Origin of the sequence: Pseudomonas putida, from assembly GCF_030159595.1 — a bacterium.
In the GTDB taxonomy this organism is placed as follows: Bacteria; Pseudomonadota; Gammaproteobacteria; order Pseudomonadales; family Pseudomonadaceae; genus Aquipseudomonas; species Aquipseudomonas putida_AC.
Genome location: NZ_BSKJ01000001.1, coordinates 1 through 55225, shown reverse-complemented (window position 1 = coordinate 55225; position 55225 = coordinate 1). Strand labels below are relative to the sequence as shown.

General features: G+C 59.6%; 53 protein-coding genes, 6 tRNA genes and 1 rRNA gene (1 of these 60 cut by a window edge). 18 read left to right on the top strand and 42 right to left on the bottom strand.

Going from position 1 to position 55225, the window contains the following annotated elements; translation table 11 throughout:
* The 4 genes from QQL85_RS00300 to QQL85_RS00285 form a co-directional block, all read right to left on the bottom strand.
* On the bottom strand, positions 1-2048 hold the 5' portion of the coding sequence (locus QQL85_RS00300; RefSeq protein ID WP_284356333.1) for a TonB-dependent siderophore receptor. It extends 388 nt beyond the left edge of the window; only the first 2048 of its 2436 coding nucleotides appear in the window; it begins with the start codon at positions 2046-2048; its stop codon lies beyond the left edge, outside the window.
* A gap of 91 nt (positions 2049-2139) precedes the next feature.
* Positions 2140-3105, bottom strand: coding sequence for a FecR domain-containing protein (locus QQL85_RS00295; RefSeq protein WP_284356334.1), 966 nt, complete (start codon positions 3103-3105; stop codon positions 2140-2142).
* Positions 3102-3638: a sigma-70 family RNA polymerase sigma factor gene (locus tag QQL85_RS00290; protein ID WP_104833497.1), complete on the bottom strand. Its 537-nt coding sequence runs from the start codon at positions 3636-3638 to the stop codon at positions 3102-3104. Before QQL85_RS00290 ends, QQL85_RS00295 begins: the two co-directional genes overlap by 4 nt.
* A 190-nt stretch (positions 3639-3828) precedes the next feature.
* A complete protein-coding gene (locus QQL85_RS00285; RefSeq protein ID WP_284356335.1) occupies positions 3829-4050 on the bottom strand; it encodes a hypothetical protein in 222 nt (73 codons plus the stop codon).
* 26 nt (positions 4051-4076) lie between these two features.
* Between QQL85_RS00285 and QQL85_RS00280 the strand changes: the two genes are divergently transcribed.
* Both QQL85_RS00280 and QQL85_RS00275 read left to right on the top strand, forming a co-directional pair.
* The gene (locus QQL85_RS00280; protein ID WP_284356336.1) at positions 4077-4373 is read left to right on the top strand and encodes a transcriptional regulator; all 297 of its coding nucleotides are present in this window, start codon (positions 4077-4079) and stop codon (positions 4371-4373) included.
* 1 nt (position 4374) lies between these two features.
* Positions 4375-4686, top strand: a complete 312-nt coding sequence (locus tag QQL85_RS00275; protein WP_284356337.1) for a helix-turn-helix domain-containing protein — start codon at positions 4375-4377, stop codon at positions 4684-4686.
* 61 nt (positions 4687-4747) lie between these two features.
* Here QQL85_RS00275 and QQL85_RS00270 read toward each other — a convergent pair whose 3' ends face one another.
* The gene (locus QQL85_RS00270; RefSeq protein ID WP_284356338.1) at positions 4748-5677 is read right to left on the bottom strand and encodes a malate dehydrogenase; all 930 of its coding nucleotides are present in this window, start codon (positions 5675-5677) and stop codon (positions 4748-4750) included.
* A 388-nt stretch (positions 5678-6065) separates the two neighbouring features.
* Between QQL85_RS00270 and QQL85_RS00265 the strand changes: the two genes are divergently transcribed.
* Positions 6066-7451, top strand: coding sequence for a GntP family permease (locus tag QQL85_RS00265; RefSeq protein WP_284356339.1), 1386 nt, complete (start codon positions 6066-6068; stop codon positions 7449-7451).
* Between the two features lie 30 nt (positions 7452-7481).
* Here the strand turns inward: QQL85_RS00265 and QQL85_RS00260 are convergent, their stop codons facing one another.
* Complete coding sequence (locus QQL85_RS00260) at positions 7482-7979, bottom strand: hypothetical protein (protein WP_284356340.1); 498 nt, start codon at positions 7977-7979, stop codon at positions 7482-7484.
* A 237-nt stretch (positions 7980-8216) separates the two neighbouring features.
* Positions 8217-8444 (bottom strand): hypothetical protein, encoded by a 228-nt coding sequence (locus tag QQL85_RS00255; protein WP_284356341.1) that lies wholly within the window; start codon positions 8442-8444, stop codon positions 8217-8219.
* Positions 8445-9469: 1025 nt separating this feature from the next.
* Here QQL85_RS00255 and QQL85_RS00250 point away from each other — a divergent pair.
* The 3 genes from QQL85_RS00250 (at position 9470) to QQL85_RS00240 (ending at position 15389) form a co-directional block, all read left to right on the top strand.
* Positions 9470-10696 carry a hypothetical protein gene (locus QQL85_RS00250; RefSeq protein WP_284356342.1) on the top strand — a complete coding sequence of 409 codons (1227 nt, stop codon included), beginning with the start codon at positions 9470-9472 and terminating at the stop codon, positions 10694-10696.
* Positions 10697-11250: 554 nt separating this feature from the next.
* On the top strand, positions 11251-13545 hold the full coding sequence (locus QQL85_RS00245) for an AAA family ATPase (RefSeq protein WP_284356343.1): 2295 nt from the start codon (positions 11251-11253) through the stop codon (positions 13543-13545).
* On the top strand, positions 13542-15389 hold the full coding sequence (locus QQL85_RS00240; RefSeq protein WP_284356344.1) for a UvrD-helicase domain-containing protein: 1848 nt from the start codon (positions 13542-13544) through the stop codon (positions 15387-15389). The genes QQL85_RS00245 and QQL85_RS00240 overlap by 4 nt, the downstream gene beginning before the upstream one ends.
* Positions 15390-15716: 327 nt before the next feature.
* Here the strand turns inward: QQL85_RS00240 and QQL85_RS00235 are convergent, their stop codons facing one another.
* From QQL85_RS00235 to QQL85_RS00185, 11 genes are all read right to left on the bottom strand, one after another.
* Positions 15717-17123 carry an FRG domain-containing protein gene (locus QQL85_RS00235; RefSeq protein WP_284356345.1) on the bottom strand — a complete coding sequence of 469 codons (1407 nt, stop codon included), beginning with the start codon at positions 17121-17123 and terminating at the stop codon, positions 15717-15719.
* A 109-nt stretch (positions 17124-17232) separates the two neighbouring features.
* A complete protein-coding gene (locus tag QQL85_RS00230; RefSeq protein WP_284356346.1) occupies positions 17233-18087 on the bottom strand; it encodes a hypothetical protein in 855 nt (284 codons plus the stop codon).
* A gap of 90 nt (positions 18088-18177) precedes the next feature.
* Positions 18178-21072, bottom strand: a complete 2895-nt coding sequence (locus QQL85_RS00225; protein WP_284356347.1) for a DUF927 domain-containing protein — start codon at positions 21070-21072, stop codon at positions 18178-18180.
* Positions 21069-21353, bottom strand: a complete 285-nt coding sequence (locus QQL85_RS00220) for a DUF3077 domain-containing protein (protein ID WP_023382430.1) — start codon at positions 21351-21353, stop codon at positions 21069-21071. Before QQL85_RS00220 ends, QQL85_RS00225 begins: the two co-directional genes overlap by 4 nt.
* Positions 21350-21637 (bottom strand): hypothetical protein, encoded by a 288-nt coding sequence (locus QQL85_RS00215; RefSeq protein ID WP_284356348.1) that lies wholly within the window; start codon positions 21635-21637, stop codon positions 21350-21352. Before QQL85_RS00215 ends, QQL85_RS00220 begins: the two co-directional genes overlap by 4 nt.
* A 540-nt stretch (positions 21638-22177) precedes the next feature.
* Complete coding sequence (locus tag QQL85_RS00210; RefSeq protein WP_069943424.1) at positions 22178-22510, bottom strand: hypothetical protein; 333 nt, start codon at positions 22508-22510, stop codon at positions 22178-22180.
* Positions 22507-22767: a helix-turn-helix transcriptional regulator gene (locus tag QQL85_RS00205; RefSeq protein ID WP_284356349.1), complete on the bottom strand. Its 261-nt coding sequence runs from the start codon at positions 22765-22767 to the stop codon at positions 22507-22509. The genes QQL85_RS00210 and QQL85_RS00205 overlap by 4 nt, the downstream gene beginning before the upstream one ends.
* Before the next feature lie 77 nt (positions 22768-22844).
* The gene (locus tag QQL85_RS00200; protein WP_284356350.1) at positions 22845-23627 is read right to left on the bottom strand and encodes a hypothetical protein; all 783 of its coding nucleotides are present in this window, start codon (positions 23625-23627) and stop codon (positions 22845-22847) included.
* A 277-nt stretch (positions 23628-23904) separates the two neighbouring features.
* Positions 23905-25194, bottom strand: coding sequence for a tyrosine-type recombinase/integrase (locus QQL85_RS00195; protein WP_284356351.1), 1290 nt, complete (start codon positions 25192-25194; stop codon positions 23905-23907).
* 160 nt (positions 25195-25354) lie between these two features.
* Positions 25355-25430: transfer RNA gene (locus QQL85_RS00190), tRNA-Thr, on the bottom strand.
* Positions 25431-25501: 71 nt separating this feature from the next.
* Complete coding sequence (locus tag QQL85_RS00185; protein WP_284356352.1) at positions 25502-25912, bottom strand: pilin; 411 nt, start codon at positions 25910-25912, stop codon at positions 25502-25504.
* Positions 25913-26128: 216 nt separating this feature from the next.
* On the opposite strand from QQL85_RS00185, the gene QQL85_RS00180 reads away from it, so the two are divergent.
* Genes QQL85_RS00180 through yacG form a run of 4 tightly spaced genes read left to right on the top strand, consistent with a single transcriptional unit; the run spans position 26129 to position 29026 of the window.
* Positions 26129-27337 carry a type II secretion system F family protein gene (locus tag QQL85_RS00180; RefSeq protein WP_284356353.1) on the top strand — a complete coding sequence of 403 codons (1209 nt, stop codon included), beginning with the start codon at positions 26129-26131 and terminating at the stop codon, positions 27335-27337.
* A 2-nt stretch (positions 27338-27339) separates the two neighbouring features.
* Complete coding sequence (locus QQL85_RS00175) at positions 27340-28206, top strand: prepilin peptidase (RefSeq protein WP_284356354.1); 867 nt, start codon at positions 27340-27342, stop codon at positions 28204-28206.
* On the top strand, positions 28206-28829 hold the full coding sequence (gene coaE, locus QQL85_RS00170; RefSeq protein WP_284356355.1) for a dephospho-CoA kinase: 624 nt from the start codon (positions 28206-28208) through the stop codon (positions 28827-28829). Before QQL85_RS00175 ends, coaE begins: the two co-directional genes overlap by 1 nt.
* Positions 28826-29026: a DNA gyrase inhibitor YacG gene (yacG, locus tag QQL85_RS00165; RefSeq protein ID WP_198748953.1), complete on the top strand. Its 201-nt coding sequence runs from the start codon at positions 28826-28828 to the stop codon at positions 29024-29026. The genes coaE and yacG overlap by 4 nt, the downstream gene beginning before the upstream one ends.
* A gap of 135 nt (positions 29027-29161) precedes the next feature.
* On the opposite strand, the gene QQL85_RS00160 is transcribed toward yacG, so the two are convergent.
* Positions 29162-29845 carry an energy-coupling factor ABC transporter permease gene (locus tag QQL85_RS00160; protein ID WP_284356356.1) on the bottom strand — a complete coding sequence of 228 codons (684 nt, stop codon included), beginning with the start codon at positions 29843-29845 and terminating at the stop codon, positions 29162-29164.
* Between the two features lie 110 nt (positions 29846-29955).
* Here QQL85_RS00160 and QQL85_RS00155 point away from each other — a divergent pair, with 110 nt between their 5' ends.
* From QQL85_RS00155 to QQL85_RS00140, 4 genes are all read left to right on the top strand, one after another.
* On the top strand, positions 29956-30387 hold the full coding sequence (locus QQL85_RS00155) for a hypothetical protein (protein WP_284356357.1): 432 nt from the start codon (positions 29956-29958) through the stop codon (positions 30385-30387).
* A 55-nt stretch (positions 30388-30442) separates the two neighbouring features.
* A complete protein-coding gene (locus QQL85_RS00150; protein ID WP_284356358.1) occupies positions 30443-31072 on the top strand; it encodes a DUF1780 domain-containing protein in 630 nt (209 codons plus the stop codon).
* Between the two features lie 132 nt (positions 31073-31204).
* Positions 31205-31378 (top strand): DUF3094 family protein, encoded by a 174-nt coding sequence (locus tag QQL85_RS00145; RefSeq protein WP_013970765.1) that lies wholly within the window; start codon positions 31205-31207, stop codon positions 31376-31378.
* Positions 31379-31462: 84 nt separating this feature from the next.
* Positions 31463-32758 carry an NAD(P)/FAD-dependent oxidoreductase gene (locus tag QQL85_RS00140; RefSeq protein ID WP_284356359.1) on the top strand — a complete coding sequence of 432 codons (1296 nt, stop codon included), beginning with the start codon at positions 31463-31465 and terminating at the stop codon, positions 32756-32758.
* Positions 32759-32874: 116 nt separating this feature from the next.
* Here QQL85_RS00140 and QQL85_RS00135 read toward each other — a convergent pair.
* The 8 genes from QQL85_RS00135 to rluD form a co-directional block, all read right to left on the bottom strand.
* Positions 32875-32950: transfer RNA gene (locus QQL85_RS00135), tRNA-Lys, on the bottom strand.
* A 5-nt stretch (positions 32951-32955) separates the two neighbouring features.
* Positions 32956-33032 (bottom strand) — tRNA-Pro (locus tag QQL85_RS00130).
* Positions 33033-33078: 46 nt separating this feature from the next.
* Positions 33079-33154 (bottom strand) — tRNA-Lys (locus QQL85_RS00125).
* Between the two features lie 5 nt (positions 33155-33159).
* Positions 33160-33236: transfer RNA gene (locus tag QQL85_RS00120), tRNA-Pro, on the bottom strand.
* A 4-nt stretch (positions 33237-33240) separates the two neighbouring features.
* A tRNA-Asn gene (locus tag QQL85_RS00115) sits at positions 33241-33316 on the bottom strand.
* A gap of 358 nt (positions 33317-33674) precedes the next feature.
* Positions 33675-36239, bottom strand: a complete 2565-nt coding sequence (gene clpB, locus QQL85_RS00110; RefSeq protein WP_284356360.1) for an ATP-dependent chaperone ClpB — start codon at positions 36237-36239, stop codon at positions 33675-33677.
* Between the two features lie 188 nt (positions 36240-36427).
* Positions 36428-37168 (bottom strand): peptidoglycan editing factor PgeF, encoded by a 741-nt coding sequence (pgeF, locus tag QQL85_RS00105; RefSeq protein WP_284356361.1) that lies wholly within the window; start codon positions 37166-37168, stop codon positions 36428-36430.
* On the bottom strand, positions 37165-38127 hold the full coding sequence (gene rluD / locus QQL85_RS00100) for a 23S rRNA pseudouridine(1911/1915/1917) synthase RluD (RefSeq protein WP_284356362.1): 963 nt from the start codon (positions 38125-38127) through the stop codon (positions 37165-37167). The genes pgeF and rluD overlap by 4 nt, the downstream gene beginning before the upstream one ends.
* A 147-nt stretch (positions 38128-38274) precedes the next feature.
* Here rluD and QQL85_RS00095 point away from each other — a divergent pair, with 147 nt between their 5' ends.
* Together QQL85_RS00095 and QQL85_RS00090 are read left to right on the top strand one after the other, a co-directional pair.
* Positions 38275-39294: an outer membrane protein assembly factor BamD gene (locus tag QQL85_RS00095; RefSeq protein WP_284356363.1), complete on the top strand. Its 1020-nt coding sequence runs from the start codon at positions 38275-38277 to the stop codon at positions 39292-39294.
* Positions 39295-39388: 94 nt separating this feature from the next.
* The gene (locus QQL85_RS00090; protein ID WP_056795253.1) at positions 39389-39619 is read left to right on the top strand and encodes a PP0621 family protein; all 231 of its coding nucleotides are present in this window, start codon (positions 39389-39391) and stop codon (positions 39617-39619) included.
* A 75-nt stretch (positions 39620-39694) separates the two neighbouring features.
* Here the strand turns inward: QQL85_RS00090 and thiO are convergent, their stop codons facing one another.
* Genes thiO through QQL85_RS00065 form a run of 5 tightly spaced genes read right to left on the bottom strand, consistent with a single transcriptional unit; the run spans position 39695 to position 42492 of the window.
* Positions 39695-40792, bottom strand: coding sequence for a glycine oxidase ThiO (gene thiO / locus QQL85_RS00085; RefSeq protein WP_284356364.1), 1098 nt, complete (start codon positions 40790-40792; stop codon positions 39695-39697).
* Positions 40793-40846: 54 nt separating this feature from the next.
* The gene (locus tag QQL85_RS00080; RefSeq protein ID WP_284356365.1) at positions 40847-41236 is read right to left on the bottom strand and encodes a type IV pilin protein; all 390 of its coding nucleotides are present in this window, start codon (positions 41234-41236) and stop codon (positions 40847-40849) included.
* Between the two features lies 1 nt (position 41237).
* Positions 41238-41702, bottom strand: a complete 465-nt coding sequence (locus QQL85_RS00075; RefSeq protein WP_284356366.1) for a hypothetical protein — start codon at positions 41700-41702, stop codon at positions 41238-41240.
* Positions 41699-42313 carry a PilW family protein gene (locus QQL85_RS00070; RefSeq protein WP_284356367.1) on the bottom strand — a complete coding sequence of 205 codons (615 nt, stop codon included), beginning with the start codon at positions 42311-42313 and terminating at the stop codon, positions 41699-41701. Before QQL85_RS00070 ends, QQL85_RS00075 begins: the two co-directional genes overlap by 4 nt.
* Positions 42310-42492, bottom strand: coding sequence for a prepilin-type N-terminal cleavage/methylation domain-containing protein (locus QQL85_RS00065; RefSeq protein ID WP_284356368.1), 183 nt, complete (start codon positions 42490-42492; stop codon positions 42310-42312). Before QQL85_RS00065 ends, QQL85_RS00070 begins: the two co-directional genes overlap by 4 nt.
* A 109-nt stretch (positions 42493-42601) precedes the next feature.
* On the opposite strand from QQL85_RS00065, the gene QQL85_RS00060 reads away from it, so the two are divergent.
* Positions 42602-43090: a GspH/FimT family pseudopilin gene (locus QQL85_RS00060; RefSeq protein ID WP_284356369.1), complete on the top strand. Its 489-nt coding sequence runs from the start codon at positions 42602-42604 to the stop codon at positions 43088-43090.
* Between the two features lie 47 nt (positions 43091-43137).
* Here the strand turns inward: QQL85_RS00060 and ispH are convergent, their stop codons facing one another.
* From ispH to murJ, 6 genes are all read right to left on the bottom strand, one after another.
* A complete protein-coding gene (gene ispH, locus QQL85_RS00055; RefSeq protein ID WP_284356370.1) occupies positions 43138-44085 on the bottom strand; it encodes a 4-hydroxy-3-methylbut-2-enyl diphosphate reductase in 948 nt (315 codons plus the stop codon).
* 14 nt (positions 44086-44099) lie between these two features.
* A complete protein-coding gene (gene fkpB, locus QQL85_RS00050) occupies positions 44100-44537 on the bottom strand; it encodes an FKBP-type peptidyl-prolyl cis-trans isomerase (protein ID WP_284356371.1) in 438 nt (145 codons plus the stop codon).
* On the bottom strand, positions 44530-45045 hold the full coding sequence (gene lspA / locus QQL85_RS00045) for a signal peptidase II (protein WP_284356372.1): 516 nt from the start codon (positions 45043-45045) through the stop codon (positions 44530-44532). The genes fkpB and lspA overlap by 8 nt, the downstream gene beginning before the upstream one ends.
* Positions 45038-47869: an isoleucine--tRNA ligase gene (gene ileS / locus QQL85_RS00040; RefSeq protein ID WP_284356373.1), complete on the bottom strand. Its 2832-nt coding sequence runs from the start codon at positions 47867-47869 to the stop codon at positions 45038-45040. Before ileS ends, lspA begins: the two co-directional genes overlap by 8 nt.
* The gene (gene ribF / locus QQL85_RS00035; protein WP_284356374.1) at positions 47866-48816 is read right to left on the bottom strand and encodes a bifunctional riboflavin kinase/FAD synthetase; all 951 of its coding nucleotides are present in this window, start codon (positions 48814-48816) and stop codon (positions 47866-47868) included. The genes ileS and ribF overlap by 4 nt, the downstream gene beginning before the upstream one ends.
* Positions 48817-48934: 118 nt before the next feature.
* Entirely contained in the window at positions 48935-50473 is a 1539-nt protein-coding gene (murJ, locus tag QQL85_RS00030) for a murein biosynthesis integral membrane protein MurJ (protein WP_284356375.1), read from the bottom strand.
* A gap of 250 nt (positions 50474-50723) precedes the next feature.
* Between murJ and rpsT the strand changes: the two genes are divergently transcribed.
* Positions 50724-51002, top strand: coding sequence for a 30S ribosomal protein S20 (gene rpsT / locus QQL85_RS00025; protein ID WP_003247625.1), 279 nt, complete (start codon positions 50724-50726; stop codon positions 51000-51002).
* A 197-nt stretch (positions 51003-51199) separates the two neighbouring features.
* On the opposite strand, the gene QQL85_RS00020 is transcribed toward rpsT, so the two are convergent.
* From QQL85_RS00020 to rrf, 4 genes are all read right to left on the bottom strand, one after another.
* On the bottom strand, positions 51200-53500 hold the full coding sequence (locus tag QQL85_RS00020) for a PqiB family protein (RefSeq protein WP_284356376.1): 2301 nt from the start codon (positions 53498-53500) through the stop codon (positions 51200-51202).
* A complete protein-coding gene (locus QQL85_RS00015; protein ID WP_060501363.1) occupies positions 53493-54116 on the bottom strand; it encodes a paraquat-inducible protein A in 624 nt (207 codons plus the stop codon). The genes QQL85_RS00020 and QQL85_RS00015 overlap by 8 nt, the downstream gene beginning before the upstream one ends.
* Complete coding sequence (locus QQL85_RS00010) at positions 54103-54762, bottom strand: paraquat-inducible protein A (RefSeq protein ID WP_284356377.1); 660 nt, start codon at positions 54760-54762, stop codon at positions 54103-54105. The genes QQL85_RS00015 and QQL85_RS00010 overlap by 14 nt, the downstream gene beginning before the upstream one ends.
* 156 nt (positions 54763-54918) lie before the next feature.
* Positions 54919-55034: ribosomal RNA gene (gene rrf / locus QQL85_RS00005) — 5S ribosomal RNA — on the bottom strand.
* Positions 55035-55225: the final 191 nt, after the last annotated feature.

Sequence of the window (55225 nt, the reverse complement as noted above, 5' to 3'; positions counted from 1 at the left end):
GACACGTTCCAGTTCGGCAACACCTCACCGGTCAGCTCCAGCTCGATGCCTTTGTTGCGCACTTTGTCGGATGCGCGGTAGCACGCAAAGGTCTGCGCACAGGTCACCCGCTCGGCACGGCCGGTCTGGTCGGACTGGAACAGCGCGATGGAAGTTTGCAGGCGCTTGTCCAGGAACTCACCCTTCAAGCCGATCTCGTAGTTGCTGCCGGTCATCGGCAGGAGCGTGTTGCCATCTGGGTCCTGCGAACTCTGCGGCTTGAAGATTTCGGTGTAGCTGGCGTAGGCCGACCAGTTTTCGTTCAGGTCTTGCACAAGGCCCGCGTACGGGGTGACTTCGCCACTCTTGGAGAAGTGCTTATAGTCTGTGGACTCACGCACGCCATTGGTGTCGTCCAGCGAATCATGGCTGTACCAGCTCCAGCGGCTACCGAGGATGAACGTGGTGGAATCGGTGAGGCTGAACCGGCTGGCCGCATACACGCCCTTCTGCTCTTGGGTGCGGTTGTATTGCCACTGGTTGACGTTCAGGGCGGTCGGCTTGGGCGGGTCGAACGCTGCCAGGTTGTTCATGTCGACGATGTAGCGGTAGGTGGCATCGCGCCCGCCGTGATAGTCGAAGTCGTCCTTGTTCCAGTTGCCGCCCACGATCAGCTCATGCTGGCGACCCAGTAGCTGGAACGGGCCGGTGAAGTAGCCGTCGATGCTGCTCTGGGTGTCATCGAAGCGAAAGTGGCGCGGGTTGAGGGTGAACAGGTCAGTGCCACCGCCCGGGTAGGTGTAGTTACCCAGGAAGTCCGATTTCGCCCACATCTGGTTCACGGCCACCACGCCCTTCCAGCCGTTGGCGAAGGTGTGCTGGATATCGGCGAACATCGTGGTATTGCGCTTGTCCAGGTGGTTCCAGTCACCGGTCAGCGAGGTAGAGCGCGAAACCGGGTAGAACGCTCCGCTTAGCTGGCTGGGCAGGGCCGACCAGTCGTAACCGGAGTTCCGCTCTTTCTGGTAGGTAAAACCGAAGGTCGCCAGTGTCGACTCGTTCAGATCAGCTTCCAGGATGCCGTAGAACAATTGGTTTTCTTTCTGGGCGGTGTCCAGGTAGCTGTTGGCATTGTTGTATGTAATGACAGAGCGACCGCGCAGCGTGCCCGCTTCGTTCAGCGGTGCGGACAGGTCGACCATGGTCTTGTAGTCGTCCCAGGAGCCGACCGAGGTTTCGATCAGCGCCTGGCGTTCGGCCGTGGGCCGCTTGCGAATCAGGTTGATGGAAGCCGACGGGTTACCCGCGCCTTCCATCAGGCCAGTGGCGCCGCGTACGATCTCCACACGGTCGTAGATGTCGGTGTTGGGCTTGGAGATGGTGTCCATCGAGTAGGGGTTGCCAATGTTGGTCGGCACGCCATCGATCTGAAGGTTCTCGACCGACTGCCCACGTGCTTGGTACACCGAACGCTCGCTACCGCTTTTGATGATGGTGACGCCAGTGGCGTTACGCATCACGTCATCGAGGTTTTTCATGTTCTGGTCATCCATGCGCTGGCGGGTGACCACGGTGACCGACTGCGGCGTTTCGCGCAGGCTCATCGGCAGCTTGGTGGCAGTGGACGAACGGCCCGTGGCGTAAGCCCCCGTGCCCTCCGTCACATCGCCAAGGCCCTGACCGGAAATGGTGGTGCTCCCCAAGGTCACTGCGCCTGCAGCCGCTTCGGCCTGGCGCACCAGCTGGAACTCCCGCTCGCCCGTGCGCACCGCTTCCACACCGCTGCCGGCCAGCATCTGCGCCAGCGCCTGCTCCACACTGGTGGCGTGTACCACCTGGCTCTGCTTGTTGGCGGTGAGCGTGGCATCACCGCCGATCAACAGCCCGGCCTGGCTGGCCAGCAGGTTCAGTTGCCGCGCCAGCGGCCCGACCGGGATGTCGAACACCGCACCTTGTGCCACAGCGCCGTTGCTGTCGGCCTGGGCGGCGGCAACGTGGCCGCCAAGGGCAAGGAGAATGGCCAGGGCCAGTGGATGACGGCGCGAGGAAGCAGAGTCGCGAAGCAGCATGAAGGGGGTCCTTCCGTAAGCAGGATGAAGTAGCGTCATCCCACCAAGCGCATGAGCGCCTCAAAACCAGAAAAAGAATTTTGAAAATTTTTCAGCGTGCTTCGATCGAGACCCACCAAGGCAAGGTGCGCACCACGCGAATGGGCAACGCACGTTCGAGCATGGCCAGAGTGCGGTCGGTGTCCTGCAACGGGAAGGTACCCACGGCGCGCAAGCTGTTCAGCGCAGGATCAATGCCCAGGTGGCCACGGCGGTAGTCGCGCAGCACATCGACCACCTGGCCCAACGGCATGTCTTCCGCCACCAGCACGCCACGGCTCCAGTCCTGGCGCAAGGCTTGTGCAGCCGTCGACGCGCCGGCCTGCTGCGCGTCGAACACCAGCATGTGCCCGGCGCCCAGCGTGGTTTGCACACCACTGCCGGAACAGGTGGCCTGCACGGCGCCTTCGAACACACTCAAGGTGGTTGTCAGCCCTTGGTCCCGAACACTGAACCGCGTGCCGAGCGGTTGCATGCGCCCTGCCCGCGTCACGACGGCCAGGGGGCGAGGGTCTTTGCCGGTTTCTATCAGGATTTCGCCGCGATACAGGCGCAGTTGCCGTACGTTTTCATCAAACTGCACATCCAGCGCCGTGCCGCCGTTCAACCACAGCTGGCTGCCATCGGCCAACGTGAGCGGCCGCACCTCGCCCAGGCCGGTGCGGTAGGTAGCAAACCAGGCGCGTGGTGAGTCCACCCAACCCCGCTGCCAGCCGCCCCACCCCAACAGCCCCGCCGCACCCGCCACACAGAGGCTGCCAAGCACGGCCCGGCGCGATTGCTGGCCACGCCGAACGCTGTCGAACACCTGCCGCGCCTGCTCTGCCTGGCCGTCGAGGTTGCCGAAACGCTGGTTGATACTTTCTACATAAGACCAGGCCAACCGATGCCGCGCATCCTCGCTCAGCCACGCACGCCATTGCGCGTTGGCGGCGGGGTCGTTCTGCGCTGCGTGCAACCGCGCGAACCAGCCGGCAGCCGCTTGCAGCACGGCATGGTCGAGTGGCGCCCGGCTCATGTCAGCGCGTCGTCCAGGTCCACCTCCAACAGCAAGCACTGGTACATCGCCTGGGCCAGGTAAGTGTTCACGCTGCGCTCGCTCACACCCAGTTGCTCGGCAATCTCGCGTTGCTTCATGCCCTGCAACTGCGCCATGAAAAACGCTTCGGCCACCCGCTTGGGCATGCGCTCGAACATCGCCTGCAATTGCTCCAGTGTTTCGAGGATCACGGCCTGATGCTCAAGCGATGGCACCAAGTGCTCGGGCTGGGCGGCCAGCACTTCCAGGTAGGCCTGCTCTACCCGCCGCCGCCGCCAGAAGTCCACACAGGCATTTCGCGACATACGCCCGAGGTAGGCGCGCGCGTGCTCCTGGTCATTGAAGGCGCGGGGTTTGGTGAGCAGCCGCACGAACACATCCTGCGCCAGCTCCGCCGCATCATGGGCATTGCCGAGCTTGCGCTGCAGCCACTGGCGGATCCAGCCGTGGTGGGCACGGTAGAGGGTCTCCAGTTCGAGGCCCGGGGCAGGAGCACTGGGAGGGGCATTCATGGGGGACGCCGTTGTGCTAATAGGAATTATTAGCAATGGTAGCTTGGATGAATGGGGTGGGCAATTGGAGAACTTCGAGCCCCGTAACCCTTGAAACATGGAGAGGCAATTAAGCCAATTCGCTCCCGGATGGCGGAACCTCCATCACTGACTGCTTCCCTTAACCAGAGAGCCACTCTCCCCCCAGACTCTAGAAAAGCGCTTTCGCCATCAATGGTCGACTTTTCACACGAGAGGTCGGGAAGGCATCTCTCGTTAAATCACTCTGGAAATATCCCGCAATTCCGCGAGCAGAGCCGCCCTGCCCGTAGAACAGCAGAATGTAGGTGACGAGCATATTCAGCACACGCTCCGCGAATTCAAAACGCAGGTCGAGGCCTGCGGTTTGAGCATCGGCGGCGATGCCTTGCACGCTATAAGGGAATCCCGTACATTCATATGCGCACGGTCATCGAAACGCCCACGTTTCAAAAAGCTGCAGCCAGGTTGTGGTCTGATGAGGAACGCGTGGTCTTTATCGACTGGATTGCAATCAACCCGCTCGCAGGGGATGTCATACCCGGTGCGGATGGCGCGCGAAAAGTCCGTTGGAACCGCTCTGGCAGCGGCAAATCCGGCGGAGCTCGGGTGATTTACTTCAACCTGAACGAAGATGAAATCGTGCTGTTGCTAACGGTTTATGCAAAGGCCGAGCGCAGCACCATGAGCCCTGCCGAAATCAGCAAGGTGGTATGAAATGCGTGATATTGAAAGTATTGCCAAGGCCATCGAGGCCGATGCAGGCGAGCCGCTACCTGACCTTCGGCAAGCACTCAAAGAAGCCAAGGCAGGCGCCGGGCGCATCACTACTCCAGAGCAAATTCTGGTACGCCAGGCCCGTGAGCGCTGCGGCCTGACCCAGGCTTCTTTCGCCGAGCGAATAGCAACACCTGTGGCTACCCTGCGTGATTGGGAACAAGGCCGTTTCGTGCCTCCGGGTGGGGTGCTGTGCCTTTTACGCCTGATCCTCAAACACCCTGAGCTGTCGCAGGAACTGACCAAGATCTGACCGCTGTTTCCAATAAGCCTTATCGCCGACCAGTGCGCCGACGATAAGGCCAGCCTTTCATTCACAACGCCTTCATCTCAGCAATATCCCGCGCCACCTGATCGGCAGAATGATCAAACATCGCCTGCTCCTGCGCATCCAGCGGCAACTCGATCACCCGCGTAAGCCCCGCTTCTGCAAGTACACAGGGCACACCCATGGCAATGTCCTTGCGCCCGTACTCCCCTTCCAGAATCGCCACCGCTGGCAAAATGCGGTTTCGCCCATTGGCGATGGCATCCACCATCTGCGCAATGGCCACGCCCGGCGCATCGCAGGCGCTGCCCATTTTCTTCAAACCCAGAATCTCGCCGCCGCCCTTACGCGTGCGCTCCACAATTTGCTCGATCTGCTCATTGGACAGGAAGTGGGAAAGCGGCACCGAGCCGATCTGGCAATAGCGCATCAGCGGCACCATGCTGTCGCCATGCCCGCCCAGCACCAGCGCCGTGATATCCCGTGCAGAGAACCCGGTTTGCTCAGCGATGAAACACTTCATGCGCGCCGTATCCAGCACCCCCGCCTGCCCGAACACCTTGTCACGCCCAAGGCCGCTGACGCTCCAGGCACGATAGGTCAGCACGTCGACCGGGTTGGACACCACCAGCACCGTGGCCGCTGGCGCATGGCGTTTGATGTCCGCCATGATGCCATCCAGTATCGGCAGGTTGATGCTCAGTACATCCTGACGCGACTGGCCGGGCTTGCGCGGCACGCCTGCGGTAATCACCACCAGCTCGGAGCCGTCCAGCATGTCGGCCTTGGCCCCGCCATAAACGCGGGTATCGGAGCCGGACTCCACAGCGGCCTGCCACACGTCCAGCGCCTTGCCCTGCGCCAGCTCACCCTGCACGTCCATCAACACCAGCTCACGGCACAACTCATCCCGGGCGATGATCTGCGCCGCTGCCTCGCCGACCAGGCCGGCACCCACGATTGTTAGTTTGTTCACCAGACACCTCCCAGCGGCGCGCGCCACCAGGAACACGCCTGCGTATAGAGAGAAGTATTGCCCGCCGGGGCTAAAAGGCCACTCGAAGGTGATGCCTGACAACAGAGCGTCCCTTACGCCGCTCCCACAGGAATGGCGCTGTGCATTTCTCTAGAGACGACCACCTGCGCTTGACAGTGTCCGGTCACAACCGAAATACTTTGAAACGATTCATATATATGACCAAATAACAAGGTGAATCGCTCCATGAATACCCCACCAAACAATGTTCATTTGCCGTGTGCGGAACCTCCATCCGTAGGCCTCAGTGCCATTCCTCTCGACGTCGAATCGTCCACCTTCAAATCCTGAGTGCCGCCAGAGCGCCTGCCCAACCGAGATTCCTTGCATGACTCCCTTAGATATACAGCTGTTGCTGACTGCCTTGGTCAGTGTCCTGGTCCTGGTGGCGCTCATCGTGTCGCGCCTGAAGATGCACCCGCTTCTGGCCTTGCTGGTGGTGTCCATTGGCGTGGGCTTTGCCACCCACATGGAGCCCGGCAGCATCGTCTCCCACCTGCTCACCGGCGCCGGAAAGACCCTGGGCGCAGTCGGCGTGGTGATCGCGCTTGGTGCGATGCTCGGCAAAATCCTGGCTGACGCGGGCGTCACCGAGCAGGTCGCTGATGTGATCCTCAAGCGCACCCCGGACCGCATGATCCCCTGGGCCATGATGCTGGTTGCCTTTGTCATCGGCATCCCGATGTTTTTCGAAGTGGGCCTGGTGATCATGCTGCCGCTGATTTTCAGCGTGGCGCGAAAGCTGGAAGGCAAGGCGCGCTTCAAAGGCTCGGCGTATGTGTACGTTGGTGTGCCGGTGATTTCGGCCCTGGCCGCCATGCACGGCATGGTACCCCCGCACCCAGGCCCCTTGACCGCCATTGCCGTGCTCAAGACCTCGGTGGGGCCGACCATGCTCTATGGCTTCCTGGCGGCTATCCCGGCAATGATTCTGGGCGGGCCGCTGTATGGCATGTTCATCTCGAAGCGTATGAGCACGCGGCCTGATCAGGCGTTGCTGGACCAGTTCACCCTGACGGAAAAAGCCGACAGCCAGCCCCGCCCCGGCGTATTCATCGGCATGCTGGCCGCGCTGCTGCCGGCAATCCTGATGCTGGTGCATGCCGTTGCCGAGATGCTGCTGCCCAAGGGCAATGCGCTGCTGGAAATGGCCAGTTTCCTGGGCAACCCACTGATCGCCATGCTGCTGGGCGTGCTGTTCGCCGGCGCCAGCCTGGTACTGGCGCGTGGCGGCGATGCCGAACAGCTGCGTGATGCGTTGGGCAAAAGCCTCAAGCCTATCGCCTCCATCATCATGATCATCGCCGGCGGCGGCGCCTTTCAGGAGATGCTGACCAGCGCCAAGGTGGGCGATGCCATTGTGCACCTGACCCAGCAATCGGCGTTCCCTCCCTTGATCCTGGGGTGGCTGATCGCGATGTTGCTCTCGGTCTCTACCGGTTCCGCCACAGTGGGCATCGTCGGGGCCGCCGGCCTGCTGGCACCGCTTGCAGGGGCAGACCCCAGCCTCAACCTGCCGTTGCTGGCCTTGTCCATTGGCTGCGGGTCGCTGTTCTTCAACTATGCCAACCATGCAGGGTTCTGGATGGTGAAGGAGTCGTTCGGCATGACCATGGGCGAAGCCACCAAGACCATTTCGGTGGTGCAGTCCATCGTGGCGGTGGTCGGCTTGATCGTGGTGTTGGTGTTGAATGCGGCTGTTACTGTGGGTTGAGCTGGATTCAAATAAAGCTGAGCCGCCGTGTTACTGCGGCGGCATTTTCCGGTAGCAGCCGAAGGTGTCTGCACAAGGAGCCAGCCATTGGCGCAGGTTTGCATTGCCTGCCAACGCCTCGGGGTCCAGCAGGCGTGCGCCGAAATTGGCATGGCGCAGAAAGCGCACATCAAGGCATTGCTCCAGTTGCCCGGCCAACAGCGGGAAGTCCATGAGGCTGTGCAACCGTGGCCACTTGATCAGCTTGCGATACCGCAGTTGCTGGGATACGACCCGCAGGTCGTCGTTGGAGCGCCACTGAATGTCGAACAGCTTGTCGTGGCGCGACAGGTGGACCCACCAGTTACCGCTGGCAGTCAAGGACAGGTCGAGTTTCAAGCTATCCGGTCGCAACTGGTTGCGTTTGTAGAACCAGTGCTCGGGAGGCTCAGTGGTGACGTCGATCGAGCAGACGCTGTGGGATACCGCGTCGATCCCGAATGTGGCGAACCACTCGGCGATTTCCGGTTTGACGGGGTGGCTGAACATGCGTGGCCTCCTGCTGAGAAATATCCATTGGGGCGGAAACTTAAATGCCGGACTTGGCCAGGTGATGCTGCTTGGTCGCATGCCATGAAGTGCGAGCAGGGTTAATCGAAACCCGTACTCGCGGCCTCAGGATGTGCACGGTAAGCCAGCTTCACAGGAGTAAACCACCAGGATGCCTTTAACCAAGGGCCATCCATAACGGTGCTACCTGGCCCCGTTCTTCATCAAGGTTATGGCCTAACTCTCCGTCTCCTGGCCATTTCGCGCCATTACCTTGCCACACTGCTCACTGGCCAACCGGCTGATGATCCGAATCGCCTGATGGATACCGGCCGTGTTGCGAAAGCTCAGTCGCGGGTTGTGTTCGCACTCCAGCATTTCGTCGTGTTGGACCAAGGCCTCGCCGAGTAGTTCGAGGGTCCAGGCGTAGCTTTGGATGGTGGAAAGGCGTTCTTGGTCAGTCATGGCGAGCCTCCGCTTGAATAGAGACGGAGCGGGATCGGCTGAGGGTGAAGTAGCTGTGAGCCGTCGAGAGACGACGGTGGAGAACGAATGCGAGGATCCTGGATGAACTTGAGGTAAGCATGCATGAGTCCCTTTTCGAGTGAAGCACCACGCTGACCGTCGCCAAACGGTTAGGGTGGCAGCTGTACGCAGGTTGGCGAACCGAGGAAAAGGAACTCGGCAGACCCGAAGGTCTCCCACGCACAGCCGCCATTACACGAAACTGCGGGCACAAAAAAAGCGCCTGCAATCGTGGTCGGGGCGCCGATGCGCCTTTTCGTTCGGGTCGCCAAACCCGGTCGCGGAATTGGCCGCGACTGGAGTACGGTATCGCTGCAACAGTCGCAATGCAAGATTGAGGGCTATGCGAATGGCCGATCAAGATCGTAGGAAAACTCAACCAGCATGCCGTGTGCTGTCATGGGACAGGCCTATGATTCAACAGTCGGAGATTACGATGAGAGAACGTGTCCATCTCAAAATTATCTCTAACCGGCAGACGCACTATCTCTAAAAAATCTGCAAAACACCTCGTAAACATTGGGCGAAAGGCCGTTAGCCGATGAGCACTATCTCAAAAACCGTCTAACCCTAAGTGGAAAGTGGCTAGCGACTGAGTTGAAAAGGGTCTCGGTAAGGGGTTGGCTGAAGGGTGTGGCAGCAAATGAAGCAGAAACCAAAATGCCCACACGGGGCGGGCATTTTTAGGGAAGGCAGCATGCGAGTAAAACCACATCAAACCTGCTGAGCTGGTGCGGAGACAGGAATCGAAAGACTACCATTTCAACCAGCAAAATATGGCAAAAACAAGTAAAACAATCGCAGCGTATCCCTAAACGTATCCCTAAAAGAAAATCCACCTTGAGATGTGCCGACTCACACACTGGATTCGGAAGCCTTGCTCCCCCCTACCCGATCCACCGTTGATTCGCGTCAAAATCGCGACTACCTTCGATGGCACTTTGATAACACCAGAAGGTACGCTGATGAACCGTAGGGAAGTAAGGGATTACCTTTTTAACGACGGTGATGGTTCGCACTCAATCTCAGCCCAGATAAACGCCGCATGCACTGAGGTGAGCCAGCTGCCGGAACGCAGGCTCTTGGAGACTGATGTCGAGGCTTTAGTCCAGTATTTTGTAGAAAAATACGACGTTGAGATTCCCACTCTCCTTCGAGATGAGATCGTTGCATCTCAGCATGAGCGGCAGGTGGAGGTCTGGGATCACTGGGACAGGCAGATGAGATCTGTTCCTGGTGAAGCGTACGACTTCGAGGTCCCTTTTCAAGGGGAAGCAGATATCTTTAAGCTGCGTCCCAGCTCGTTCGATTTCAATCCTCCTCGCGCCCAGGTTCGCAAGCAACATTTGGCCTTCACCATAGCCGATCGCTCGCTAACCCCTGAGACCATCAAGGCAGAACTCGATTCGACGCTTGCGTCCATTGAAAAATATTTAGAATCGCATCGCCGCCAGTGGTCTGGATTCAAGCAGCAAATCGAGAATGCGGTAAGAGCAGAGATAGACGCCCGCCGCACTAAGCTACTCGCCCAAAAGGAAAATGCTTCAAAGCTATCTGGGCTGGGCATTCGTTTGAAAGAAAAGGCTGGGGATGCACGCAGCTATATCCCGCCAACGGTCAAGCAAAAAGTCGTGCCACAGCTCCCGCCGATGACTCCAGCAACTCCACCCGAACCAACGCTTGATATGAAGCAGTATGAAACAATTCTTGGCCTGGTTCGTGGAGCTGGCCGGAGCATTGAGCAAAGCTCATCACGAACGAGGAAGCTTGACGAAGAATCGCTCAGGGACCTATTCCTGGTACCGCTTAACGCCCATTTCGGCACAGCGACAGGGGAGGCGTTCAACTATCAAGGTAAAACGGACGTCCTCATACGCCATGAAGAGGGCAACCTCTTTGTAGCTGAGTTCAAGATCTGGGGTGGAGATAAACGCTTTCTAGCAACCATTGACCAATTGCTCAGCTACTTAACATGGCGTGATACCAAGACGGCAATCGTCATGTTCAACCGAAATGCCGACTTCACAGCAGTGGTCCAGAAAATGCGGGACCTAGTGAAAAGTCATCCCCGCTATCTCAGCGGACCGGTCAGCTTGGATGAAACGAGCGACCGCTATGTATTTTCCCTCCCCCAAGACAGTGGACGTAAAGTGACTATCTCCTTGCTCGCCTTTGACTTGGGTCGAGACTGATAGCCGGCCTCGACCGCGATCCTTACCAGCACCGTAAGGATCGCGCTTGACGTTCAAAAATTTGCACAATTCACTGGAGTTCACCGCGTTCACCGGTTCACTAAGCTGGGAGGACACTCGCTAACGAAGAGCCGCGGGTTTCCTGCCCCGTATCTAACCACATCTCTCAGGGTCCCCGGCGGTCTCCAGGATTGGGAGCTCGGGAAACGCTTCTGCCGCTGAAGGCTCAGTCGAATAGGGGCATGGGGTCGCTAGTTAATCACGGATTAAAAGCGGTGTAACAGGTGTAATGGGTGTAACGACGGCTCACAACTTATTGTTTCTAAAGGGGAAATTGGCGATACACAACGATGCAGTGGCTTTGCTGTAGCGGTGTAACAACAGACCCGGTGTAACCATTGTTGCCCGCTATCGACCCAAAGCCGCACTTGATAGAGGACAGCTGAGGGCCAATACCCGCCCGTCTACGTCTCCATTTTTCTCTCTTTGACTGCAAAGGGCAGCTTGCTACAGTGATAGCCAACTGATACTTCTCAGGCTTTCAAGGACGACCCATGCACATCCAGCACGTAGAGATAGCTAATTTCCGAAAACTACTTTCTGTGCGAGTTGACTTCGCTAGTGCGACCACGCTGCTCGTAGGCGCAAACAACAGCGGCAAATCTTCCGCCATGCTGGCACTTCGGAGGTTTTTGGTTTCGAAGGCTTCTGCTTTTCGGCTCCAAGATCTGACTCTTTGTCACCTCGCCAAGCTGGACGACATTGGTAAGCAGTGGGAGAACCCCCCACCAAACTATGAAACTCCTACAGCCAAGGACTGGGCCAATTGGCTACCTAGTCTGGATATTTGGGTGTCGGCAGATCAAGGAGAGTTCCATTTCATCCGCGACCTCATACCAAGCTTTGAGTGGCGAGGGGGGCTTGTGGGAATGCGCTTCCTGCTTGAACCAGATGATATGAATACACTGTACACAGACTATCGCAAAGAGCGCGCGAGGGTTGCAGAGCTTGAGGACGTTCTAGGAAGGGAAGACCCGCCTGGTAGCCCGCTGACGCTCTGGCCGCAGAGCCTTCATGATTACTTGAATCGTCGACTAGGAGATAAATTTAAGGTTCGTTGGTACCGCCTAGATCCACAACAACTTAAGAAACCTGACAGGTCGACTCGAATGGCTCAAATGCAGCCCTTGAGCCCTACTGCATTGCCCTTGGAAAGCAATCCCCTTAGTGGATTAATTCGGGTACATGAGATCAATGCACAGCGGGGATTCAGCGACCACTCTGACGACAATCAAAGTGATAACGCTAAACCCAGTAGCGCTCGAAAGCTCTCTGAACAACTCAGATCCTATTACTCTCGACACCTTGATCCAGGTGATAGCCCAGATACTTCAGATCTCGAAGCGTTACGGGCGATAGAAGCAGCCCAAACGGCATTCGATACGAAGCTAGGTAGCAGCTTCGAACCGGCCATTAGGGAGGTCGAGGGATTAGGCTACCCCGGCCGCAACGACCCACGTATCAAAGTCGCAAGTCGCCTGGCAACAACTGATGGTATGAACCATGAAGCGGCCGTCCTATTTGAGTTGGATTCAATCCAGGGAGCACCAGGAGCCCCTCCTCTCCATTTACCTGAGACGGCTAACGGGTTGGGGTATCAAAATCTAATATCGATGATTTTTCGGCTAATGGGCTTCAGGGACGAGTGGCTGAGAAAAACCAGGGCTGCCACCACGGAAGCAATAGACCGCATCGAGCCCATTCACCTCGTGCTCATTGAGGAGCCCGAAGCCCACCTTCATGTTCAAGTTCAACAAGTGTTCGTACGACACGCCTATCAGGTTTTGTGCCGAGATGCTTTGCTTGAACGTTACCCAAATCTGACGACTCAGCTTCTGGTGAGCACTCACTCCAGTCATGTAACTCATGAGGTGGAATACCAGAACCTTAGGTATTTCAGACGCCTGCCAGCAGGGATGTATGGCATCGGGGTGCCGGTGTCGACGGTCTCTAATCTCTCTAACGTGTTTGGCGAAGGGACGAAGACGAAAGAGTTCGTTACCAGGTATCTGCGAGCACAACATGCAGACATATTCTTCGCCGATGCCGTCATCTTGGTAGAAGGCTCGGCAGAGCGGATGATGTTGCCGCATTTCTTGCGGAATAAATTCCCTTTTCTTGACCGCTGCTACATCACAACCCTTGATATCGGCGGCAGTCACGCACACCGGCTAAGACCGTTAATTGACGCCCTTGGAATCCTCACCCTAATTATCACGGACCTTGATGCAGGGATTGGTAAAGCTGCAAAACCGGCGCAATTCAACGCAGAACAAATTACGAACAATCCGACTTTGCGAAGCTGGATGAAACTGAGACATCTTGGCAGCACAGTGGATGAGCTACTAGAGCTTACTTCGAATCAAAAAGAGCACCAGATCGACGACCTGTATTCGGTACGCATCGCCTATCAAACCCCTATTTCCACCCACCTGCCCGCTACTGGCGAAGCAATACAAGCTCTTCCAAACACTTTTGAAGACAGTTTTGTGCTTAGCAATGTTGGTCACTTTGCGAAAAAGACAGGAAGTACTGGCCTGATGAAGGCGTTCGTCAAGGTTCTGAATGAATCGCAAACCTCCAAAGCCGTCGGGGAAGGTTTTTTTAATGAATTACGCGAAGGAAAGAAAGCAGAGTTCGTCCTGCTCGTTTTGGGTGACAACAGCTTTCCCAACCTCAAAATCCCTGAATACATCAGTGAGGGCCTCAACTGGCTTGAGTCAAAATTGCGAAACAAGCAAAAAGAATTACTGGTAATTCCTCCCGAGGGTGCGGAGGTGACGCCATGAGCGAAGCAGTTGTAGCAGATGCCGATACCATTATGCAGGCTTGCCTTAACCTGAAAAACCCTAAGAGTTTTTTTCTTTACGCAGGTGCCGGCTCAGGAAAAACCCACTCATTAGTCGAGGCGATCCGCGAACTCAAAAGTCGAGAGCGAGAACGCCTAATATTCGAGGGCCGACGCATTGCGGTGATCACCTATACAAACGCAGCCTGTGACGAGATTCTCCGTAGGCTAGAGTTTGATCCACTCGTGGAAGTCTCGACCATTCATGCGTTCGCCTGGCGCCTAATCCAGGGGTTCGACAACGAAATTAGAGAGTGGCTAAGGATCAAACTTGCTCAAGACATCGGGAAGATTGAGGGAGAGCTAGCACGTTCAAAAGGCGACAATAAAACATCTCGAGCAAATAAACGGAAGTTACAAAGCAAGACACGTAGACTTGAGACGCTCGACGAAATTACAAAATTCATCTACAGCCCCACAGGTGACAACAGAGAGCGGCAGGCGCTCAATCACGATGAGGTCATCAAGCTGACTGCAGCATTCGTTCCTGAACGCCCCCTGCTGGATGTTCTAGTAGACCGCTATCCAGTTGTATTGATCGACGAAAGCCAAGATACGCACGCCCCAATAATGGAGGCTTTCCTGAAAGTCCAGCAATTGGCGAAGACACGCTTCTGCCTAGGACTGCTAGGCGACACAATGCAACAGATTTACGGCCATGGAGTAACACGCCTCGATAAAGCGATACCCGGAGACTGGTTAAAGCCTGAAAAGGTCGTTAATCGCCGCTGCCCTCGTAGAGTGGTAAACCTTATCAACGTGATTCGAAGCACTGCAGACACTCATCAGCAGATCCCAAAACCTGATGCCATTGAGGGCGTAGTACGCATGTACTGCATAAATCGAAGCCCAGAACAGGCGCCAAATCTTGAGGAGGGCATCGCTCATGCGATGGCTGCAATTACCGACGACAGCGAATGGGCTACCGGTCCTGAAGGTCGAAAGACCTTGATCCTCGAACACAAGATGGCGGGACGGAGGATGGGGTTTGAGAAGCTGTTCACGCCCTTATACGCGGTTGACCACCTTCAAACAGGCTTGCTTGATGGAACCCTCCCTGCACTTCGCGTGTTCAGCGAAGGCGTTCTTCCAATCCTTACTGCAAAGGACGATCACTTCCTACTACTTGAAGCCGTACGCTCTCGCTCTCCCTTGCTCAGCAAGGACGCTATGCAATCATCAGGGGACCAATCAGTCCACATGCAGCGTGTAGAGGACGCCACGCATGCACTGCTCGCCCTTTTCGAAGGAAACGATCCAACGCTGAACGAGGTTGCAACTCTTCTGTTGCAAACCCAATTACTCGATGTCCCTGAATCCCTGGCTGGGGCAATGGTTTTGGGTTCTCCTGGTGAGGCTCCAGACCCTGAAGATACGAACGCAATAACCAACTACGCCTACCAGCTGTTCCTTGAGCGTCCATTTTCGGAGCTGGTTGCCTTTGCGAGTTATGCGGTTGGACTTTCACCCTATGGCACACATCAAGGCGTAAAGGGCCTGGAGTTCCCAAGGGTCATGGTTGTCATCAATGATGAGGAGGCAGGTGGTTTCTTATTCAGCTACGACAAATTGCTGGGTGTGAAAGAGTCGACAAAGACTGACCTGGATAACGAACGTAACGGCAAGGACAATGCGCTAGCCCGTACTCGTAGGCTGCTTTACGTGACGTGTAGTCGGGCCGAAAAGAGCCTGGCGATTGTCGTATACACACCCCAACCGACACTAGCCAAACAAAACGTTGTCGCTGCTGGCTGGCTAGAAGAGAGCGAGATCGAAGTCCTGTGAGGGATCCTTGAATGTGACTCACAGTGAGCTGGCATCAACTCGCTCCAGAAAAACCTCAGGAATCATAAACCCTAGCTGGCAAGCTAGCTTCAGTATGGTCTTTCCAGCGACCTTATGGCGATAGTGCCCGCCTACGCATAGTCAAATGCTCTTATCGACCAGGCTGGAAGGGATGTCACCAGCCCCTGATGGTTCGTTTCGATCCTTGGCGGGCGGGCGCGACAGCTCTTCGTAACACGCCACGATGCTCTAATAGCGGAGATTGCCCTCTTCATCCAACTGCTCGCAGCAGCTACATCTCACGCGACTTGCTTAGCAGATGTTACATCAGGATACTGGAGAGTTGTGATCTGCCTCAACAGAGTGCTTTGTACAAGGTCGCGGCAGCTGATGCTGATCTCGCAAGTGGACGGCAGTTTCTTCGATGCTAGGATAAACTGTTGTGGCATTTATATTGATTTGGTCGAGCTGTTCAAGGATATGTGGCTTGTTCTGGATCGTGACCCGAGAAACCTCAAGTCCATCCTGTCCGGCATCAGGAAGCGCAGCCTCGTGTCCGAACAGCAGGAATGCGCCGGACTGCGATTTGATGCGGGTATTCGTGCGTTTAGCCTTCACGCAGATAATAGACCTTAAGTCGTCAGGAACAATACGCCCTTCGAAAAATCCTTTCTCCGACTTGATGTGGTGGAGCAACTTTCCTGCAACATCCGTTAAATTAAACCTTACTTTATCGAGACTAAGATCGACATCATTTTTCTGTGCATATGTAAGATTGGAGAGATTTGAAATACAACTAACGGTATCGGAATCAAAGTATTTCACCAATTCCGATTTTACTTTAAATACGATGACCTCGCCGTCCACCCCCAATTGGTCCGCCCTGCCGGAGCAGGCGAAGAAAAGCGCAACTAGGGGATTACTAGAGATATCAAGCAGTCTCGTGGGTAAACCGTAGTGCTGCATGCGCACAAGTCGATCAAAGCAATACTGATCGCCTTGAAATTCATCGTAATGCGCAATCAATAGCTCTTTGCAGAGTCGGTCCTCGCTCGGCATGAACTTCCAGTCACCATTTTCCCATTTACGTAGCAGTGATGGCGTAAGCTCATAACGGGCATCACTATGACCTCGGAAGAAGGTTTCGGCCGAGTCTTTTGCCGGCGAGGTGTAGAGCAGCTGAAGGAAAGACTCCACGCTATCGGCGACGCCAACGATCTTTTTATCGCGTGGCGGAGGTTGAACCATTGAATCTTCAGGGCGGGGTATTTCAGGCATCTCAACAAGATGTGCAAGAGCAGGGTTAAGATCGACTAATCGGCGTAGCACTATCTGTGCGTCGCCTTCACGGACAGCCCAGTGAGTTCGGTGGAGCTGGAATCCGTCCGCGCCGAATACCATCCGGGCGGACTCCGTGTCGCCAAACTCGACCTCACCGAAATCGATCAATGTCTCGAAAATGGTGGAGACCTCTTTCACACCGGGCGTAATGTGTGAAATTCGACCGTACTTGATGAGCATCGACGCACTGCCCTTAACTCGCCTGATCTCGCTACATAAAAAGGTCGGCAGTTTTTCGATAAAAGCGATCGCCGTGGAATCGAGACCTTCAAGCCGCTTCTCAATGTCGGTTGGCGTATATTCAAACATGCGCCCTCGAGGCATCGTGATCTCATCGCCGTCCCCCGCCAGATACTCCCGATTCCCAAAGGATATGTAGTTGAAGGTCTGCACCGTGTGTCCTTTCCCGATTCTCTCTCAAGTTGTTCTACCTCATAGCACAGTCTTACTGGTATTTTCCATGGGAATAGCAAACAGCCCGCATCTGCGGGCTATTTCGGGGTTATGCTTCCAGCAGCTCCACTACGGTTATGCTTTTGGCGTGGTCTTGTAAATCGTCTCGCTGAAGCTCCCTGGACGACGGACCGAAGCCCGGGATCGACAGCCTCGTCAACACCATGCCTGCACCGCCTCGGTGAATGTTCGCGGCCAAGATCCGAGCCCCCACTGCTGCGAGTTGTTCGGCCAGGCGGTTCCACTCGCCACCAAGGGCGATCTCAGTTGCAAACAAAGCAGCACTCTGGGCTTCGTGCCCTTGCTTCTGAGCTTGGGCGATCTGAGCGTCGAGCGAGTCAATTTCTGCCTGCAGGGCAGTCGTCAACAGTTCTTGGCGCCTTGCGTGTTCATCCGCCTCAATGAGCTGGTTACTTGCTTTCTGCATCTCGGTGTTTGCCGCCTTTTCACCTTTGCTGTCACCAGAAGCGATACTTCGTGCATACAGGTTTGCCGCGTCCAGCTCTGCCTGTCGAGCCGCTTCAAGCGCCAACTCCATATCTTTCTGAATTGCTTGGAGGCGTCCAAACAGGAGTCTGCGCTTCCCCTCCAACATGGAGACCGCACTAGCTGAATCAGACATGAGCTGGCGGGCTTGTGTCTTGCTTTCCTCGGCATTTTCCAGGCGCTCACGATAATCTATCTCGTTGTCGAGCTTCTCCAGTTCCCCAGAAATGCTACGGACGCGACACTCATCAGCGGAAATCTTTTCCACGGCTGCCGTAGCTTCGGGGCTACCTACACAATTGCCGTTGCGCCAAGCATTCGGCATGTCTCGCCAAGCTGCCAGTTGGCCTGGAATACTGGCCTCAAGAGCATCACGTTCAGCAATCAGTTCATCGCGCTGTTTTTTGAGTTCATTCATGATCGATACCTAAATAATGGGAATGTGTTGTGACCGGGGCTGGCAAGACCGCTCGCTGCCATCGCTACCTCATGAGTTAGAGGTGTTGATTCAAGCGGCCTGCGCTTCGTTCTCAGCCGGTTCAGGGATGGTCACGACAACGTAACAGCGCTGGAGTCCGAGGCCGGGCAGGCGCACGGAGACGGAGGCCTTGCCATCCTTACCAGGCTCCAGTACTCGACGCCGCAACAGCTCTTTGTTCACTGCATTAAGGTTCATGCCGCGGAAGATCTCAGAGCGCCAAGCTTCGGGGAGTACGTAATAGGTCGTCGTCGTGTGCGCCGTGTCACCCATGCCGTGCTCCATCGACTTGCGAAAGCCGAGTCGATCAAGGGTGCGTGGACCATGTTCATCGACCTTGGCGGCAGCAGATTCCCAGCGCGTAAAGCGGCTTTCTCCGAACCTCTCGATCACTTGGCGTAGGCGGGCAAGAACAGCATCGCCTTCCATGTTCCCGGCCCCGCCTCTCTCAGCCAACCAAGCCTTCAGGCATGTACGTGCAGAGTCGAGCGCCAATCCATCCGGCCACCCAGTAACGCCCAGGGCGGTGGCCAGCTCTCCAGCTGCTGCTGCCAATCCAAAGCGAGTAGCAGCGCGCTGAGCCTGTCCGCTCGCACTAATTGGTAGTGATTCTGCAGTGAAGCGCTCCACGGTGCTGCGGACCATGGCTATGTAGGCGCGCAGTTTGACCGGGTCACACAGGGCCGACAGGAATGCCAGAGCGGGAGATCCGTAGGATTTAGCCACACGGGCTTTCAGCGCATCCGAAAGCGCAGCGGCATCCTCAAAACCATGCAGTTCCTCGAACAACCCCAGTCCTTTTCCGGCATCAGCCGGAACGGCTAATAGCCGTACTTCCATACCCGCTTTCAGATCCTTGTTTGCTTCGGCCATGTGCTGCGCAAGGGTCTTTTCCCCCGTAGAAAGGAACAGCAGTCGCCATTCTTGTACCTGGCGCCCGCTCATCCCGCGGTCATTCGCCCGGGCTTTGCCTGTGCCGTTGCCAAGCATGTAGACCGTTTCCCCGATGATCCGTGGATCACACATCCCGATTTCATCAAGCACCAGGAGGCCATCGGAGTGTGCCGCCGCGATACTTTCCAGCGCGTTATCAGTAGAACGCCAGGAGCGCACCAGGCGTGGCCCTCCCCAAACCGAAGCGGCCACCTGTAAATGGGTGGTCTTCCCGCCCGAGCTATCGCCGTAGAGGTGGAAGCCGCCCGACTCATGGCCAAGCAAGTGCAGCACCGCTCCAGCAAAAGCTACGCACACGACGAACGTCAGGCGGTTGTTTCCCACGCACAACGTGCCGATTTGCTGTTGCCACTGCTCTAGTGTTCCAACTTGGGTAATGGGCGGGAGCTGGGCGCCGGCTTCGTAGAAGTGCAGGTATTCAGTGCTGGCACCGATTTGCCGATCCGGCACTAGGTAAGCATCCCCATGCCAGCCCAGACGAGTGACCAAGCGAGCGCGCTCGGAGCCGTCATAGCCTTGCAGGTAACTCTGCAGGTCGTTGCGCGAATTGCGAGCAGTACGCACGGGCGCTAGGCGCAGCCCCATATCGACCAGTGGCGCGAGCACCTCCTTGCCAAAGTCACCCGCCATCGCCCTAGCGGGAATGTTGAGGCGCTTGTTGGCACCGTCCGGATCATCGAACTCCACCAGTAGGCCCCAGCCGTGGCCCTTTTCGTCACGGGTACGAGCCAAGATCTCTAGCCGTGAACAAACCGGTCGTGCTTCGCCATCCTCACCGGCATAGAACACCCCATCCTTTGTGACACGAAAGCCGCTCGGAGCCGGGGCGGTTTTCTTCTCGGATTGTGGCTTGGCCTGGCCAGTGGCCTTACTCTGCTTGGTGGGTGCGGGCGTGGCGGCAGGCGTGAGTGCAAACAGTTTCCCGGTGCGTTGCAGCTCCGACAAGTGTTGGGCTGTCCAGCCTTTGGATTGGGCATCCGCTGCATCGTCACCTTCGCGCCACTCACCGCCCGGCGCGAAATTGGGGCGCTCACCGTCCATCCCAGGGAGTTGACCGAACACCGCCAAGGCTACTGTTTGCACCGAGGCAGCTCCAAGCTTCCGCAGGTGATTGGCCAAGGCATCCATGCACTTCAACCCTGGGGCATCGTTGTCAGGCCAAAGCAACACGTCACGCCCGACTAGCGCCGCGAAATCAGCCTTCTGCCAAGAGTTCGTCCCGTTAGGCCAACAGGTGGCAACATGCTCGGGCAACAGCTCGGCAGCGGCATCGGCGGCCTTTTCACCCTCGCACAATACGACTGGTGCCGAGGGACGTTTAGCCAGGTCATCGAGGCGCAGGAGCGGGCGTGGCTCCGGTAAGCCCTGCCAGCGCCAGGCCAGCGAGCCGTTAGCAGAGTGTTTACACCAGGTGAGAGGCGCGAAGACTTTGCGCGCCGTGCCGCTCTCATCCGGCCCGAGGTCAAAGCGGTACAGCACCAGAAGTGGCTGACCGTTGGCGTCACGGTAAATCCAAACCTTGGAAGGTTTACCGTGCTGCCGGTGCGCTTGCAGCACCTTCTGCATTGCCTGCTCAGGAATGGGCAACATGGGCACCCACTCTGGCTTTTTGGCCTGGCCAGTGGGTGGTGTGACATTCGTGCTATTCGTTGCCTCGACACCGAGGAAAGCCGCCAGCTTGTTGCAAGCTTCCACATCGGTGCCGCGATCAAGGTAGCGTACCAGGTCGATCAAATCGCCGCCTTTGTCACCGGTGGCGAAGTCGCACCAGGTAGCTTTGGCCAGGTTCACCTTGAGCGATCCTGAATGCTTGTCAGCTCGGGTTGGGTTGGGGGCGGTGTATTCCTTGCCGCCGTCTACACGCTTGCCATTGGGAAGCCAGTGGGCTAACACGCGATCAATCGCCGCCAGGGAGGCCGCTTTGACTTGGGCAAAGGTCGGATGTCGGGAGTTGGGGGTGGTCCTGCTCATGCTTGGCCACCCTCGGCAATCTGAATCCCAGTGGTTACATCATCGACAAGCGCCTTTGCCTGCTCGCCCAGATAATGTGCCGCCCACACCAGTGCATTGTTGTCTTCGCTCACGCCAGCCAGTTGGGTAAGTTTGTTTACGCAGTTCATGAGCACCGATGCCTGCTCCAATGCTTCCTCACCGGAAACACCAGGGCACACCTTGAAGAGCGGTTGATTCAACGAGTTGTGCTTAGAGAAGGTGACCCCACCTACGGTATTGACCTGAAAGTGCCCGTTCATTTCCGGCCCCCTTCCGCGACATGGGAGGTCGAGTCATCGGCATGCACGACCAGGGTACGAATCTGCTCCAGCGTTCCGCGAACATCCCACAGGGCGCCGAGGATCACACAATTAGCCAAACGTTGGCTCTGATCCGCCTCGAATTGGTCCTCAAGCAAGCACAGCACTGCTTGGGCTCGCTCAATAGCGCAGGTGAGCGCATCAATCGGGACGCCTGCCGGCGCATTCGCTGTGATGCATAGCAGGTCTTCTGGCTGAGAAAAGTGCTGTATTGGATTGGTCATTGGGCACCCCCGTTTGCTTCCAGGGCGCGAGCACGGGCCATCGCAGCGTTGTAACGCGCCAAGCGGACGGAGAGGGATGAGTCGGCGTGCAGTGCCGCAATGGCACGGGCCTTCAGGGCAGCAATGTGGTTCTGGAGGGCAGACGGATTGAGGGCGTGCATGGGCGGAGCTCCTTGATTTGAGGAGCTGCCACTGATCGTCGCCAAACGATTTAGGGTGGCAGCTGTGCGCAGGTTGGCGAACCGGGAATCAAGGAACCCGGCAGACCCGAAGGTCTCCCACGCACAGCCGCCATAACACGGGAATGCGGGCACAAAAAAAGCGCCTGCATTCGTGATAGGGGCGCTTGTGCGCCTTGATTTCGTCGGGTCGCCAAACCCGGTCGCTGAATTTGCAGCGACCTGCGAAGAGTAACGTGTGAGCCGACGAGGCGCAAGCTGATAGGTGCGGGCAGGTTGCATGGCTCTAGGCCATGGCATAGAGTAGGCGGGCAAAGTGAATATCCTCAGACGCCCTCGGTTGCAGCCGGGGGCGTTCTCGTTAGTGAGCGGCGACCGGGCGGCGCTCAAGCTTGAGCCAGGTGAGATTGCGGCCTTGCCGCGCCTTCTCATACATCTGCCCTAGTGCATCGGGATTGGCGAGCACGTTGGGAACCAGCTGCGCCGCATCTCGAATCGTCACGTCGCCAGGCGTCTCGATAGCCAGTAGCCCCCAATCGAGAGTCGGCCAAATCAGCAGCAAAACGTGCGCCCCTTTGGCCAGCGCTTCGTCCCGCAGTTTTTGCAAGCGCGCCAGCCGCCCATGTGTTGGAGCCTTTTGACCCAGTTCGTCGATTGCATCGAGCGCTGCGTGAGGGAGGAAAATGGGCGTCATGCGGCCACCTTGTCACGCGCAGCGATACGAGCGCGCGTCCAGGCCTGAACTTCAGAAAGAACCCAAGCCACGGGAGCGCCGCGGGCGGTGCTGTCAGTGAGTTTCACAGGCTGAGGGAAGTTGCTTTCAGGTTGACTCATCAGCTTGTAGATCGTTGGGCGTGCAAGCCCCACGAGTTCTACAACTTCTTTCATGCGAATGAGCCTGGCCGGCTGATCGATTGCAGAGCCGCCCAGCGGTGCGGGTTGGAGTGTCATAGCTGTATCCCTGTATCCCTGTATTGGTTTTACAGGGCGGAGCCTATGCAGGGGCTACCTAGCAGTGAAGGTTCACTTTACTTTTTGCTTAGTGAACTGGGAGGGCCATAACCCAGCCAGGGAATGCGCTTTAGAATTGCCCCCATCTGAACCTTCGATAGCGACGCCCCTGTTTCGCGCTCCTGCCAGGCACGTAGCTTACTGTTCAGATTGTGCATGGCTGTTCCTGCGTTGATGAGTTCCAGCGCTTTCGCTTCTATGGATTGATCACGGCTCTCCAAGCCTTCCCGGCGCCGAGCAATCCCACTCAACACCCCGTCGATTTTGGTGTCCGCATGCCTCGACGCTGCGTTGGCCAACTCGCCTATCTCACAGCATGCTGCGTTTTCATCAGGTTCCAGCCAGGCGCTAGCACCTGGCACGTAGTCCTCAATGCAGCAAAGGTGCATCTGATAGTACTCAAGGGCGGGTATCTCTTGACCTTGTATAATCAAGTGTTCGGCCAAGCCGCATAAAGCGTGGATAGCATTTGCCAACGCGAAAGCAGCAATAACTTGCACATCTGTCGCCGTTTCGAGCCCGGTATAGTTCCGGAACTGGGCTACAAGTTGCCTGGCCCCGTAGTGAGAAATCACCTGGTAGATCGCGTCATTGTATTGCAGTGCAGCATTGCTCAGCTCTGCGCCGATTTCCTCCGGGAGCCAGTGGCGGCAGCGCTCCATGATGTTCAGTACGGCATCAACCTCTGAAGCGTAACCACTGAAGATTGGAAGGCGCTTCAGATGCTCCCTGATGGTGCTGGATTCGGTCCGGGTCGGATGGATGGCCAGCCCATCAATGGACAAAGAGTCAGGCTGCATCAACATTTCCCCAAGCCCCGGCAGTTTGCGCCGAACCCGCGATTTGCTTTGACCTGAGAGAGCATGCGCATAGGCCAGCAGGCGGGCGAGGGGCTTTTGGCGTTACACGGGGCCGCGAGGTTACACCGGATGTACGAAATTATTTTGGTCGGTGTTACGTGCCTAATCCCCAATGATTTCAGCGTCTTGGCCTGATCCGTTACACGGGTTACACCTCGTACACCGGCTTTTGATGGGACAAGCATTGTCATGCCCTCCACCATCATCTCAGTCTGCTTCATGGATGGAGGGACCTCCCATGAGCAAAATCATAGGGAGTAATTGCATCCCTGCGATTAGCATCCAGGTAGTCGGCCCACCACTGCACCATAAGTCTCCGCTCTTGTAAGTGCTCAGCCTTGTGGATGTAGGCGGCACGCACCGTGTTTCTCTCTTGGTGGCTCATTTGCCGCTCGACAGCGTCTTTACTCCAAAGCCCAGGCTCAACCAATGCGGAACAGGCCATTGTCCGAAAACCGTGGCCGCATACCTCTGCTTTGGTGTCATACCCCATTCGCCGCAGCGCTTTGTTCACGGTGTTCTCGCTCATCGGTTTCCAATGATTGTGGTCACCCGCAAACACCAGATCGAAACGACCAGTGAGGTTACGAATTCTCTCCAGCACCTCTACAGCCTGCCGGCTGAGTGGTACCAGGTGTGGCGTGCTCATCTTGGAGCCTCGATGGGAGTTCTTCACACCCTCAATAGCCACTCTTTCGCCAGGGATTTCCCACATCAGCCTCCCCATGTCTATCTCTCCCCAGCGAGCGAAGCGGAGCTCACTGGAGCGGATGAACACCAACATGGTCAGCTGCACCGCAAGCTTAGTCAGGCCGCGCCCGCTGTCGGCATCTATCCGCTGAAGAAGCTCAGGTAAGCGTTCGAATGGCAAAGCAGGCCGGTGCGCTGTTTTGCGGGTGGCCGTCGCGCCTTGCAGATCGATCGCAGGGTTGAAATCCAGATGGCCATGCTGAACCGCCATACGGAGGATGCCCGTCATGTACTGGCGTAGGCGTGCAGCCGTATCCAAGGTATCCCGCTTTTCCGCCGCTTTCAGCGGAACAAGCAGATCCCGTGTTTTGAGCTCCGCGACCGGACGATCACCGAGAGTGGGCAACAGGTGGGATTCAATGCGTCGCCACACGGTGGAGGCATGACCAGGCGTCCACTTACGAGCGCAGGCCGCGTGCCATTCCTGAGCAAGCAAACGGAATGTATTCGCCCGGGCGTTAGCCGCTTCTTGTTTGTCCAAGCGCGCCTGCTCGATGGGGTCTTTCCCGGCTGCCAATAGCTCAAGCGCCTGAGCGCGTCGCTCCCTGGCCGCTTTCAAGCCGAGCGCCGGATAGTTGCCAAACGTAGCTAAACCATCACGGCCATCAGGTTTGATGTACTTCATACGCCAGGTCTTGACCCCTGACGGCTTCACCAGCAGGTAGAGGCCTTTGCCATCGAACAGCTTGTAATCCTTCTCCCGAGGCTTGGCCGCATCACATTTGGGATCGGTGAGAGGCACCACTGTGCGCGCCATAGGGATACGTTTCCTTGTCGAACCGAGGTATCCCTAACCATATCCCTAAATCGCGTAGATGCCCAGAGACAAAACGAGACAGACAGAAACAACAAAGCCCGCTCTAGGCGGGCTTTGCGGTGGTTTCGTAGACAGTCATAGACTTCTGGAAACTGTACTCTGGTGCCGGAGACAGGAATCGAACCTGCGACCTTCGCGTTACGAGTGCGCTGCTCTACCGACTGAGCTACACCGGCGTGTAGCGCAACGTACCACTGCTCACACCCGCAACGCAAACCCCTGTTTCCGCTAGTTTAATCCCCTACCCTCAAGCCCCCTTGCACCCCTTGGGCGCCAGGTCTTCCTCGATGTCGGTAGTACACGCCCACCCACTGGCCGAGCGCGTCAGGGTCAGTGCCTTACCCACCACATTGGCCGGCGCATCCACCAGCGTGCACGCAATCTTCCCGCTGCCATCCGCCGCCTTGCCTTCCGCTGTGATCGCACAATGCGCCGTCGCCGACTGGCCACCCAGCTCGGCCACGCCCGCCACGTCCTTCCCGTCATTCAACCGCAAATCCATCGCGGTCTTCAGCGCGCTGATTTCCAGCAACCCGGCCGCCGCCTTGGAGCGTGCCTGGTGGTTGGTGTACATCGGTAAGGCGATGGTCGCCAGAATGCCGATGATCGCGACAACGATCATCAGTTCGATCAGGGTGATACCGCGTTGCCCTTTCATGAACGTATTTCCTTTTTCATTCGCTTACACGTTGAGGTCGGTTGCGCCCCAACCGGCAGCGGCGCAGTAGGCCTGAACAGACACCTTTTGTCACCCCTGCCCGCTTGGGCGTCATCTTCGCTGAACTACTCTAGTGAGCATCACGGACGCGCGCCCTTGCATGGACGCGGCAAGCTGTTTCCAGGCTTGTCGCACGGGCAGAAAAAGGACCTTTGCATGACTTCATCTTCCCCCCTCTACCGCTGGCATGGCACCGACGCCAATGGCACGCCGGTCAGTGGCCAAACACCCGGGCGCAGCCCGGCTTATGTGCGGGCCGGGCTGATTCGCCAGGGCATCACCGTGGCCAGCTTGCGGCCGGCCAGCGGGCTGACGTTCAGTTTGCCGAAGCGACGCGAAAAGGCCGACCCGGCGGGGTTCAGCCGGCAGTTGGCGACATTGCTCAAAGCGGGTGTGCCGCTGTTGCAGGCGTTCGAGGTGATGGGGCGCAGTGGTTGCGGTGCGGCGCAGGCGGCGTTGCTGGAGAGATTGAAACAGGATGTGGCTTCGGGCCTGGGGTTGGCGGATGCGTTGCAGCGACACCCGGCATGGTTCGATGCGCTGTATTGCAACCTGGTACGGGTAGGTGAGCAGTCCGGCACGCTCGACCGGCAACTGGAGCAACTGGCGGGCATGCTGGAACAGCGGCGGGCGCTGCACAAGAAAGTGCGCAAGGCGATGGTCTATCCACTGCTGCTGTTGCTGACCGGGCTGGGGGTGTCAGCGATCTTGTTGCTGGAGGTTATTCCGAAATTCGAGAGCATGTTCTCGGGCATGGGCACAGCCTTGCCGGCATTTACCCAGTGGGTGATCGACTTGTCCACAGGGCTGAGTCGGCTTGCGCCGCTGTTGCTGGTGATGGCTGCGGTGCTAGGTTTTGCCGGGCGTCAGCTGTACCGGCAACATGCGCCAGCGCGCCTGTGGATATCTCGGCAGGTGCTGGGGTTGCCGGTGTTCGGCAAATTGCTGGGGCAGGCGGCGCTGGCGCGGTTTGCGCGTAGCCTGGCAACGTCCTACTGCGCCGGGGTGCCGTTGCTGGATGCGCTGGGAACGGTGGCCCGGGTAACCGGTGGTGATTTGCACGAACAGGCGGTGTTGCGGCTGCGCCAGGGCATGGCCAATGGGCAGGGGCTGAACCAGGCCATGGCGGGTGAACCGCTGTTTCCACCGTTGCTGGTGCAGCTGACGGCTATCGGTGAATCCAGCGGCACGTTGGACCAGATGCTGGAAAAGGCCGCCAGCCATTACGAGGAACAGGTCAGCCAGGCGCTGGACCAGTTGACCAGCTTGCTGGAGCCGGCCATCGTGCTGATCCTGGGCCTGCTGGTCGGTGGCCTGGTGGTGGCGATGTACCTGCCGATCTTCCAGTTGGGTAGCTTGATCTGAACATGACTTTATGGACTTTGCTGGCTGAGCAGCCGGCGTACTTCCTCACCCTGGCCACGCTACTCGGCCTGTTGGTGGGCAGTTTTCTCAATGTGCTGGTGTGTCGGCTGCCGATCATGCTGGAGCGGCAATGGCAGCGTGAGGCACAAGAAGTGTTGGGGTTGCCGGTTACGCAACACGAACGGTTCGACCTGTGCCTGCCCGCCTCCCGCTGCCCACATTGCGCACATCAGATTCGCGCGTGGGAGAACATTCCGGTCATCAGTTACCTGGCGTTGCGCGGGCGTTGTTCTGCCTGCAAAACCCGCATCAGCCCGCGCTACCCGGTGGTGGAAGTCGCCAGCGCGCTGCTGTCGCTGGTGGTGGCGTGGCGCTTTGGCGCTTCGGTTGAGGCGTTGCTGGCACTGCCACTGACCTGGTGCCTGCTGGCCCTGAGCCTGATCGATGCAGAACACCAATTGCTGCCGGATGTGCTGGTGCTGCCGATGTTGTGGCTGGGGCTGATCGTCAATGCCTTCAACATTTACGCCCCGCTTACCGACGCGCTGTGGGGCGCGGTGGCTGGGTACCTCAGCCTGTGGACGGTGTATTGGGTGTTCAAGCTGGTCACCGGCAAGGAAGGCATGGGCTATGGCGACTTCAAGCTGATGGCGCTGATCGGGGCCTGGGGGGGCTGGCAGGTGTTGCCGCTGACGTTGTTGCTGTCGTCGGTGGTGGGGGCGCTGGTGGGCCTGTGCCTGCTGCGTTTGCGCCGGCATGCCATGGGCACGGCGATGCCGTTCGGGCCTTATCTGGCGATTGCGGGGTGGATTGCCGTGCTCTGGGGTGATGAAATAGTCGCCTCTTACATGCAACTGCTTGGATACTGATGGCCACTGCAGCCTTTACCCCCTGGATTCTCGGCCTTACCGGCGGCATTGGTAGCGGCAAGAGCGCCGCTGCCGAGCGCTTCGTCGAGCTTGGCGTGCACCTGGTCGACGCCGATCAGGCGGCGCGCTGGGTGGTCGAACCTGGCCGCCCGGCCTTGGCCAGCATTGTCGAGCGCTTCGGCGCGGGTGTGCTGCAGGCCGACGGCCAGCTGGATCGCGCCGCCCTGCGCCAGCTGATCTTCGCCGACCCGGCGCAGCGCAAATGGCTGGAGCAGCTGTTGCACCCGTTGATCGGGCAGGAGATTTTCAGCTACCTGGCCAAGGCCCAGTCGCCGTATGCGGTATATGTGTCGCCGCTGCTGATCGAGTCGGGGCAATACCATAAGACCCAGCGCGTGCTGGTGATCGATGCGCCGCAGGAACTGCAAATGGCGCGTACCCTGGCACGGGACAACACCAGTGCCGAGCAGGTGCAGGCGATTCTGCAGGCCCAGTTGGCCCGTGAAGAACGCCTGCGCCATGCCGACGATGTGGTGGTCAATGACGGCGACCTGGCCGCGCTGCATGAGCAGATTGACCGCCTGCACCACTTTTACCTGACTTTGAAAGGAGGCCAGCCATGAGCCAGCCGTTGACCGTCGATTGCCCGACCTGTGGCGCACCTGTGGAATGGAACGAGAAAAGCACGTTCCGGCCGTTTTGTTCAGACCGCTGCAAGCTGATCGACCTGGGGGCCTGGGCGGCTGAAGAGCACAAGATTCCGGGAGCGGAAGAGTCTGAGGATGAGCTGTATTCGGGGGACCTGGAGCCTCGCCACTAAGCGGATTTCAAGGTGGCTGGGCTGGCCTCTTCGCGGGTAAACCCGCTCCCACAGAGAAAGTGCAACCCCTGAGTGCTGCGCAGTACCTGTGGGAGCGGGTTTACCCGCGAAAGGGCCGGCACAGCCACCACACATTTACCGATCATCTTCCTTCCACGGCGCCTGCAAGTACCGCGTGCGGTTGAACGTTTCCAGCCACTCCGGGCAAAACACCACCAGTGCACTGATCACCATGCCGTTGATGAACGCCTCGGGGAACATCATCAGCCACAGGTAACCCACAAAGTCGCTGAGCCACTCCGGCATGGCGAAACGCCCGTCCAGCCACAACACCCCTAGCGCCGCAGGCACGCAAACAAGCACGGTCAGCGCCGCAGGAAAGAACCCCGAACAAAAAATATAAACGAACAGGTTTCGCGGCTGCGCCCGCTCGACCACGATCGCGCACGCCTCGGTAATCAGCACCGGCAAGCCAATCAGCAACAAGCCATTCACCCCCAGCGCCGCCAGGTCCTGACGCCCCAGTGCCAGCAAACCAAGCTGGGCCATGAATCCGCCCAGCACCGCCAGCGGCCAGTCCAGCAACAGGGTGACCGCCGTCATGCCGATGAAGTGGTATGACACCCCGGTATCGAAATCGCGCCTGACCAACCACAAGGCAAACAGGCAAAACACGGTGCCAAACAACAGGTGCTGGCGGCGGCGGTCGGTAAACAGCTCCACCCAGCGCAGCTGGCTGACCGCCCAGATCAGTAACGGCACATAACCCAGCCAGCCAAGGGTAAGGGTGATACCGGACAACACCTGCGCGCTGATCACCTGAGTAATACCCCTTGCCGCCCTGTGGATAAAACCGAGTCTACACCCATTCTCCCTTTCCTTCGGCTGCGGTAGGCTGACGCCCTCATTCGATGCAGGAAGCATTGGCCATGCCGGAAGGAATCAACCTCGCCCTGCTGCTGGCAGCGGCACTCAACGCCATCATCGGCGTGCTTCACCTGGCCATCATCGCCGTCGGCCCGCGCTGGTACCGTTTGTTCGGGGCCGGCGAACGCATGGCCGTGGCCGCCGAAAAGGGCCGCTGGTACCCGGGGCTGATCACCGCTGCCATCGCCTGCGTGTTGCTGGCCTGGTCGGCCTATGCGCTGTCGGCTGCCGGGGCAATCGGGCGGCTGCCGTTGCTGCTGCCGGCCATCTGCCTGATCACCTTGGTGTACCTGGTGCGCGGCCTGCTGGGGCCAAAATTGCTGGCGGGCACGGGGCGTTCGCAGCGCTTTATCGTGGTCAGTTCGCTGATCTGCCTGGGCTTCGGCCTAGTGCACCTGGTCGGGCTGGTGCAGCAGTGGCCGGTGCTGAGCTGATTCCCGCGCTTAAACAGCATCTTACCGTCATCGATTAGCGGCTAAGCTTGTCTGCATGGATGACTCAGACTACCTGCGCCTGCTTACCATCCAGGCCGAACAAGCCAATGCCTTTCTCTCCAACGCCCGCAAGTGGGAGCGGGAGCGTTGGGTGTGCCAGCGACTGTTGCAGGGGCTGAACATTCCCTACCGCAGCGAGGACTTCACCCCGGCCGGCCAAGAGCCGCCAGACGTGCTGTTTCGCGACGCGGCCTTCGAGGTGTTTTTCGTACTCGACGAGGGCCGCCGACTGAACGATGAATGGCGCGAAGAGCTGCAACGCCGGCGCAGTGCGTTTTCCCTGGCGCAACTGGTACGCCGTGAAGCCCGCCCACGGCGCATCAGTGCCACCGAGCTGCTGGGGCGCCTGGCGCCAACCTTGCGCAAGAAGGCGCACAACTACCAGGAACGCGGGCTGGAGCTGAACGAGCTGGACATCATCGCCTTCGCCAGCCTCAAGCGCGAAGTGCTCGACCTCAACACCCACTTCCCGCCGCCCACCGAATACCTGCGCCAGGGCTGGCGGTCGTTGTCGCTGGTGGGGCCGACCTTTGCCCGGGTGCTGTTCGCCCACCCCGACGCGCCGGACTTTCTGCGCGGCAACCTGGGCCGCAGCATCGTCTTCGACGTGGGCATCAGTCTTTGATCCACTGCACCGAGTCTTTGCGATGGCGTACACTCGGCGCCAGGGATAGAAAGCATTATCATTTGTTTCAAGCCCTTGCGCGAACGCTGTAGCGTTTGCGCAGTCACAAACGTCTACCTGACGAGGCCCACCATGACCAGCCGCCTGAATCCGGAAGATCAGCGTCGTGTCGATGAGTATCTGCGAGCCCCCCAGCACCAAGTCGAGCGCAGGCCTTTCCGGCCGTGGCTGCTCCTTGTGCTGGTGGTGGCCGTGACCATCGGGTTGGGTCTCATCAGCCGCCTGCTGAGTGGACTGGTGCTATGAGCTGCTTCGCGCTCGCCCTCCCCTCGTGCAGTTTGCGGCCGGCCCTCAGGGCCCAGAATTCCGTAAACCTTATGAGATATCCCCATGACTCATCGCATCGTGATTGTCGGCGGCGGCGCCGGCGGCCTGGAACTGGCGACCCGCCTGGGTAAAAGCCTGGGCAAGCGCAAGCAGGCCGAGATTACCCTGGTCGACGCCAACCTCACGCACATCTGGAAGCCACTGCTGCACGAAGTGGCTGCCGGCTCGCTGAACTCCTCGGAAGACGAACTGAACTACGTGGCCCAGGCCAAGTGGAACCACTTCAACTTCCAGCTGGGGCGCATGAGCGGCCTGGACCGTGAAGGCAAGCAGATTCAACTGGCCGCCACCCTCGATGATGAGGGCCGCGAGCTGCTGCCTGCACGCACCCTGGGCTACGACACCCTGGTCATTGCCGTGGGTTCCAACACCAACGACTTCGGCACCTTGGGCGCGGCGCAGCATTGCCTGTTCCTCGACACGCGCAAGCAGGCCGAGCGCTTCCACCAGCAGTTGCTCAACCACTACCTGCGCGCCCACGCCGGCGACGTGGCCAGCGAGCAGATCAGCGTCGCCATCGTCGGCGCCGGTGCCACCGGTGTGGAGCTGGCGGCCGAGCTGCACCACGCCGCCCACGAACTGGCGGCCTATGGCCTGGACCGCATTCAGCCCAAAGACATGCACATCACCATCATCGAGGCAGGCCCACGCGTGCTGCCGGCGCTGCCGGAGCGCATCAGCGTACCGGTGCACAAGACCCTGGAAAAACTCGGGGTGAAGGTGATGACCAACGCTGCGGTCAGCGAAGTGACCGAGGATGGCCTGAAAACCAAGGACGGTGAAGTGATTCAGGCCAGCCTGAAGGTCTGGGCGGCCGGTATCCGTGCACCGGGCTTCCTGAAAGACATTGATGGCCTGGAAACCAACCGCATCAACCAGCTGGTCGTGCGCCCTACCCTGCAAACCACCCGCGACGACAACATCTTCGCCTTCGGTGACTGCGCCGCTTGCCCGCAACCGGGTAGCGACCGCAATGTGCCGCCACGCGCCCAGGCTGCGCACCAGCAGGCCTCGATGCTGGCGCAAAGCCTGAAGGCGCGGCTGGAGAACAAGACGCTGCCGACCTACGCGTACAAGGACTACGGTTCGCTGGTATCGCTGTCGCGCTTCTCGGCGGTGGGCAACCTGATGGGTAATCTGATGGGCAGCGTGAAGCTGGAAGGCTGGCTGGCGCGGATGTTCTATGTGTCGCTGTACCGCATGCACCAGATGGCGTTGTACGGGTTCTTCCGTACGGCGTTGATGATGCTGGGGAGCAAGATTGGCCGGGGCACTGAGCCGCGCCTGAAGCTGCACTGATTGAAAGCCAAGGGTCGCTGATGCGGCCCTTCTTTTTGCGCGACTGCCGGCGGTTGCTTCAACGCTTTTGGCGAGGCAAAGAAAAAGGGCATCTCTTTCGAGATGCCCTTTGTTCATGGTGGGTCGTGTAGGATTCGAACCTACGACCAATTGGTTAAAAGCCAACTGCTCTACCAACTGAGCTAACGACCCAAAAATGGTCGGGGTGAGGGGATTCGAACTCCTGACATCCTGCTCCCAAAGCAGGCGCGCTACCGGACTGCGCTACACCCCGGGTCTTTCAAAAAAAAGGGCATCTCTTTGAGATGCCCTTCTTTACATGGTGGGTCGTGTAGGATTCGAACCTACGACCAATTGGTTAAAAGCCAACTGCTCTACCAACTGAGCTAACGACCCAAAAATGGTCGGGGTGAGGGGATTCGAACTCCTGACATCCTGCTCCCAAAGCAGGCGCGCTACCGGACTGCGCTACACCCCGAGATTGGCTCCGCGACCTGGACTCGAACCAGGGACCCAATGATTAACAGTCATTTGCTCTACCGACTGAGCTATCGCGGAACTGAACTTCGGTACAACTCCGAAGACTGTGTTCGCTTCGGACTCTTTAGCTTCTTCGCTTTCGCGTTGTCGCTGCTGAGGCCGGCTATTCTACATTCTTCGTTTTGCTTGTCAACCACTTTTTTTCATTCAACTTACTGATTTGTAAGTTGTTTTGCGGTCACCGGTGTTGCTGGTGATTCGCTTAGTGCCTGACAACGCGGCGTATATTAGGGTCACTCGAATTTTGATGCAAGCAAAAATTTCAAAAATTTCAGCATGTTATCCAGGAAGGCCGGGAAGCCCCGGTTTTGCTGGGGCCAGCACAGGTTAACAGGCAAAAAAAGCCCCGCAGACGCGGGGCTCATGGTGAAGCAAATCAGCCGAAGACGATTTCGTCGCCCTCCACCTTGGCGGTGATCGCCGAACCCGGCAAGAACTTGCCAGCCAAGATCAGCTGCGCCAGCGGGTTTTCGATCCAACGCTGAATCGCCCGCTTCAGTGGCCGTGCGCCGTACACCGGGTCGTAACCCACGGCAATCAGCTTGTCCAACGCCTCCGGGCTCAGGCTCAGCGACAGTTCGCGCTCCAGCAAGCGGCTGCGCAGGCGGCCCAGCTGGATTTCGGTAATGCCGGCAATCTGCTCGCGGCCCAGTGGCTCGAACACCACCACTTCGTCGATACGGTTGATGAACTCCGGACGGAAGTGCGCACCCACCGCATCCATCACTGCCGCACGTTGCGCCTCGCGGTCACCCACCAGCTCCTGGATCTGCGCCGAGCCCAGGTTGGAGGTCATCACGATCACGGTGTTGCGGAAGTCCACGGTGCGCCCGTGGCTGTCAGTCAGGCGGCCGTCTTCCAGCACCTGCAACAGCACGTTGAACACATCCGGGTGGGCCTTCTCCACCTCGTCCAGCAGCACCACCGAGTAAGGCTTGCGCCGTACGGCCTCGGTCAGGTAACCGCCCTCTTCATACCCTACATACCCTGGTGGTGCGCCGATCAGGCGAGCCACGGAGTGTTTTTCCATGAACTCGGACATGTCGATGCGCACCATTGCCTCTTCGGTGTCGAACAGGAACTCGGCCAGCGCCTTGCACAGCTCGGTCTTGCCCACGCCGGTCGGGCCGAGGAACAGGAACGAACCACTTGGCCGGTTCGGGTCGGACAACCCGGCACGCGAGCGGCGCACGGCGTTGGCCACGGCGGTTACCGCCTCGCCCTGGCCGATCACGCGCTGGTGCAGCAGCTCTTCCATCTTCAGCAGCTTCTCGCGCTCGCCTTCGAGCATCTTGGCCACCGGAATACCGGTCCACTTCGACACCACTTCGGCAATTTCTTCCTCGGTCACCTTGTTGCGCAGCAACTGGTTCTCGGTCTTGCCGTGCTGGTCGACCATCTGCAGGCTGCGCTCCAGGTCCGGGATTACCCCATACTGCAGCTCGGCCATGCGGCTGAGGTCGCCTTTGCGACGGGCGGCTTCCAGTTCCTGGCGGGCTTGCTCGATCTTTTGCTGGATCTGCGCAGAGCCCTGCACTTCGGCCTTCTCCGAGGCCCAGATTTCTTCCAGGTCGGAATACTCTCGCTCCAGCCGCTCGATTTCTTCGGTCAGTTTCTCCAGGCGTTTTTTGGCCGCTTCATCTTCTTCCTTCTTCAGCGCCTGCGACTCCACCTTCAACTGGATCAGGCGGCGATCAAGGCGGTCCAACACTTCCGGCTTGGAGTCGATCTCCATGCGGATGCGGCTGGCCGCTTCGTCAATCAGGTCGATGGCCTTGTCCGGCAGCTGACGGTCGGTGATGTAGCGGTGGCTGAGCTTGGCCGCAGCGATGATGGCGCCATCGGTGATGGCCACCTTGTGGTGCACTTCATAGCGCTCTTTCAGGCCACGCAGGATGGCGATGGTGTCTTCTTCGCTCGGCTCTTCTACCAGCACCTTCTGGAAGCGGCGCTCCAGGGCGGCGTCCTTTTCGATGAACTGGCGGTACTCGTTCAGCGTGGTGGCGCCTACACAGTGCAGCTCGCCTCGGGCCAGGGCCGGCTTGAGCATGTTGCCGGCGTCCATGGCGCCCTCGCCTTTGCCGGCGCCGACCATGGTGTGCAGTTCGTCGATGAACAGGATGATCTGGCCTTCCTGCTTGGACAGTTCGTTGAGCAGCGACTTCAGGCGCTCTTCGAACTCGCCACGGTACTTGGCACCGGCAATCAGCGCCCCCATGTCCAGCGCCAGCAGGCGCTTGCCTTTGAGGCCATCGGGCACTTCACCGTTGATGATGCGCTGGGCCAGGCCTTCGGCGATGGCGGTTTTACCCACGCCAGGTTCGCCGATCAGCACCGGGTTGTTCTTGGTACGACGTTGCAGCACCTGCACAGTACGGCGGATTTCGTCGTCACGGCCGATCACCGGGTCCAGCTTGCCCTCTTCGGCACGCTTGGTCAGGTCGACGGTGTACTTGTCCAGCGCCTGGCGCGATTCCTCGGCGTTGGGGTCATTCACTGCCGCGCCGCCGCGCAGGTTGTTGATGGCGTTTTCCAAGGCCTTCTTGGTCACACCCTGGCTCAGCAGCAGTTTGCCGAGCTTGCTGTTCTCGTCCATGGCGGCCAGCAGCACCAGCTCGCTGGAAATGAACTGGTCGCCCTTCTGCTGGGCCAGGCGGTCGGCCTGGTTGAGCAGGCGCGCCAAGTCCTGCGACATGTTCACGTCGCCGGTAGGGTTCTGGATTTTCGGCAACTGGTCGAGTTCTTTCACCAGTGCCTGGCGCAGGCTGTTGATGTCGAAGCCAACCTGCATCAGCAGAGGCTTGATGGAGCCGCCCTGCTGCTCGAGCAGTGCCTGCAACAGGTGCACGGGCTCGATGGCTGGGTGGTCCATGCCAACGGCCAGGGACTGGGCATCGGATATTGCAAGTTGCAGCTTGCTGGTCAAACGGTCTATTCGCATGGTGTACCTTCCTTTAAAGGGCAGGTCGGAGCGATGGACAGCGCCTGTTTATGAAGAAACCTGCCTGAGATGACCTTATAGATAAGGCTGATTCTGGAAGATTCAAGCGTAGCGGGGTTGACCGGGGTCAACCTGTTGGATGAGTGCCGGGGCATTCGCGGGCGTGCCCGCGAAGAGGCCAGTGCAGGCTAGCGAGGATCCAGCCAGACCATCGAAGCAAACCGCCCACCCTGCGGGGTACGGCGATAGGAGAAGAACCGCGCATCACTGACCGTGCACAAGCCGCCGCCATACACGGCAGTTACGCCTCGGGCAGCCAGGCGAATGCGCGCCAGCTCGTAGATATCCGCCATCAGCTTGCCTGGCCGTTCACCATCGACAAATGCCCGAGCAGCTTGCGGGTGCACGGCGGTAAAGGCATCACGCACTTCCAGCCCCACTTCGAAAGCCTGCGGGCCGATGGCCGGCCCCAACCACACCAGCACCTCTTCCGGCGGCAGCGCCAGGCGGTCCAGCGTGGCTTCCAGCACGCCACCAGCCAACCCGCGCCAGCCAGCATGCGCCGCTGCCACGCGAGTCCCCGCCCGGTCGCAGAACAGCGCAGGCAGGCAATCGGCAGTCATCACGGTGCAGGCAATGCCTGGCTGGTCGGTCCAGCTGGCGTCGGCCTCGGCCACCACGGCCGGGTCGGCATCCGCCACCACCAGGCCATGCACCTGCTTGAGCCAGGCCGGCTGGATGGCGAACGCGTCGCTCAGCCGGCAGCGGTTCTCGGCGACTGCGGCAGGGTCGTCCCCTACATGGTCGCCAAGGTTGAAGGTTTCGTAAGGCGGCAGGCTGACGCCGCCCTGACGGGTGGTGACACAGGCGCGAACCGAGGCCGGGGCCGGCCAGTCGGGAAACAGCAGCGACTGCGTCAGGCCACTCATCCGATAAAGCTCTCGCGGTCTTCGTTCAGCAGCGTCAGCAACCAGAGGAAGTCATCCGGCAGTGGCGATTCCCACTTCATGACTTCACCCGTAATCGGGTGGGCCAACGCAAGGAAACGCGCGTGCAGCGCCTGGCGCGGGAAGGTTTTCACCGCCTCGACCATGGTGGGGCTGGCTGCCGGCGGAATGCGGAAGCGCCCACCGTACGTCTGGTCGCCGACCAGCGGGAAGCCAACGTGGGCCATGTGCACGCGGATCTGGTGGGTACGGCCGGTTTCCAGCTTGACCCGCACATGGGTGTGCGAGCGGAAACGCTTGAGTACGCGGTAGTGGCTGACCGCCGGCTTGCCGCCGTCGGTGACTGCCATGCGCTGGCGCATACCGCCGTGGCGGCCGATCGGGGCATCGATCTTGCCACCTGAGGTCACCACGCCAATCACGATGCACTCATAGATGCGGCTGACTTTGCGGGCTTGCATCTGCTCAACCAGCTTGGTCTGCGCCTGCAAGGTCTTGGCCACCACCATCAGGCCCGTGGTGTCTTTGTCCAGGCGATGAACGATACCGGCACGCGGTACGTTGATGATGTCTGGCATGTGGTGCAGCAGCGCATTGAGCAGGGTACCGCTGGCATGACCGGCGGCCGGGTGCACAACCAGCCCGGCAGGCTTGTTGATCACCATGATGTGGTCGTCTTCGTAGACGATATCCAGCTCGATGTCTTCCGCGACCCACTCACCCTGGGCCTCTTGCTCGGCCTCCAGGGCCAGCAGGGAACCACCATAGACGGTGTCTCGAGGGCGCACGACAGCGCCATCGACCGTCAGGCGGCCCTCTTTGATCCACGTAGTAAGCCGCGAACGCGAGTACTCGGCGAACAATTGGGCGGCGACCTGGTCGAGGCGTTGACCGCCCAGATCGGACGGTACCTCTGCGCTAAGTTGAATGATCTCGGACATGCTCGATTCGGCGGGCGCACAGCCTTTGGTTTCGGCTGCGAGCTTGTGGTTAAATACGGCTTCTTTTGTCCCGGGGTTGGCCGGGGCGCTCATCATAACAGGACGGCACCGCCCAAGACAGCGGCCGTCAAAGGGACGCAAGCCGCCATGCGAGTGAAACACCTGCTGCTGATCGCCATCCTCGGGCTCACCGCGGCCTGTTCTTCCAATAAAGAAGTCATTGACGAGAACCTCAGCGAGGCCGAGCTGTACCAGCAGGCGCAAGCTGACTTGGACAATTCCAGCTACACCAGCGCCGTGAACAAGCTCAAGGCACTGGAATCGCGCTACCCGTTCGGCCGCTATGCCGACCAGGCGCAACTCGAGCTGATCTACGCCAACTACAAGAACTCCGAGCCAGAGGCTGCCAAGTCGGCTGCCGAGCGCTTCATCCGCCTGCACCCGCAGCACCCGAACGTCGACTACGCCTACTACCTGAAAGGCCTGACCTCGTTCGACCAGGACCGTGGCCTGCTGGCGCGCTTCCTGCCGCTGGACATGACCAAGCGTGACCCGGGTGCCGCCCGCGACTCGTACAACGAGTTCGCCCAACTGACCAGCCGCTTCCCCAACAGCCGCTACGCACCCGACGCCAAGCAGCGCATGATCTACCTGCGCAACCTGCTGGCCTCGTATGAAATCCATGTGGCTGACTACTACCTGAGCCGCCAGGCTTATGTGGCTGCCGCCAACCGTGGCCGCTATGTGGTAGAAAACTTCCAGGAAACCCCCTCGGTCGGCGACGGCCTGGCGGTAATGGTCGAGTCGTACCAGAAGATGCACCTGGACGAGCTGGCCGCCAGCAGCCTGGAAACCCTCAAGCTCAACTACCCGGACCACCCGAGCCTGGTCGATGGCGAGTTCCAGCCCAAGCAGACCGAGTCTGACGGCCGCGGCTGGCTGTCCAAGGCCACCCTGGGCCTGATCGAAACCGAGACTCCGCTGCCGCCGGGCGAAACCCGCGCCAACCAGGACGTGGTCAAGCAGTTCCAGGACGCGCGTGACGAGATGCCGCAAGAGTTGCTGCCGAAAGACGAAAATGGCGATCCGATCGTGCCGGAAGGCCCGAAAGAAGCCGAGAAAGACCGTTCCTGGTTCAGCTACATGACCTTTGGTCTGTTCGACTGACCCACAGCGGTAAATGAAAGGGAGGCCTTGGGCCTCCCTTTTTTTATGGCCGCGTCCTAGACTGTCTGCTTCTTCAACCAACAAGCTGGACACCATGGTTCGCCTACTTTTCTGGATCGCCCTGATCGCCGCCGCGTTCTGGCTGTGGCGCAAGTTCAAAGTCAGCCAGCAGTCGCACCCCGAGGCGAAGCTGGATGCCCCCCTGCAAATGGTGCGCTGCGCCCACTGCGGCGTGCACCTGCCCAACGACCGCGCGCTGCAACAGGGTAATGAGTGGTATTGCAGCCAGGCGCACCTGCAGCAGGGCCCAGGCCGCCAGGGCTGAACACAAAGCCTTTGTAGGAGCGGCCTTGCGTCGCGAAAGGGCCGCAAGGCCGCTCCTACAAGGGATCGCGTGCTATCAGGTCAACCGCGTTGCTGGTGCATACGGCGCCGGGTCAATGATTGGCTCGGCCCCGGTCAGCAAGTCGGTAAACAGCTGGCAGGAGGCCGGCGCCAGCACCAGCCCGTTGCGGTAGTGCCCGCAGTTCAGCCACAACCCCTCGTGCCCTGGCACCGGCCCAATGTAGGGAATGCCCTCGGGCGAGCCCGGCCGCAGCCCAGCCCAGTGCCCCACCACCGTGGCCCCTTCAAGCCCGGGCAGCAACTCCACCGCCGATGCCTTCAGGCTTTCCAGCGCATCTCCGGTCGGGGTCTTGTCATATCCGGCATGTTCCAACGTACTCCCCACCAGAATGTGCCCATCCCGCCGCGGGATCGCATAGCGCCCCTTGGCCAGCACCATGCTTGGCAAGAAGTCCTCAGCGCACTTGAACAGGATCATCTGACCCTTCACCGGCTCTACCGGCAACTCAAGGCCAAGGGTTCGCAGCAGGTCGCCACTCCAGGCGCCAGCGCTGAGCACCACTTCATCCGCCGCCAGCACGCCGTCTGCGGTCTGCACACCGGTCACGCGCCCGTCTTGCTGCACGAAACCTGTGATCTGACAGTGCTCACGCAAGGTCACATTGGGCAACGCCAGCAACGCCGCCTTAAGCGATTTCACCAGGCGCGGGTTGCGTACGTTGGCCACACCAGCCATGTAGATTGCCCGCTTGAAGCCTGGGCCCAGCACCGGCACCGCGTCGTAGGCTGCCGAGATATCCACGGCACTCAGTGGCCGCTGTTCACGCTCGGCCCAGGCCAACGCTTCGGCTTCGTCATCCAGGTCCAGCCAGTACAGGCCGGTGGTGTGCACTTCGGGGTCGACGCCGGTGCTGGCGAACAAACGCTCGCCCAGCTGTGGGTAAAAGTCCTGCGACCAGTGCGCCAAGGCGGTCACTGCCGGGCTATAGCGCCACGGGTACAGCGGCGAAACAATGCCACCACCCGCCCACGACGACTCACGCCCCACCTCGCCCTGATCACACACCACCACCTGGCCGACCTTCGCCGCCAGATTGAACGCCGTCAGCAGGCCGATCACCCCGCCGCCGACCACCACTACTTGCTTGCTCATCTGTCGATCCAACACCTGAAGTAAAACCTCGATGCACCGGGCACCATTCAACCTTCAGCTTCCCCAGCAGTGCTCGCTGCCACCAGCCGCACCAGGATTACTGCGCACGCCGGCCTGGTCGAGCTGGAAGTCGCCACAGCCATCCTGCGCCATCAGCCCATGGGATAGCCGCCGGGCGCGCAGCGTGAAGGTGTCGCTGTCGCGCTGGGCCTGCAGGCTGTAATAGCGGGTACCGTCGGGCAAGGCCGGGTCGCCCTCGGCGTATTGGCCGGTGCGTACACGGTGGCGCTCCAGGCGCAGGGCGGCATCGTGCAGCAGGCCAACCACTTCGCTGCGTGCGGCTCGCCGAAGCTGGTCGCTGTAACTGGGGTAGGCAATGGCTGCCAGAATGCCGGTCACGGCCAGCACAATCAACAACTCGATCAGGCTCAAGCCTTGCTGCATGTCAGTCTCCTCTCAGTCTTTGGCGCCAGGTGATGCGTTGGACGGTGTCGTCGGCTACGGCGTAGACGGCTTCCAGTACCTGCCGTGACGAAGCTTGCTTGCTGACGCCGGTTACCCGGAACAGCGTAACCAGTTGCTGGTCAGGCATATGCGCAGCACAAGTGCTCGTACCCAGATTCTGTAAATGGAAGTAACCGCTTTGTGTGCCCTGCCACTGCCCAACCAGATCGTGCGGTCGGGCTGGTGGCAAACACGCGCCACATAGGTCGGGAGGTGACCGCTCAAGTTCGCGAGCCCCTGCCAGTAAGGCGGCCTCGGCTTCTTCGAACGCTTGCAGGCCATCGCTCAGGTAACCGGCCATTCGCGTTTCCACTAGCGCGTCGCGCAGGGCGGATGCAGCAAGCAGACCTAACAGCATGCTCAGGACCAAGGCCATCAGAAGAACCACCCCGCGCTGGCGCCTCATGAGGTGGGCACCGAGTTGCGGATTGCTACGCTCAGCGCGTGCTGCTGCTCAAGCTGAAGGATGGGTTCATACAGCGTCAGTTGAAGATCAACCCGCTCCCCTGGCACATGCGTCACTCGCAATTCCCGCACATGCTCGACCAGCGGTTGATTGTTACCGCGTCGCTTGAAGTAAAGCGTGGTGCCGCTGTGTACATAGTCGTGGCGGCTGACTGGGACAGTCATTTGCGTTTCGCTACCTTGCGCTCGGCCCTTGTGAACCTTTACCTCGTTGAGGCAGTTTGTTACCACGGTCCAGTCCGGGTCGCCCGCATGCCCTGGCAACTCAGCGACCATCAAACTCAAGCTTGACGGGCCGACCTCAAATGGCCGGTCAAAGGCAGGTTGCGCTGCCAGGTGTAGACAACCAAACATCCCGGCCATGCGGATATCCTGCGCCATGCGCAGCAATGCAAACCGCGCCTCACCCTGCATGCGCACCGCTGTACTTTGCAGGCGCCAGGTCTGGCGAGCCGATGCGAAGAGCTGGCTGGCCGCCGCCAGCAGCATTAACCCAATGGCCAGCGCCATCACCACCTCAAGCAAGCCAAACCCGCGTTGGCGACACCTCATCGCCGCCTCCGCTCATGCTCGCTGTGTGTCGCCATCGCGGCCTGCCCATCACGACGAGCACTGTCCGTAGCCTGCAATGCCTGCAACTGCATCGCTGTTGTTGCGAACATGCCCACAGCCACAACCACCACGGCCAACAACACTTCCAGGAGCGTCATGCCCCGTTGTCTTGCGTGCATCCCTGCACCTCCTGCGACTTTTCCTGCAATAGCCTTGAACCTGGCCGACTAGACCGCTTGGCCAGCGAACGTGAAGCTATAGCCAAGCACTTCCAGGGAGGAATGCACGGTGAAGCAACGAGGTGTAACACTGATTCAAATGTTGTCGGCTTTGGCCGTGGCTGTCTTGCTGACACAGCTCGGCGTACCGGCCTACGCCAGGATGAGCGACGACCTACACCGGGCGGCGGCGGCCCGTGATTTGGCCCAGGCGCTGCGCAGTGCGCGCAGCCATGCCATGCTGCAAAGCCAGCCGGTGCTGGTGCAGGCGTTGGACGGTAATTGGGGGAAAGGTTGGCGGGTGATGCTGGAGCATAACCAGCAGGTGCTGCGCGAGCAGCGGCTGGCACGGCCGTTGAAAATTGCCAGCAATAAAGGTGAGCAATTCAAGTTTAGTGCGCAGGGAGTGCCGATGAACCTGAATAACGGTTGGCTTTCAGTAACGCTGGAAGTGTGCGAGCGCTCATCTGCCAGCAGTCGCCATCAAGTGGTGATGGCATCGTCGGGAAGAGTGAATGTGCTTACAGAGGACCGCAACAACAACCGATGTGCAACCTGAAAGCCTTGATTCGACCTTGCCGGCGATGGGGCCAGTACAGGCTCAAGTCAGATCAGCGAACGAACCCGCAGCTCTTTAGGCATCGAGAAGGTGATGTTCTCTTCCCGCCCATCCAGCTCTTCAGCGCCAGTAGCGCCCCAGGCCTTGAGCTGCTCGATCACGCCACGCACCAGCACTTCGGGGGCCGAAGCGCCAGCGGTGATGCCAATGCGTGCCGCCTGGTCGAACCAGCCCCGTTGCAGGTCCTCGGCACCGTCGATCAGGTAGGCCGGGGTGCCCATGCGCTCGGCCAGCTCACGCAGGCGATTGGAGTTGGAGCTGTTCGGGCTGCCCACCACCAACACCACGTCGCACTCACCGGCCAGTTGCTTCACGGCGTCCTGGCGGTTCTGGGTGGCGTAGCAGATGTCGTCCTTGCGCGGGCCGCCGATGTTCGGGAAGCGTGCACGCAGGGCGTCGATGACGCGGCTGGTGTCATCCATCGACAGCGTGGTCTGGGTCACGAAAGCCAAGTGATCCGGATCACGCACCTGCAACTTGGCAACATCCTCTTCGTCTTCGACGAGGTAGATGGAACCACCGTTGCTGGCGTCGTACTGGCCCATGGTGCCTTCAACTTCCGGGTGCCCTTCGTGGCCAATGAGAATGCACTCACGGCCGTCGCGGCTGTACTTGGCTACCTCGATATGCACCTTGGTCACCAGCGGGCAGGTGGCATCAAACACTTTCAGGCCACGCCCCGCGGCTTCCTGGCGCACGGCCTGGGAAACACCATGGGCACTGAAGATGACGATGACATCGTCCGGCACCTGGTCCAGCTCTTCGACGAAGATGGCACCGCGGTTGCGCAGGTCTTCCACCACGAACTTGTTGTGCACCACTTCGTGACGCACATAGATCGGCGGGCCGAAGACTTCCAGCGCGCGGTTGACGATCTCGATCGCCCGGTCGACCCCCGCGCAGAAGCCGCGAGGGTTGGCGAGTTTGATTTGCATGCTCGGCTCCAGGCTTACAGGGCCTTCACCTCGAGGATCTCCACCTCGAAGGTCAGGGTCTTGCCAGCCAGTGGGTGATTGAAGTCGATGGTCACCTGGTCGTCATCGAACGCTTTGACCACACCCGGCAGCTCGGTGTTGGCGGCGTCGTTGAAGATGATCAGCAGCCCTTCGGACAGCTCCATGCCTTCGAAATTGGACCGCGGCATGACTTGCACGTTTTGCGGGTTGGGCTGGCCGAAGGCGTTCTCCGGGGCCACTACCACAGTACGCTTGTCACCGCCCTTGAAGCCGAACAGCGCGCTTTCGAAACCCGGCAACAAGTTGCCATCACCAACCTTGAAGGTGGCCGGGGCTTTGTCGAACGTGCTGTCGACGGTGTCGCCGTTTTCCAGGTGCAGCGCGAAGTGCAGGGTGACTTCGGTGTTCTGGCCGATACGGGTGTCAGTCATGGACCGGATCCTCGGACTTCTTGCTCTTGAACATATCCAGCGCCAGCATCACCGCACCAACGGTGATGGCGCTGTCGGCCACGTTGAAGGCCGGGAAGTAATGGCGGTTCTGCCAGTGCACCAGGATGAAGTCGACCACATGGCCCAGCACGATGCGATCGTACAGGTTGCCAATGGCGCCACCCAGCACCAGCGCCAGCGCCACGGCCAGCCAGGTCTCGTTGCGCCCCAGGCGCTTGAGCCACACCACCAGTACGGCACTGACCACCACAGCGATCAGGGCAAACAGCCAGCGCTGCCAGCCAGCACCATCAGCCAGGAAGCTGAAGGCTGCGCCGGTGTTGTAGGCCAAGGTCCAGCTGAAGTAGTCAGGGATGACGACAATCTGCTGGTACATGGTCAGGGCGTTGTTGAAATACAGCTTGGTGGCCTGGTCGACGACCAGGACCAGCACGCTCAGCCAAAGCCATGCAAGGCGCCCGAAGCGCCCCACTGCCGGGTTAGGCATAGTGACGCACCTCGCCCGAGCCGGTCAGGTTGTCGACGCAACGGTTGCAGATTTCCGGGTGCTCCGGGTGGCTGCCGACGTCGGCGCGGAAGTGCCAGCAACGGCCGCACTTGGCGTGGCCGGACTTGACCACTTTCAGTTTGAGGCCTTCGACTTCGGTGGCCACGGCATCAGCCGGCGCCTGCACGAACGGCACCACGCTGGCAGCCGAGGTGATCAGCACGAAGCGCAGCTCGTCGCCCAGCTTGCCCAGGTCGGCGCTCAGGCCTTCGTCGGCGTACAGGGTGACTTCGGCCTGCAGGTTGCCGCCGATGACCTTGGCGGTACGCTGGTTTTCCAGCTCCTTGTTGACCGATGCCTTCACCGCCATCACGCGGTCCCAGTAGGCGCGGTCCAGCTCGGTGCCTTCCGGCAGCTCGCTCAAGCCCTGGTACCAGCCGTTGAGCATCACCGACTCGTTGCGCTCGCCCGGCAGGTACTGCCAGATTTCGTCTGCGGTGAACGCCAGGATCGGCGCGATCCAGCGCACCAGCGCTTCGCTGATGTGGTACAGCGCGGTCTGGCAGGAACGGCGGGCGACACTGTTGGCGCCGGTGGTGTACTGGCGGTCCTTGATGATGTCGAGGTAGAAGCCGCCCAGCTCCTGCACGCAGAAGTTGTGCACTTTGGAGTAGACGTTCCAGAAACGGTACTCGCTGTAGTGCTCTTCCAGCTCGCGTTGCAGCAGCAGGGTACGGTCCACGGCCCAGCGGTCCAGTGCCAGCATGTCTTCCGGGGCCAGCAGGTCGCGGGCCGGGTCGAAGCCGGACAGGTTGGACAGCAGGAAGCGTGCGGTATTGCGGATACGGCGGTAGGCGTCGGCGCTACGCTGCAGGATCTGCTCGGAAACCGCCATTTCACCCGAATAGTCGGTAGCGGAAACCCACAGGCGCAGGATGTCGGCACCCAGGGTGTTGTTGACCTTCTCCGGCTCGATGGTGTTACCCAGCGACTTGGACATCTTGCGGCCGTTTTCGTCCACGGTGAAGCCGTGGGTCAGCAGCTCGCGGTACGGCGCATGGTTGTCGATGGCGCAACCGGTCAGCAAGGAAGAGTGGAACCAGCCGCGGTGCTGGTCGGAACCTTCCAGGTACAGGTCAGCGCGTGGGCCGGTGGCGTGGCCGATATCGTGCGAGCCACGCAGTACATGCCAGTGGGTGGTGCCCGAGTCGAACCACACGTCGAGGGTGTCGGCGATCTTGTCGTACTGGTCGGCTTCAGCGCCCAGCAGCTCGGCGGCATCCAGCTTGAACCAGGCTTCGATGCCTTCCTGTTCGACGCGCTTGGCCACCGCTTCCATCAACTCGACGGTGCGCGGGTGCAGCTCGCCAGTCTGCTTGTGCAGGAAGAACGGGATCGGCACGCCCCAGTTGCGCTGACGCGAGATGCACCAGTCCGGGCGGTTGGCGATCATCGAGTGCAGGCGCGCCTGGCCCCAGGCCGGCACGAACTTGGTCTCTTCGATGGCTTTCAGCGCGCGCTCACGCAGCGGCTCGCCAGTGGAAGGCTGCTTGTCCATGCCCACGAACCACTGCGCGGTGGCGCGGTAGATCAGCGGGGTTTTGTGGCGCCAGCAGTGCATGTAGCTGTGGCTGATGGTTTCGGTGTGCATCAGCGCGCCGACTTCGCTCAACTTCTCAACGATGGCCGGGTTGGCCTTCCAGATGAACTGGCCGCCGAAGAAGGGCAGCGACTCGACGTACACGCCGTTGCTTTGCACCGGGGTGAGGATGTCGTCGTTGACCATGCCGTAGCGTTTGCAGGTCACAAAGTCGTCTTCACCGTAGGCAGGCGCGGAGTGCACCACACCGGTACCGGCGCCCAGTTCGACGTAGTCGGCCAGGTACACTGGCGACAGGCGGTCGTAGAATGGGTGACGGAAGTTGACCAGCTCCAGGGCCGAACCCTGGGCCGTGGCGATGACCGAGCCTTCCAGGTTGTAGCGTTTGAGGCACGACTCGACCAGCTCTTCAGCCAGCACCAGCAGGCGCTCGCCAGTATCGACCAGGGCGTACTTGAACTCCGGGTGGATGTTCAGCGCCTGGTTGGCCGGGATGGTCCACGGGGTGGTGGTCCAGATTACGATGGCGGCAGGCTTGGCCAGCGAGGCCAGGCCAAAAGCAGTGGCCAGCTTGGCCTCATCGGCGACCGGGAAGGCCACGTCGATGGTCTGGGATTTCTTGTCGGCGTACTCGACTTCCGCTTCAGCCAAAGCCGAACCGCAATCGAAGCACCAGTTCACAGGCTTGAGGCCCTTGAACACGAAGCCTTGCTTGACCATTTCGGCCAAGGCACGGATTTCGCCGGCCTCGTTGGCGAAGTTCATGGTCTTGTACGGGTTGTCCCAGTCACCCAGCACGCCCAAGCGGATGAACTCGGTCTTCTGCCCTTCGATCTGCTCGGCGGCATACTCGCGGCACAGCTCGCGGGTGCGGTCGGCAGACAGGTGCTTGCCGTGGGTGACCTCGACCTTGTGCTCGATCGGCAGGCCATGGCAGTCCCAGCCCGGGACATACGGCGCGTCGAAGCCGGCCAGGGTCTTGGAACGGACGATCATGTCCTTGAGGATCTTGTTCAGCGCATGACCGATGTGAATCTTGCCGTTGGCATAGGGCGGGCCGTCGTGCAGGACGAACTTGGGACGATCCTTGCCAATTTCGCGCAGCTTCTGGTACAGGCCAATGCTGTCCCAGCGCTGCAGGATCTGCGGTTCGCGCTGAGGCAGGCCGGCCTTCATGGGGAAGGCGGTGTCCGGAAGGTTAAGCGTGGCTTTGTAGTCGGTCATTTCAGGCTCTTCGTTAGCGGTTGAGCGTGCCAATGTGCACGTGCGGCGGCGATATCCGCATCGATCGCCGACTTCAGCGCCTCCAGGGAGGCGAATCGCTGCTCTTCACGCAGCTTGTGGTGGAACTCCACCGTCAGACGCCGGCCATACAGGTCGCCGGCAAAATCCAGAAGATGAATCTCCAGGTGCGGGCGCCCATCACCGGCAACGGTGGGACGCACGCCGATATTGCCGACACCCGGCCAGGCCTTGCCGTCGATCTCGATGCTGGCCAGGTAGACCCCGGACAGCGGTACGCGGCGGCGCTTGAGCTGGATGTTGGCGGTAGGTGTGCCGAGCTGGCGGGCCAGCTTCTGGCCATGCAGCACACGGCCGGTGATGCTGTACGGGCGGCCCAGCAGGTGCTCGGCCAGCTCGAAGTTACCTTCGGACAGGGCCTTGCGCACTTCGGTGCTGCTGACGCGCAGGCCGTCCTGGATCACCGTGTTGGCGGCCTCGACGGTGAAGCCGTACTGCTTGCCGGCCTCGACCAGGAAGGCGAAGTCGCCGGCCCGGTCGCAGCCGAAGCGGAAGTCGTCGCCCACTTCGAGGTGGCGCACGCCCAAGCCGTCAACCAGGATGGCCTTGACGAAGGCATCGGCGCTGAGCTTGCTCAGCCGCTGGTTGAATGCCAGGCACAGTACCCGGTCGATGCCTTCGGCGGCCAGCAACTCGACCTTGTCGCGCAGGCGGGCCAGGCGCGCCGGTGCGGTATCGGGGGCGAAGTACTCGCGTGGTTGCGGTTCGAAGATCACCACGCAGGTCGGCAGGCCCAAGGCCTGGCCGCGCTCGCGCAGGCGCGCCAGGATTGCCTGGTGGCCGCGGTGAACCCCGTCGAAGTTGCCAATGGTGGCGACACAGCCCCGGTGCTCGGGGCGCAGGTTGTGAAGACCTCGAACCAGCTGCATAACGCGCTTCTTGCTCATAAAGTGGCCGATTATAACCACACCCGGGCGCTGGTGACAGGCAGCAGCGCCCAAGGGCGGCGTGGAATGCGAAAAACCGACGTCTGACCCGCCCGAAGCCTTAGTGCAGGGCCTTGCGGGCGAAATGCCGGGGCCGGAAGCCGCACAGGTACAGGCAACCGAAATACGTCACGACACCCGCCAGGATCAGCGCCCCAAGCCGCAGGAAGCGCTCCAGCATGATGCCCTGCTCCCAGGCCGGCATATAGTGCATGCCCGCCAACAGTACTGCCGACATCAGCGCCACGGCCAAAACAAGCTTGAGCAGGAACACTGCCCAGCCTGGCTGCGGCTCGAACAACTGCTGACTGCGCAGCTTCCAGAACAGCAAGCCGGCATTCAGGCAGGCACCAAGGCTGATCGCCAATGCCAGGCCGGCATGCGCAAGCGGACCGACCAAGGCGAGGTTGAACAACTGGGTACAGACCAGGGTGAAAATCGCGATCTTCACGGGCGTGCGGATATTCTGCTGCGCATAGAAGCCAGGTGCCAGCACCTTGACCAGAATGATCGCCAGCAAGCCTACGGCATACGCCATCAGTGCCCGCTGGGTCATGGCCGCATCAAACGCACTGAACTTGCCATATTGAAAGAGCGCAACGGTCAGCGGCTCGGCAAGAATAGCCAATGCCAAGGTGCAGGGCAGCACCAGCAGGAAGCAAAGGCGCAGGCCCCAGTCGAGGATCCGCGAGTACTCCTCGCGGTCCTTGTTGGCGTAGGTCTTGGCCAGGGTCGGCAACAGGATGGTGCCCAGCGCCACGCCCAGCACGCCTGAAGGGAGCTCCATGAGACGATCGGCGTAATACATCCACGACACCGAGCCCGCTACCAGGAAGGAAGCGAAGATGGTGTTGATGATCAGCGAGATCTGGCTCACCGACACCCCAAGGATCGCCGGCACCATCTGCTTCAGTACTCGCCACACCCCCGCATCCTTGAGGCTCAGGCGCGGCAGCACGAGCATGCCGATCTTCTTCAGCGCGGGTAGCTGGTACAGCAACTGCGCCAGGCCACCCGCCAACACCCCCCAGGCCAGGGCCATGATCGGCGGGTTGAAGTACGGCGTCAGCAGGACGGCGAAGGCGATCATCGCCACGTTCAGTAGGGTCGGCGTGAAGGCCGGCACTGAAAAGCGGTTCCAGGTATTGAGGATCGCCCCAGCCAGGGAAGACAGCGAGATCAGCAATATATAAGGAAAGGTCACCCGCAACAGGGCGGTGGTCAGTTCGTACTTTTCAACGTTGTCGACAAAACCGGGGGCCGTCGCCCACACCACCCAGGGCGCCGCCAGGATGCCAATGGCAGTCACCAGGGCCAGGACCAGGGTCAGCAGACCACTGACATAAGCGATGAAGGTGCGCGTCGCTTCCTCGCCCTGCTGGGTCTTGTATTCGGCCAGAATCGGCACGAACGCTTGGGAGAACGCACCTTCGGCAAAGATGCGTCGCAACAGGTTGGGCAGTTTGAACGCGATAAAAAAGGCGTCCGTGGCAACGCCGGCACCAAAGATGCGGGCCAGGATGGTGTCACGAACAAAGCCCAGCACCCGCGAAATCATGGTGATCGAGCTTACTGCAGCCAGGGATTTGAGCAGGTTCATCGAAAAGATTCACGCCAAGGGCAGAGGACGCTGCCAGACAGCGTCCGAATGTGCGATACTCCCGCGCCTTCGCAGGGGAGCCAAAAATTCCCGAGTGTACAGGTCGCGCAGCAGAAAGGAATCTTTCCCGCTTGTTGGCGCACCGCTCGGCGGAACCTTGCAGGTGGCCTTGACAACCGGTCTACTGATCGGCATGATTCGCGGCCTATTTTGTTTGCTATTTACCTAAAGTCTTTCGAGGAGCTCGACGGTGGCCAACACACCTTCCGCCAAGAAACGTGCAAAACAGGCTGAGAAGCGTCGCAGCCACAACGCCAGCCTGCGTTCCATGGTCCGCACCTACATCAAGAATGTAGTTAAAGCCATCGACGCAAAAGACGCCGAAAAAGCGCAAGCCGCTTACGTTCTGGCTGTACCTGTAATCGACCGTATGGCCGACAAGGGTATCATCCACAAGAACAAGGCTGCTCGTCACAAAGGCCGTCTGAATGGCCACATCAAGGCGCTGAAAGAAGCTGCAGCTGCCTAAGCGACGTGCTAGTCGAAAAGCCGACCCTAGGGTCGGCTTTTTGTTGCCTGCGATTTGATGGACCTGCCCAAGTAAGCTGATCTGACCTCATCGCCGGCAAGCCAGCTCCCACAGGGACTGTGCAAGCCTTGAATCTGGCGGTACTCCTGTGGGAGTTGGCTTGCCGGCGATGGGCCGCAAAGCGGCCCCTTTGCAATCTACTTGGCGATCTGAATCTTCGGTGCCCACTGCAGCCATTCATCCTCGGCCTTGTCGAACAAGGCGAAGGTCTGCTGTGGCCGGGCCGGGTTACCCATTTGCTCGCCATCTGGTGTAGCGAACGCGATACCACCGTCGATCAGGGTCTCCACTGACTCGGTACGCACCGTAGCCCCCTTGAACAGCCCCCAGTCGAAACCGAAGCCACTGCTGTTCCAGAAGCGGCTACCACTGCGCACCAAAGCCGCATAGCGTGGCTCGATAAGGATATGGATCAGCACGCGGTCGGCATTCTGGCCCAGCTCGAAGCCCGTCACCTTGCCCACCGCAACCTCACGGTAGGTCACCGGCACACCCGGCTTGATCGAACCGCGCCGTGGCGCACTGAGCGTCAATGGCAAGCCGACCTCCGGCCCCGCCACCTGTGGGGCATCAGCCAAGGCGATGAAATCGCGCTGCGGACCACGATCCTTGGCCGCCGGCTGCACTTCCAGGTACTGCCCACCCACGAGGGTATCGAGGTTTTCGGTGCGCACCAAACCCAAAGCTGGCTTGACCACCCAGAACTGCGTCCCGACGCGGGCGATACGGTCCGTCGACTCAGTAATGCGGGCGCGCAGAAGCACCGCCTGCAGGTCATCGGTGAGGTCGACGCTTTCGATACTGCCCACATCCAGGCCACGGAAGCGGATCGCCGTGCCCGGCTTCAGTCCATCGGCACGGTCTACGCGAATGGTGATCAACGTACCCGCGCGGTTTACCGCTTCCTGGCTATCATGCAGGCGGAAGCGCGGGATGTGGCGTTTAAGCGCCACATCAGGCCGTGGCGTGTCGAACGCGATACCGCCGGCCATCAGCGTTTGCAGTGACTCACTCTTGATCTTGATGCCCGACAGGCCGCCCGTCAGGGTGATACCACTGACGTTCCAGAAGCGCGACGAACCGTTGACCAGCTTCTCGTATTCCTTCTCGATATGCACACCGATGAGGATGCGGTTGCTGTTACGGGCAAACTGGTAGCTCTGTACGCTACCCACCTTCACCTGGCGGTACATTACCGGGCTGCCGATTTCCAGTGAGCCGAGGGTGTCAGCGAACAACACCATGTGCAGGCCGGGCGCCTTGAGGTCGAGCGGCGGGGCCTTGGCACGAGCCTCGAACTCACGCTCTGGCCGTGCGCCCTTCTCCCCGGGACGAATAGCAATGTAGTTACCTTTGACCAGCGCTTCCAGGCCGGTGATGCCAGCCAGGGAAATCGACGGTTTTACCACCCAGAACTGCGTACCCTCGACCAGATAGTCTTCAGTCAGCGGGTCCAGCGTCAACTCAGCCGATGCGCTAGCCAGGTTGTCTTCCATCTTCAGGGCTTTCAGCGAACCCACCTGGATGCCCTTGTACATCACCGGCGTGCGGCCCGCCTGCAGGCCTTCATAATCGCTCAGCTTCACTTTGACCCGGATACCGGCCTGGGCTGCATCGAAGTCTTCATACAGGCGGAACGGCAGACTCGGGTCGGTGGGCGGGCTGTCCTTGCGGTATTCCGGCGTGGCAAAGGCAATACCACCGGCCACGATGCTCGACAGCGACTCACTGCGCACCTTCACACCCGAGAGCGAAGCATCGATACTGACGCCGCTGGCGTTCCAGAAACGCGTGTGCTTGCGCACCAGGCTGGCGTAGGCCGGCTCGATAAAGACTTTGACCTCGACAGTGCTCTGGTCTTCGGAAAGGCGGTAGCTTTTTACCCGGCCAACCTGGATCTGCTTGTAGAACACCGGGCTGTCACGGTTGAGCGAGCCCAGCCTGTCAGCCTTGAGGGTCAAATGCAGGCCCGGCTCCGTATCCGAGAGCGGAGGTGCCACCTTCAATGCGGTAAAGCGCTTGGTGCGCTCCCCCTCCCCTGGGCTGACGGCAATGTAGTTACCCGATACCAGTGTTTCAAGGCCGGAAATACCCGCCAGGCTGACACTCGGCTTCACCAGCCAGAAGCGCGTGCCTTTGGTGAGGTGAGGTTCGGCGGCCTTGTTCATCTCGATGGTAGCGATCACCCCCTGGTTGTCGCCCTTGGCGTCGAGCACCAGGCTTACCACCTTGCCAACCGGCATGCCTTTGTAAATCACCTCAGTCTTGTTGGCGACGATGCCCTCACCTGACTCGAAACGGACTTCAATGTGCACGCCGGCATCACGATAGGCTTGCCACGCGAGCCAGCCACCGATCATCAAGGCGATCAAAGGCAGGATCCAGATGGCCGACCAGTTCGAGGCTGGGCGGGTTTTAGCCGTTGGCAGGTCACTCATGGTCGTCATCCGACTCCGTGTTATCCCAAATCAGTCGGGGATCGAAAGTTAAAGCGGCAAGCATTGTCAGGATCACCACAGTTGCGAAGGCGACAGCGCCCAGGTTGGCTTCGACACTGGCTATTCGGCCGAAATTCACCACCGCCACCAGAATGGCAATGACGAAGATATCCAGCATGGACCAGCGCCCAATGAATTCGATGAAGCGGTACATCAATATCCGTTGCCGGGCTGAAAGGGGCTGCCGGCGCTGTACGGAGTACAACAGCAAGCCAATACCCACCAGCTTGAACGTGGGCACCAGGATACTGGCGATGAACACCACAGCCGCAATTGGCACCATACCGTGCTTGAGCAGGGTGATGACGCCGGACATGATCGTGTCAGGGCTACCCTGACCGAGAGTGCTCACGGTCATGATCGGCAGCATGTTGGCCGGGATGTACAGGATCGATGCAGCAATCAGCAGCGCCCAGGTACGCACGATGCTGTTCGGCCGGCGCGCATGCACGATGGCACCACAACGTGTGCAGGTTTGCGAAGTACTGTCTGGCTCCTGCCTGTTCAGCTCGTGACATTCATTGCAGACAAGAATGCCCGCATCAATCGCCCGCATGCAGGTCCTCCCCTGAAAGCGCACTCCAGATCTGGTGAGGTGACATCACCACCTCGAGCCACACCTGGATCAATAACAGGCTGATGAAGCAGAACAGCCCCAGGCCCACCGTCAGTTCGGCCAGGTCCACCAGCTTGACGATGGCCACCAGCACCCCCATGAAATAGACCTCGAGCATGCCCCAGTCACGCAGGTGGTGATAGATGCGATAGAAGACCAGCCCGTAGTCCCGCCCGACGTTCAGGCGAATGCTCAACAGCACGGTCAGCTGGCAAAGCAATTTCGCCAGCGGAATGGCCATGCTGCAGAGCAATACCACCACGGCTACACCGCGCATTCCCGAGTTGTACAGGCCCAGCACACCACTCCAGACGGTATCGTCTGAAGTCTGGCCAAGCAGGTGCAACTGCATGATCGGCAGGAAATTTGCCGGGACGAACAGCAACAGGGCGGTCAGTACCAAGGCCAGGCTACGATTGACGACATTGTGCCGATGAGCGTAGAGCTCATAGCCGCAGCGCGGGCATTGGGCTTTTTCATCATGCTGGAGCACAGGCTTGCGCAGCAGCAGGTCGCATTCGTGGCAGGCGACAAGCTCATCCAGTGGTAACTGGGCAAGGGTTTCGGGTTCGACAGAGTTGGGCATATAGCGCTTCTGGATAGGTGCGTCGGCCTATTCTAGTGTTCTGGCTCGAATTGTGGGAGGCGACATGCAGACAGGGATCATGAAGGCCCAAAATTTTCCGACCCACAAAGACAAAACCCCTACCTGCATGCGCAGATAGGGGTTTTGCGAAATGAATCTTGACGATGACCTACTCTCACATGGGGAAACCCCACACTACCATCGGCGATGCATCGTTTCACTGCTGAGTTCGGGATGGGATCAGGTGGTTCCAATGCTCTATGGTCGTCAAGAAATTCTGTAGCCAGAATGTCCAGATGGACAGCCCAGCGAATCCGGATATGTGAATTTGTGGTCTTACGAATTTTCGGGTCTTTCGTCTTCACCACCACAATTCGGCTTAGGCGCAAATTGCTTGGGTGTTATATGGTCAAGCCTCACGGGCAATTAGTATTGGTTAGCTCAACGCCTCACAGCGCTTACA

What these genes read in the sequence shown, in the direction of transcription:
- QQL85_RS00155 (WP_284356357.1), top strand. Translation starts at nt 29,956, where the DNA reads ATGCCGGAAGGAATCAACCTCGCCCTGCTGCTGGCAGCGGCACTCAAC.
- QQL85_RS00260 (WP_284356340.1), bottom strand. Translation starts at nt 7,979, where the DNA reads ATGTTCAGCCACCCCGTCAAACCGGAAATCGCCGAGTGGTTCGCCACA.
- QQL85_RS00275 (WP_284356337.1), top strand. Translation starts at nt 4,375, where the DNA reads ATGCGTGATATTGAAAGTATTGCCAAGGCCATCGAGGCCGATGCAGGC.
- QQL85_RS00180 (WP_284356353.1), top strand. Translation starts at nt 26,129, where the DNA reads ATGACTTCATCTTCCCCCCTCTACCGCTGGCATGGCACCGACGCCAAT.
- QQL85_RS00230 (WP_284356346.1), bottom strand. Translation starts at nt 18,087, where the DNA reads ATGAATGAACTCAAAAAACAGCGCGATGAACTGATTGCTGAACGTGAT.
- QQL85_RS00065 (WP_284356368.1), bottom strand. Translation starts at nt 42,492, where the DNA reads ATGCACGCAAGACAACGGGGCATGACGCTCCTGGAAGTGTTGTTGGCC.
- QQL85_RS00020 (WP_284356376.1), bottom strand. Translation starts at nt 53,500, where the DNA reads ATGAGTGACCTGCCAACGGCTAAAACCCGCCCAGCCTCGAACTGGTCG.
- QQL85_RS00250 (WP_284356342.1), top strand. Translation starts at nt 9,470, where the DNA reads ATGAACCGTAGGGAAGTAAGGGATTACCTTTTTAACGACGGTGATGGT.
- QQL85_RS00225 (WP_284356347.1), bottom strand. Translation starts at nt 21,072, where the DNA reads ATGAGCAGGACCACCCCCAACTCCCGACATCCGACCTTTGCCCAAGTC.
- thiO (WP_284356364.1), bottom strand. Translation starts at nt 40,792, where the DNA reads ATGAGCAAGCAAGTAGTGGTGGTCGGCGGCGGGGTGATCGGCCTGCTG.
- QQL85_RS00075 (WP_284356366.1), bottom strand. Translation starts at nt 41,702, where the DNA reads ATGAGGCGCCAGCGCGGGGTGGTTCTTCTGATGGCCTTGGTCCTGAGC.
- QQL85_RS00280 (WP_284356336.1), top strand. Translation starts at nt 4,077, where the DNA reads ATGCGCACGGTCATCGAAACGCCCACGTTTCAAAAAGCTGCAGCCAGG.
- ispH (WP_284356370.1), bottom strand. Translation starts at nt 44,085, where the DNA reads ATGCAAATCAAACTCGCCAACCCTCGCGGCTTCTGCGCGGGGGTCGAC.
- yacG (WP_198748953.1), top strand. Translation starts at nt 28,826, where the DNA reads ATGAGCCAGCCGTTGACCGTCGATTGCCCGACCTGTGGCGCACCTGTG.
- ileS (WP_284356373.1), bottom strand. Translation starts at nt 47,869, where the DNA reads ATGACCGACTACAAAGCCACGCTTAACCTTCCGGACACCGCCTTCCCC.
- QQL85_RS00245 (WP_284356343.1), top strand. Translation starts at nt 11,251, where the DNA reads ATGCACATCCAGCACGTAGAGATAGCTAATTTCCGAAAACTACTTTCT.
- coaE (WP_284356355.1), top strand. Translation starts at nt 28,206, where the DNA reads ATGGCCACTGCAGCCTTTACCCCCTGGATTCTCGGCCTTACCGGCGGC.
- fkpB (WP_284356371.1), bottom strand. Translation starts at nt 44,537, where the DNA reads ATGACTGACACCCGTATCGGCCAGAACACCGAAGTCACCCTGCACTTC.
- clpB (WP_284356360.1), bottom strand. Translation starts at nt 36,239, where the DNA reads ATGCGAATAGACCGTTTGACCAGCAAGCTGCAACTTGCAATATCCGAT.
- QQL85_RS00200 (WP_284356350.1), bottom strand. Translation starts at nt 23,627, where the DNA reads ATGCAGCCTGACTCTTTGTCCATTGATGGGCTGGCCATCCATCCGACC.
- QQL85_RS00015 (WP_060501363.1), bottom strand. Translation starts at nt 54,116, where the DNA reads ATGCGGGCGATTGATGCGGGCATTCTTGTCTGCAATGAATGTCACGAG.
- lspA (WP_284356372.1), bottom strand. Translation starts at nt 45,045, where the DNA reads ATGCCTAACCCGGCAGTGGGGCGCTTCGGGCGCCTTGCATGGCTTTGG.
- QQL85_RS00195 (WP_284356351.1), bottom strand. Translation starts at nt 25,194, where the DNA reads ATGGCGCGCACAGTGGTGCCTCTCACCGATCCCAAATGTGATGCGGCC.
- ribF (WP_284356374.1), bottom strand. Translation starts at nt 48,816, where the DNA reads ATGCAGCTGGTTCGAGGTCTTCACAACCTGCGCCCCGAGCACCGGGGC.
- rluD (WP_284356362.1), bottom strand. Translation starts at nt 38,127, where the DNA reads ATGTCCGAGATCATTCAACTTAGCGCAGAGGTACCGTCCGATCTGGGC.
- QQL85_RS00290 (WP_104833497.1), bottom strand. Translation starts at nt 3,638, where the DNA reads ATGAATGCCCCTCCCAGTGCTCCTGCCCCGGGCCTCGAACTGGAGACC.
- QQL85_RS00205 (WP_284356349.1), bottom strand. Translation starts at nt 22,767, where the DNA reads ATGACACTCCAACCCGCACCGCTGGGCGGCTCTGCAATCGATCAGCCG.
- QQL85_RS00240 (WP_284356344.1), top strand. Translation starts at nt 13,542, where the DNA reads ATGAGCGAAGCAGTTGTAGCAGATGCCGATACCATTATGCAGGCTTGC.
- QQL85_RS00150 (WP_284356358.1), top strand. Translation starts at nt 30,443, where the DNA reads ATGGATGACTCAGACTACCTGCGCCTGCTTACCATCCAGGCCGAACAA.
- QQL85_RS00185 (WP_284356352.1), bottom strand. Translation starts at nt 25,912, where the DNA reads ATGAAAGGGCAACGCGGTATCACCCTGATCGAACTGATGATCGTTGTC.
- QQL85_RS00010 (WP_284356377.1), bottom strand. Translation starts at nt 54,762, where the DNA reads ATGCCCAACTCTGTCGAACCCGAAACCCTTGCCCAGTTACCACTGGAT.
- QQL85_RS00175 (WP_284356354.1), top strand. Translation starts at nt 27,340, where the DNA reads ATGACTTTATGGACTTTGCTGGCTGAGCAGCCGGCGTACTTCCTCACC.
- pgeF (WP_284356361.1), bottom strand. Translation starts at nt 37,168, where the DNA reads ATGAGTGGCCTGACGCAGTCGCTGCTGTTTCCCGACTGGCCGGCCCCG.
- QQL85_RS00140 (WP_284356359.1), top strand. Translation starts at nt 31,463, where the DNA reads ATGACTCATCGCATCGTGATTGTCGGCGGCGGCGCCGGCGGCCTGGAA.
- QQL85_RS00090 (WP_056795253.1), top strand. Translation starts at nt 39,389, where the DNA reads ATGGTTCGCCTACTTTTCTGGATCGCCCTGATCGCCGCCGCGTTCTGG.
- QQL85_RS00265 (WP_284356339.1), top strand. Translation starts at nt 6,066, where the DNA reads ATGACTCCCTTAGATATACAGCTGTTGCTGACTGCCTTGGTCAGTGTC.
- QQL85_RS00255 (WP_284356341.1), bottom strand. Translation starts at nt 8,444, where the DNA reads ATGACTGACCAAGAACGCCTTTCCACCATCCAAAGCTACGCCTGGACC.
- QQL85_RS00095 (WP_284356363.1), top strand. Translation starts at nt 38,275, where the DNA reads ATGCGAGTGAAACACCTGCTGCTGATCGCCATCCTCGGGCTCACCGCG.
- QQL85_RS00070 (WP_284356367.1), bottom strand. Translation starts at nt 42,313, where the DNA reads ATGAGGTGTCGCCAACGCGGGTTTGGCTTGCTTGAGGTGGTGATGGCG.
- QQL85_RS00220 (WP_023382430.1), bottom strand. Translation starts at nt 21,353, where the DNA reads ATGAACGGGCACTTTCAGGTCAATACCGTAGGTGGGGTCACCTTCTCT.
- QQL85_RS00295 (WP_284356334.1), bottom strand. Translation starts at nt 3,105, where the DNA reads ATGAGCCGGGCGCCACTCGACCATGCCGTGCTGCAAGCGGCTGCCGGC.
- QQL85_RS00215 (WP_284356348.1), bottom strand. Translation starts at nt 21,637, where the DNA reads ATGACCAATCCAATACAGCACTTTTCTCAGCCAGAAGACCTGCTATGC.
- QQL85_RS00210 (WP_069943424.1), bottom strand. Translation starts at nt 22,510, where the DNA reads ATGACGCCCATTTTCCTCCCTCACGCAGCGCTCGATGCAATCGACGAA.
- murJ (WP_284356375.1), bottom strand. Translation starts at nt 50,473, where the DNA reads ATGAACCTGCTCAAATCCCTGGCTGCAGTAAGCTCGATCACCATGATT.
- QQL85_RS00145 (WP_013970765.1), top strand. Translation starts at nt 31,205, where the DNA reads ATGACCAGCCGCCTGAATCCGGAAGATCAGCGTCGTGTCGATGAGTAT.
- QQL85_RS00080 (WP_284356365.1), bottom strand. Translation starts at nt 41,236, where the DNA reads ATGCAGCAAGGCTTGAGCCTGATCGAGTTGTTGATTGTGCTGGCCGTG.